Source organism: Bradyrhizobium sp. SRL28, assembly GCF_018596315.1.
In the GTDB taxonomy this organism is placed as follows: Bacteria; Pseudomonadota; Alphaproteobacteria; order Rhizobiales; family Xanthobacteraceae; genus Bradyrhizobium.
The window spans coordinates 1-55,869 of record NZ_JAHEAG010000034.1 but is presented as its reverse complement, the minus strand read 5'-3'; the positions used below and the strand labels follow the sequence as shown (position 1 = coordinate 55,869).

Below are 55,869 nucleotides of genomic sequence, written 5' to 3'. Positions count from 1 at the left end.
GAACACGCCGAGCGCGAGGATGATCAGGATCAACAGCGGCAGGCGCCCCGCATTGATCCACAAGAACAGGCCGCCGAGGCCGTTGCCGTGGTCGACGTCGACGGCGACTTCCTTTCCGAAGACTTCGCCGATCGAAAATCCGACCAGCATCGCCAGCAATTCGATGCCGCCGAGCGCCATCATGATCGCTGCGGCCACGGCGAAGGGCCGCACGTCCGGCGCTAGCAGGATGTCGGTCAGGGCACTCATTGCTGCGACTTGATCCTTTCAAGGCGGGCCGCGATTTCCTTTTCGCGGTGCAACCGGTCTAGTTCGTCGAGTTCCTTGTCACCGGGCAGGCCGGCCGCCGGTACGCCGGTGACGCGTGCGATCGCCGCCATTGCCCGATCGGGACTCACTGTTTTAGTCGCGCCAGCCGCGCGTCCGGTTTCCTGCGGCGAATGCTTTTCGAGGCTCGCTTCGAGATCGGCGAGACGGGTTTCGGCCTCACGTCGCGCGCCAAGCATCGCCTGTAACGCCTTGGTCTGCTCGTCGATTTCGAGTTCGATGAAATCCATCGCACGTTCCAGCGCAGTGCCCTGCGATTCCAGATCAATTTGCCGTGCGACGCCAGCACGCGCGAGATCCTCGCGGCTTTCCGCAACTGCGAGACGAATCTTGTCGGTCAGCCCGGCGATCTCGGCATCGAGCTCCTCGCGCCGACGCTTGAGGCGGAATTCTTCGGCGCGCGACTTGCCGAGCGCATGGCGGGCTTCGTCGGCGCCGGCGTCGATTTCGCGGATCGCCTGCTTGACCAGCGCGACCTTGTTGCTGTTCTCGGCGCTGTCGATGGTCTCGCTGGCGATGGCGGCAAGAAGTCTGCCCATACGTGCAAGGATACCCTCGTGAACCATGGTCTTCTCCTCCGGTGCTGTGGATTTCGATTTGACGGCGATGTGGATTTCGTAAGCGCGGCCGTCCGAGACCAGGTGAGCCGGGAAGGGACTTTCCCAGCCGGCAAGATAGCCGGGGATTTCGAACGGCACCAAGACACGTCCGTGGACAGTGCTAATGGTCAGTGAAGTTGGCCCCTTGATCGCAAACAACTTGTCGTCGAGTGGAATTTTGCGCACCGCTGCATCCGCCACGTAGCCGGCGCGGTCGCGCAGCCCGAGCGTCACCAGACGGGCCGGCAGGCCGGTCTCGATGCGGATCTTTTCGTAAGCCTGGGCGTGAAGGGCGACGAGGTTGGCGCCAACAGGCGCAACCTCGGCGAGGATCGCCATCATCCGGTCGTAGGCGGCAAAGGTGGCCTCGATGGCAGCGATGCCGGCCTCATCGGGGGAGAGGGCGTATCGCAACGTGGCCGTGGGCGTTTCAACCGGGATTTTGATCATGCCTCAGCATAAAGCACTTCCTCAGTGCTTTCCAAGAGCCTTCGCCGGTATCATTTTCGTGATCGCCAGATGCAGTTGCAAGTGAGTTGCAATAAGAACGAATATCGGCCATCTTGCTGATATGGACGCCCGAACGCCCGCATTGGGCCCCAAGACCCCGACCAAGAGCTTGGACATGACTGATACTGCCGCCGGCTGGCGCGCTGACGCCGCCGCTGGCACCCAGCGGAGCCTGCCTGAGGTCAACTCGACCATCGCGGTGCCCTTTGGCGGGCATTGGTCGCGCCGGCTGCTGGCCTTCCTCGGCCCCGGCTATCTGGTTTCGGTCGGTTACATGGACCCCGGCAACTGGGCCACCGACCTCGCGGGCGGATCGAAGTTCGGCTACACGCTGCTCGCGGTGATCCTGCTGTCGAACCTGATGGCAATCCTGTTGCAGGCGCTCGCTGCGCGGCTTGGTATCGTCACCGACCGCGATCTCGCGCAGGCCTGCCGCGCCAGCTTTTCCCGACCAGTGAACTTCCTGCTTTGGGTGGCCTGCGAGGCCGCGATCATCGCCTGCGATCTCGCCGAAGTGATCGGCACCGCGATCGCGCTCAATCTGTTGTTCGGCATTCCCCTGATCTGGGGGGCGCTGATAACTGCGCTCGATGCCTTCCTGCTGCTGCTGTTGATGAACAAGGGCTTTCGCTTCCTCGAAGCCTTCGTGATCTCGCTGTTGATCGTGATCGCGGTCTGCTTTGCGGTCCAGATCACGGCCGCGGCGCCGCCGGTTGCGGCGGTCCTGAAGGGTTTTATACCTTCGCCCGAGATCGTCACTAATCCGGAGATGCTCTACATCGCCATCGGCATCATCGGCGCCACCGTGATGCCGCATAATCTCTACCTGCACTCCTCGATCGTGCAGACTCGCGCCTATGAGCGCAACGATAAGGGCCGCCGCGAGGCGATCAAATGGGCGACGACGGACTCGACGATCGCCCTGATGCTGGCGCTGTTCATCAACGCCGCAATCCTGATCGTTGCCGCCGCCACTTTCCATGCCACCGGCCGCACCGAGGTCGCCGAAATTGGCCAGGCGTATGAACTGCTGTCGCCGCTGCTCGGGCTCGGCATCGCTTCCACGCTGTTCGCGGTGGCGCTGCTCGCCTCCGGCCTGAACTCGACGGTCACGGCGACCTTGGCCGGCCAGATCGTGATGGAAGGCTTTCTGCATCTGCGCCTGCCGAACTGGGCGCGGCGGCTGCTCACCCGCGGCATCGCCATCGTTCCGGTCGTGATCGTCACCGCGCTCTATGGCGAGCGCGGCACCGGCCAGTTGCTGGTGTTCAGCCAGGTCGTGCTGTCGATGCAATTGCCGTTCGCGGTGATCCCGCTGGTGCGGTTCGTTTCCGACCGCCGCAAGATGGGTGACTTTGCCATCTCGCGTTCCGTCGCCGCGGTGGCGTGGATCGTCGCCGGCATCATCGTCGCGCTGAACGTGAAGCTGCTGTTCGAGACGTTCTTCGGTTAACTCCGCTGTCATCGCCCGGCCTTGTGCGCAATTGCGCACTGGGACCGGGCGACCCAGTACGCCGCGGCCTCTCGATTCCATCACTACGGTCTCTGGAATACTGGATCACCCGCTTTCGCGGGTGACGACATTGCGTGGCCGGCTAAGCGTGAGCACTCAATCCTGCGGCTAACACAGCCCGCTCATATGCCGGAACTTCCAGAGAGACGGCACATCCTGAGGATTGGTTCTTGGCACGTACCCCCGCAGCGTGGTCTTCGGTCCCTTCAGCCTGAATTCATCGATGCCGCACGACGTGGGACCATCGTACACACTCACCGTCACGTAATAGAAATCGGGTAGGATCTTCTCGATCCTAGCTTCGGATTCGACGTCCGCATTCGGGCGTTTCCATGAATGGATGACCTTGCGACCGGGTTCAGGCTTGTCGAACAGAGGAACGTCCGGGGCGAAGAGATCGGCGACCTCGCCAATTTTATTGACCTGCTGGCCATAGTCGGTGAGGAATTCCAAAAGCTTGGCAGATGGGTTCTTGGCCTCGACGCAGCGTCCATAATATTCCTTATGGCCGGTTTCGCAGGCATGAGCGTGGGTACCCGTCAGCAAAGCCAAGAAGGGCAACGCGCGGAGGACCAGCGATCTGAATTTTTGAGCGCCGGCAAATGACGCCGACGGCGCAGGTGCGCCTTTGCTCGCCGCGCAACGCCGAACCATCGTTCTCTAATCCTGCGGCTCGGACAGCATTTCGCCCGATGCGTCGACCCGCAGCCAGCCTGACGGCGCCAGCCGCTGCTGCGGCAGGAAGCGGCCCTTGTAGTCCATCTTCTTGGAGCCTTCGATCCAGTAGCCGAGATAGACGTAAGGCAGCCCGAGCCTGCGCGCCCGGGTGATGTGATCGAGGATCATGAAAGTGCCGAGCGAGCGGCTCTGCTGCGACGGCTCGAAGAACGAATACACCATCGACAGCCCATCGCTGAGCACATCCGTCAGCGCCACCGCGATCAACTCCTCACCGCGGCCGGTGATGCCGGTATCGACGCCCCGCTTGCGGTACTCGATGATGCGGGTTTCGACATGGCTGTCTTCCACCATCATGGCGTAGTCGAGCACGGTCATGTCGGCCATGCCGCCGTGGCGGTGCCGCCTGTCGAGATAGGCGCGGAACACCGAATACTGCTCCGACGTCGGCACGGCGCTGCGCTGCTCGCCGACGATGTCGGCATTGCGCGCCAGCACCTTCTTGAAATTGCGCGAGGGGCGGAACTCGTTGGCGACGACACGCACGGAAACGCAGGCGCGGCACTGGTCGCAGGCCGGGCGGTAGGCGATCGACTGGCTGCGGCGGAAGCCGCCATGGGTCAGGAGGTCGTTGAGGTCGCCGGCCTTGTCGCCGACCAGATGCGTGAACACCTTGCGCTCGTGCCGGCCCGGCAGATAGGGGCAGGGCGAGGGCGCAGTCAGGTAGAATTGCGGGGTGTCACGCGAGTGCTGGGTCACGTCGGTTCGTCAGGCCTCCGAAACAAATCAACCATAGCGCTTTCAGGCGAACTAAACACCGGTTCGCGTTAAGAAAACGCGTCAAAACGAAAAAAGCGCCGGTCCGGGCCCCGATTCATTTCGGGACCGGACCGGCTCTAACATCGCGCCCCGAGGGCTGACGGTCAATTAGTTTGCTGCTCGCTCAGTAGCTGCTGCGGGCCGAAGGCGCTACCTGGGTACGAACCGAGCTGTTGATGACCACGGTTCCCAGGATCATGTCGTGCAGCAGCCGGCGGCGGCCGTTGAACAAACCGACCAGCAGCACCAGCGGCGTCAGGAACGAGATCGAGACCCAGTACAGCACGGCATGGCAGGCGCCGAGCACGAAATAGCCCGGTGCGCCGTACCAGGTGCGCACCTCCAGATCCATTGCGCGCATGCCCATGGTGGCCGAATGCGGTCCGCCGATCGAGGCGCCGTAATAGACGATCGCCCACACGATGGTGGCCGGCCACGCCAGCCAGAACAGCATCCAGCCGAGCCCCAGCGTGATCACGCCGAACACGGCAATGAAGATGTAGCCGAGGATGACGGGCACCGACAGCACCACGAGGTCGATCAGGAACGCAAACACCCGCCGCGTCAGCACGCCGCGAAACAGTTCCGGCTGCAGATCCGGATCGAACGCATGCGGCGGTACCCCGCCGTCGTTCCGCCAGGCGCCGCCAGCATTTGATGCGCCGCCAGCATTTGAAGCACCGCCGCCAGTATTGCCAGAGCCGCTATAAGACATGATCCGTCCTCCAGGCCGAATATTCCCGACCCGTGAGATGGGAACCGGCCGCCCCGCCGCCAAGACCCTGCGACCATTAACACGCTGCAATATTCGGGAGCCGGCGCGAGGGGCGTACAATGTCTCCGTCGTCCCTGCGAACGCAGGGACCCATACCGCGTTGTGCTCTCGAGTGAGACGAACTGGCCGACGCTTTTCGTCAAATGACCGCCGGTGGTAGCAAAGGCAACTGGCCCCATCGTTCTATCGATAGGCCGCGGCGTATGGGTCCCTGCGTTCGCAGGGACGACAGCGGAACTACTTCTCCGCCTTCAACCTCTCCGCGGCCTTCGGCGCGAAATACGTCAAGATCCCATCCGCGCCGGCGCGCTTGAAGCCGAGCAGGCTTTCCATCATCGCGCGGTCGCCGTCGATCCAGCCATTGTTGGCTGCTCCAGCAATCATCGCGTATTCGCCGGACACCTGGTAGACGAAGGTCGGCATCGCAAACGTGTCCTTCACGCGGCGCACGATGTCGAGATAGGGCATGCCGGGCTTCACCATCACCATGTCGGCGCCCTCGGCGATGTCGAGTTCGACCTCGCGCAACGCCTCGTCGGAATTGGCGCTGTCCATCTGGTAGGTGCGCTTGTCGCCGGTCAGCGTTTTTGCCGAGCCGATGGCGTCGCGGAACGGGCCGTAGAAGGCGGACGCGTATTTCGCCGCGTAGGACATGATCTGCACGTCGAGAAAACCTGCGTCGTCCAGCGCCTCGCGGATCGCGCCGACACGGCCGTCCATCATGTCGGAGGGCGCGATGACGTCGCAGCCGGCTTCCGCCTGCACCAGCGCCTGCCGCACCAGCACCGCCACCGTCTCGTCGTTGAGAATTCTGCCGTCCTCGATCAGCCCGTCATGGCCGTGGCTGGTGAAGGGATCCAGCGCGACGTCGCAGAGCACGCCGAGCTCTGGAAATTCCTTCTTGATCGCGCGCACCGACTGGCAGACCAGATTGTTAGGGTTGAGCGCTTCGGAACCGGTCTCGTCGCGCAAGGACGGCTCGGTATAGGGGAACAGCGCGATGCAGGGGATGTCGAGCTTCATCGCGCGCTCGGCGTCGCGCACCGCCTGATCGACGGTGAGGCGGTCGACGCCGGGCATCGAGGTGACAGGCGTGCGCGCATTGTTTCCGTCGACCACGAACATCGGCCAGATCAGATCATCCGTGGTCAGCACGTTTTCGCGCACCAGCCGCCGCGCCCATTCCGCCTTGCGGTTGCGCCGGGGGCGGATGGCCAGGTCGAGCGGGGTTGAGGCGAGGGCGGTCTGCCGCCGCGGCGCGTCGCGCATTTCGATCGGACGCCCGAATTTGATCGCCATGTGATGGGTACTCCTTGAGGCGCGGGTCAATTTGGATTTGTTCCAGTTCTAGCACCTCGCGGCTGTTCCGTCACCGAGCCTTGATCCATCTCTTCAGCAATTGATTTTACCGCCCCGGCGGGCCAAGACATGGGCCATGAGAACATCTGGGGCCATGAGAACCTTCCAGCACGCGTGCAGTCCCGATTCCGAGGTCAGCTGCCAGGACGGCTGCCAGGACAACTGCCATGTCTGACGCTTCGGCGCGCGATCAGGGGCGGGACAAGTCCAGGGACAAGGCGATGTCGATGGCGGCGATGTCGTCGGAGCGGACCGAGCCCGACGAGAATGTCTGGACGCGGCGGCTGGTGCTGTTCCTCCGCATCATGGCTGTTATCTCGATCCTGAAGGGCCTGTACCACTGGGCGCAGGTCACGGGATTCATCGGCGGCGAGGAAGAGGCGTTCGAGAACCAGTCGATGGCCTGGCAGACCGCGACCGTCTATTTCGCCGTGATCGAACTCGTCGCCGCCGTCGGGCTGTGGCTTGCGACGCCGTGGGGCGCGGTGGTGTGGCTCACCACCGTGGTGTCGATGGCCGTGATCGAACTGATGTTTCCGGGCATCTACGGCGGCAGCCTGACGGTGGTGGGGCTTGAGGCCGTGATGCTCGGCGCCTATCTCGCGCTCGCCTGGATGGCCGCGCGCGAACGCCCGCCGTAGGCTTTGAAGTTGTCCTTAACCGTACCGGAGTCGGGCGAGCCGCAGGGTGTCGGCGGGTGAAACTTCGCCAACGCGACACCGGCGACCGTTGCAAATAGCCACAATAGCGCACCGGCCGGGAGGTCGATGGCGTAGTGTCCGCCAATGGGCACGGTGGATATGATGACGAGCGCATTCCAACTCAGCGAAATCGGGAATAGCCATCGGAGGCCCCACGTCCCGAATATCGTCATCAGAGCGAGGCAGCAATGAAATGAAGGAAACGTCACCACGCCCTGCAGACTAGCGAATGACACAACCGGCGAAGCGCCGTTTCGGAAATAGTCGAACTTCTGAAGATGATAGATGCCTGCTCCGTGCGGAAGACGCTCCAGCAAGCTTACGGGGTAGTCATAGAAGGCGAAGGCGCCTTTCGCCGGCCAGACCACGGAGATGCTCGTGGATACGACAATGGTAGCGGCGAACACGAACACCAATACCCACAACTGATCGAAACGGCGCATGAATGCCAGCAGCACAGTGAGCGCTAATAGCAGGGAAAACGAGCTGTCGTAGCTGAAAGCCAGAAGGCTGGACCAGAATGGGTGATCGGCCGCCCACGCTATGACGGTTTGCACGTCGAGGCGAACTGCTTGATCCCACTCTGCAAGCTCCACGTCGATCAATCGTGCGTGGTAACGCAATCCGACGAGGCTGCTGATCCCGGCCATTGCCGCCGACCATGTCATCGCCGCGAGCGCTCCACACAGGTTGCTCAATCTGGGCGATGCCCGCCATCGGCCATAGACGACGTAGACGGCTAAGAGGAACCCGAGCACAGCGAGTGCGACCAGAAGGCTGGCATAGTCAACGAAAATTGCAAATCGTCTGATCAGAAACGCCGCGAAAATGGCGGCGAGTATGCAGACCAGCCAGGTACCAGCTTCCAGAGCGGCTTGCTGCCTCGACAGGAAAGAAGTTAGCCGAACTTTTCGCAACTCGCCCAAGCGAGCGAGCAAAGGCGCCGCGGCCGTTGCCACGCGCGGTTCGCGCTGCAATTCCATGCACCGTCCCCGTCTTCGGCATCTCGTTTTGGTTGTGCCGATCTTTCACGCGCATGACTACGTGTGACTCGTTAAGATTGTCTCTCAGACGGGATCTACTCTTGCGTTAAGCGTAATCTTGTGAACCGCAACCTTTAGGATAGGCAAGAACCGACATGGCCGAGGGAAGCTGGCGGAAGAGTTCTTGCTAGGCCCGGGCAGCCTGCACAAGGCCGGGCATGACGCGTCAGTTTCCCGCCATAATTGATGCGCGTGCAGAAACCGCGACGCGATCCCGTCCAATTTTCAAAAATCTTTCCGGTAACGTTTCGCTCACCGTTAAGGGCCGTAAAGGGTTCCACCACACCTGTTACGCGAGCGTTTCGATTTCAGAGGCACCTGTTTCCGAATGCGACAGGGCTTGCAGACGAAGCGTGAACAGGGGGCTTTCACCGTCAATGAAATATTGCAAAAAGCCTTGATCCATGGGGCTTAATCGACAATTCACTCTGTTAAATTCATGATCTCTTTATTCTCTTATTTAAGCGGATCTTCAAACCGCCCCCTTAAGTTGAAGCTATCAGGCGGGACAGAAGTTTCGTCGAAATAAGTCGAAAAACGACGACAGGGGAAGTGTCATGATCAAAGCCGTTGCAACGGCGGTGGAAACCGCTGAACGCTCTGCCGGTCAAGCTCCGGTGCAGCCGCTCTATCTGGAAGCGTTGACTTTGGTGGAGCGGCTTCACCGCCGGCTGCTCGACGTCATCAAGGATGAATTCGATCGCCGCGGCCGCGCCGACATCAATTCGGTGCAGGCATTGCTGCTCTATAACATTGGCGACAAGGAGCTGACCGCGGGCGAACTGCGCACGCGCGGTTACTACCTCGGCTCCAACGTCTCCTATAACCTGAAGAAGCTCGTCGAGCTCGGCTTCCTCGATCATCAGCGCTCCCGCGTCGATCGCCGTTCGGTCCGCATCCGCTTGACCGCGCAGGGCCAGGAAATCCGCAAGATCGTCGACGCGCTCTACCAGAAGCACGTCAAGACGGTGGAGCAGGTCGGCGGCATCTCGAACGAAGAGTTCGCGACGCTGAACAAGTCGCTGCACCGCCTCGAGCGGTTCTGGACCGACCAGATCCTGTATCGGCTCTGAGAATTACGTTCTGCTTGCGGTCAAGCCGGCCATTGATAAGACCGGCGGCCAAAGAGCGGACAATGAACTGGCAAGGCAGTAAGCCCTGCTCGAAGCGCATCGGTTCCGGTTTTCCGGGACCGGTGCGTTTTGCTTTTTGGAGAACCTTAAGTTGACGTTTTACATGAGCATCCGGCGCTGACTTTGCCTCTTGCACAATCCCGATTGACTAGCCTTCGACGCCCCGCCCATACTCCCTGAAAATACAGGCGTCACGCACGTACCGGCCACAAGAGTCGTGACGGCCTGACGTCCAAATGGGGAAAACGGGCTTGTCGGCATCGCGGCGTCCCATGTTCGGCGAGCAACAGCGCTTCGTGCTGCTTCTGATCGCGCCGGCTGCGCTGCTGCTGCTGCTGTTTCAGGTCGTGCCGATCGTGATCGGCGCCAACGCCAGCTTTCGCGACTGGGCGCTCTACAATCCCAAAAAGACCTGGATCGGCTTCGACCACTATGCGGCCGTGATATCGGATCCGGCGTTCCTTTATGTGGTGCTGCCGAACACCTTCCTGTTCATGGTGCTCAGCGTCGCAGGCGCGCTGGTGGCGGGGCTCATGCTGGCGCTGCTGCTCAACCGTCCGTTCCGCGGGCAGAAGCTGGTGCAGACGATCCTCCTGGTGCCGCTGATGGTGGCGCCTGTCGTTGCCGCGATCATGATCCGCTGGATCTTCAACGACCAGTTCGGCATCGTGAATGTGGTGCTGGAAGCCATCGGCCTCGAGGGTCAGCCCTGGCTGGTGCAGCGCTGGAGCGCCTTCGGCATCATCCTGCTGACCGACATCTGGCTGTGGACGCCGTGGTTCACGCTGCTGCTGCTCGCGGGCCTGCAGAGCCTGCCGAAAGAGCCGTTCGAGGCCGCCGCCATCGACGGCACCACCACCTGGCGGGTATTTCGTTTCCTGACGTTGCCGATGCTGCGCCCGGTGATCGTGGTGTGCGTGGTGATCCGCGCCATCGACGCCTTCCGCACCTTCGATATCGTGTGGACGCTGACCGGCGGCGGGCCGGGCCGCTCGACCGAGCTGTTCAGCCTCTATGCCTATGTCCACGCCTTCCTGAACCTCGATCTCGGCCGGGGGTCGGCGGCGGCCATCATCGGCGGGCTCATCATCCTCGTAATCGGCGTGGTGCTCTATCGCCTCGTCGACCGCATCGCAAAGGCATGATCCGATGCCGATCGTAACCCGTCCCGATTTCCTGCCCGGATTGCCGAAATGGAGCCGCAAGACGCTGTTCGCGCTGGCGCTGCTTGGCATATGCTTCGCGTTCGCGTTTCCGGTGCTGTGGCTGATCCTGACCTCGCTGCGGCCGGAATCCGGCGTCTATTACGTGCATCGCGGCACTGAATTCACGCTCAGTAGCTTCGCCGAGGTGCTGAGCGACGAGCGGATCGTCGGCGCCTTCCTCAACAGCGCGCTGATCTCGACGCTGGCGACGGTGTTCTCGCTGCTGGTGACGGTCTCGAGCGGCTACATGCTGTCGCGCTTCACCGGGCCGGCCCCGCGGATCTGGTTCGGAACGATCTATGTGTTCCGCTGCGTGCCCTATATCTCCTGGGTGCTGCCGCTGTATTTCGTGACGCAAAGCTGGGGCATCTACGACACCTATACCGGGCTGCTGCTGCCGCACATAGCGGTGCACATCTGTTTCTTCTCGTGGCTGATGAAGGGCTTTTTCGACGGCATCGACCCGTCGATGGAATATGCCGCGATGATCGACGGCTGCACGCGATGGGGAGCCTTCATCCGCGTCGCGGTGCCGTCGGCGCTGCCGGCGATCTCGGCGCTCGCCGTGCTGTGCTGGCTGTTCACCTGGAACGAATTTCTGTTCGCGCTGATCCTGACCGGCAACCGCGTGCCGATGATCACGGTTGTCATGGCGCAGTTCGTCACCGAGATGGGGCTGCGCTGGAATCTGATGGCAGCCACCGCTGTCATGGCGCTGGTGCCGGCGTTCCTGATCGCGCTGTTCGGACAGAAATACGTGATCCGGGGGCTGCGAATCTAGGCAAGGAAAAGACCAAGGAAAGATCGAGACACGACACAACGACAAAAACGAGGAGGAGAGGCTATGCAGGGACTGGCGAGATGGTTCGTTGCGGCGACCGCGGCCCTAGTGGCTGCGACCGGCGGTGCCGCCGCACAGGTGAAGGAACTGCGGGTCGGCTATCAACCGAGCCCGATCCAGGATGCTTCGATTGCGATGTTCGAGGCCTGGGGCGCCAAGAACGGCGTCAAGATCGTCAAGGTGCCGAATTCCTACGGCGTCTATGTCGAGAAGATGACGGCATCGCTGACCTCGAACTCGGATCAGTATGACGTGATCTGGCACAATGACGATTGGGGGCAGACCTGGGCGCATTTGCTGGAGCCGACCGACGACGTCGCGGCCAACAAATTTGCCGACAAGTGGAGCATGGCGCCGGTGGTGTTCGCCAACGCGCAAGGCCAGAACACCGTCGTGCCGATGGGACAGACGTTCAGCGTGTTCTTCTACCGCTCCGACCTCGTGAAGCCGGAGGAAGTGCCGAAGACGCTGGCAGAACTCGTCACCGCGAGCAAGAAGCTGCAGGCGGACGGCAAGGTCAAGTTTGGCTATGTCGGCGGCATGTCGATGAACAACAGCTGGTTCAGCTGGTTCTGGTCGATGTGGGGCAACAATTGCGACGTGCTGCTGCCGCCCTATGAGCGCGACAATGCCAAGCTCGCCGCGGCCGGCTGGAAATCCAGCATGACCGAGCCGTGCATGCAGCAGACCGTCGAATATTGGTGGGATGCGATCAACACCCACAAGATCGTGCCGCGCGGCATGCCGGCCTACGACCGCAACGAAGCCAACGCCGTATTCATGTCGGGCGATGCCGCATTCACCGTCGCGGACTCGCTGTGGTGGGGCACGTTCAACGATCCGGCCAAGTCGAAAATTGCCGGCAAGGTGGCCGCCACGCGCTTCCCGCTCGGTCCCGACCGGGCCAGGCCGTTCGCCTGGGACGATATCTGGGGCTGGGCGATCCCGAAGTCGATCGCGCCGGAGCGCAAGAAGCTCGCCAAGGAGATGCTGGAAGCCATGATGCTCGACAAGGAAGGCCAGAAGAAGCTGTTCAAGGCGACCGGCGCGCCGCCGCCCAACACCGAGTTCTGGGCGGAAATCGCGGCGGAAGATTCGTTCATGAAGCTGTTGAAGGAATCGGTGCTGGATTCGCCGGACAAGGTCCGCGGCGCCTATTACTTCCCGCAATGGCCCGCCGTGCACAAGGCGTTCAACGACACCGTCACCAGGGCCGTCACCGGCAAGCGCGAGGATATCGCGAAGGTGCTGGCCGAGGGTGCGCCGCTGGTCAGCAAGGCCGCGCAATAGTCGATGAGCAAACATCCCGCCGCGGCACGTCGCGGCGGGATTGTTTTTAAGTCAACTTCAAATTCAGGTGCGGCGGGGCAATGGCAGCAATTTCACTCAGCAAGCTCAACAAGCATTATGGCTCGCTGTTCCACGCCGTAAAGGACGTCGATCTCGAGATCGCCGACAAGGAGTTCGTGGCGCTGGTCGGCCCGTCCGGCTGCGGCAAGTCGACGACGCTGCGCATGATTGCGGGGCTGGAGGACATCACCAGCGGCGACATCCGCATCGGCGACCGGCTGGTGAACAATCTGCCGCCGCGCGACCGCGACATCGCGATGGTGTTCCAGAACTACGCGCTCTACCAGCATATGAGCGTCTACGACAATCTGGCCTTCGGCCTGCGCAACAAGAAAACGGCGGAGGCCGAGATCAAGGCGGCGATCGACCGGGCCGCCGGCATGCTCGGGCTGCACGAACTCTTGCAGCGCAAGCCGAAGCAATTGTCCGGCGGCCAGCAGCAGCGCGTCGCGCTCGGCCGCTGCATCGTGCGCAATCCGCAGGTGTTCCTGTTCGACGAGCCGCTGTCGAACCTGGATGCCAAGCTGCGCGCCCAGATGCGCATCGAGATCAAGCGCCTGCATGCGGCGATTCCGACGACGTCGGTGTTCGTGACCCACGACCAGGTCGAGGCCATGACGCTCGGTGACCGCGTCGTGATCATGCGCGACGGCCGGGTTCAGCAGATCGGCACGCCGCTGCAGGTCTACGGCAAGCCGGCCAACAAGTTCGTCGCGGGTTTCATCGGCGCGCCCGCCATGAATTTTATCGACGTCAGCGTACGCAGTGCAGCGGGTGTGACGGCAGTCGAGGCAGAAGGCCTTCGGCTCACGGTCGGACCTGCGGACGCGTCGGTGCTCGCGGCTCACAGCGGCCGCCGTGTGATCCTGGGCATGCGGCCGGAGCACCTCGTGCTCGGCGATGGCGCCCCGGGCCTTGGTTTCGACGCCCGCGTCGAGGTCGTCGAACAACTCGGCTCCGAGATCCTGCTGGAGACGAGGGTAGGCGGCGCCAGCGTCACTGCCGCCCGCGTGCCTGCGGAAACCGCCGTCGCGCGCGGCGATCAGGTCCGCCTGTCGGCGCAGTCAGGCCGTCTGCATTTCTTCGATCCCGAGACCGAGCTGCCGATTTCGCGGTGAAATCACGCCGAAACGCTCTGTTTTTGCTGCCAAAAAGTGAGGTTCCAAGAAAGATGGAACCATCCCGGCCCTCGCGCATTGTCGGACCTGTCACGGAACAGGTGAGGCATGCTGGTCGAGCGCGGAATTCAGGTCATGAACTTCGAGGTGGTGGGCGATGCCTATGCCATCGCGTCGAACTACCTCCGCAAGACCGGAGCCATTGCCGATAGCCTCGTCACCGACGATCGGTTGCTCGAAATCATCGTGAAGATGTTCCAGCAAGGTGAGTTCAACAGACTGCGGCTCGCCAACAAGGCGATCGCCGAATTCGAAGCGCGCACACTGGCCTGACCGCATCACCCGCATCACGCAATTCAGGAGAAGTCCATGGAAGCCGCGATCGACCGCATCATGCAGACCTATGACCTGCTTGTGAACCGCACCGCCGCGGCCAACGACGAGGCGCGCGTCAAGGTGACGGAGTATCTCACCACGCTGGTGGAAGCGGGCGAGAAGGATCCGCACCGGCTGACCGTGTGCGGGCTGACCTATTTGCGCCAGCTCGACGGCAGCAACGATCCGGTGAAGGCGGGGTATACGGGGCTGTAAGCAGAAGAACACCATTCGTTTGCGGCACGCTCTCACCCCATTACACTCGTCATGCCCCGTGCATGCGGGGCATCCAGTACGCCGCGGCTTCTCGGTTCAATCATCGCCGTCTCTGGAATACTGGGTCACCCGCCCCAGTGCGCAAGGCGGGGTGACGACGGGAGAGTACAACGTGCAGGAGAGGCTTGCTGCTTCGCGCCCTCGGCCCTAGATTTGCTGATCTGACCGACGGAGGCTCGCGATGACCTCACTCACCCGTCGTTTGTTCCTGTTGCTGGCAGCGGCCCTCGCACCGGCCTCGGCCATCGCCCATCACGGCTGGGGCGGATACGATACGTCGAAATCGTTCACCGTCACCGGCAAGATCCTGAAATCGACCTTCGAGAACCCGCATTGCGAAATCGAGATGGAGGTCGAGGGCAAGCACTGGCACTTCATCCTGGCGCCGCCGTCACGCATGCTGGCGCGGGGCGCGACCGCAGACCTGATCGCTCCAGGCAAGACCTGCACTGTGTTCGGCTATCCCCACACCAGCAAGCCGGACGAAGCGCGGATCGAATATATCGTACTCGGCGGCAAGCGCATCGAATTGCGGTAGGGCAGCGTGGAGCACCAGGCGGCGCCATCGATATTCCTGACCTTGCAGGAAAGCGCGCTGGGCCATGTGATGCGCAGCTCCCCTTCGCTCTATCCTGCGGTCGAGATCCTGCACATCATCGGCTTCGTGGTGCTGGTGGGGTCGATCCTGGCGCTCGATTTACGGTTGCTCGGATTGGGACGCGCGATTGCGATTCCGCCGATGGCGCAAATGCTGCTACCGTTGTCGCGCGCAGGTTTTGTGCTCGCGATCAGCATGGGGTTTTTGCTGTTTTCCGCCGATGCGTCGCATGTCGTGAAAAATCCGGCGTTCCAGAGCAAGCTGCTGCTGATTGGGGCGGCGCTGGTCAACGTCGTGATCGCGCATTCAGGCCCGTGGCGTCATGTTAAAAGTTGGCATGACGAAGCGCCCGGCGGAGCCAAGGCCACCGCGCTGATCTCGCTTGTGCTGTGGCTTTGCGCTATCTGCGCCGGCCGTTTGATCGCGTATTTCTGATGGAGGCCGCCATGCGTCGCATGCGCTTCGTCGTTTTCGCAGCCCTTCTCGGCTTCTGCAGCACGGCAGAGGTCGCCGGCGCTGACGACGCGGCCAATGCCTGGAAGGCGTTGCGGGCGGGCGGCCATATCGCCCTGATGCGCCATGCCGATGCACCGGGTGGCTTCGGCGATCCGCCGGGATTCCGCATCGATGATTGCGCGACGCAGCGCAACCTCAGCGAAAAGGGACGGGCGGATGCGGCAAAGATCGGCGCGCGACTCAAGCGGGAAGGGATCGCGTTCGAGAAAATCCTGAGTTCGCCGTGGTGCCGATGCATCGACACGGCGAAATTGCTGAATCTAGGGACGGTCGAAACCGAGGCGACCTTTGGCAATGTGGTGGTGCTGCGCGATCAAAGGGACGCGCTCACCGCAGGCGCCCGCGCGCTCATCGCCAAATGGAACGGGCCATCAAACTTGCTTGTCGTGACGCACGGCGCGAACATCGCTGCGCTGACGACGATTTCGCCGGCCAGCGGCGAGATCGTTGTGGTGCGAGGCGGTAGCAGCAGCGTTGAGCCCGTTGGTCGGTTGGTGCTCGATTGAGCCTAGCGCGCGTCCGCCCTCGCGTCTTTGTTGCGATACCGGTTCCAGTTGGCGATCACGGCCTCATATCTGACCGCCTTCGCTGCAGTTTGGACGGGCGCGCCTTCGCCTTGCGTCCCATGGGTCTTGGTATCCGGAAATACGACAAAGTATCCGAGCAGGCCGACGACCATCATCCCGTAGATCAGGAAGGCCGTTCTCAGCCAGCGTGTCGATTTAGCTTTGTGCTCGCTATGTGAGCGTGATTCAGACATTTACAAAATCCATCTGTCAGCCCCAGGTGTTTATGGACCCAGCCGAAGCATGGCGCTGTGAACTGGATCACGTAGGGCGCATTTCAATAATGCCGTACCGCGCAGCCGGCACAGGCTGCGGGGCAAGCGGCTAATGGCGCTTCGCCGAATAAACAAAGGATTGGTCGTCGTAATCGTCAGTCGCAAGTTTGTTCACGTCGGTCTTCAACTCGCTGAACGACATGATACCGGCGGATGCATTTGGATGGTTCTTTGATGGCAGCGTTCGCTGGGTGGCGGCTGTTGCGGCGACCGCAAGCAGCGCGACGGCTACGAAACCGGTGATCGTTCGATGCTTCGTCATGGGAAACCTCCGTTTCCCCAGCCCACGACTGTACGTCAGGGAAACAGCGGCGTGGTTCAACGTCAGACCAATTAAATGAAGCGCAGGACGGGCGCCGGAAATTGCAGGCTAGCTAGCAGGAACTGACGTGCGCTTGATGCGGGTAAGCGTGCCACACTAAGCGGTAGGCAGGACACACCGGAAGGCGCGTGTCTCGGGCTGCAAAAGTTGATTGGTCGGACGAGATATCGAATGCGTTGTTAGATGGGCAAATCAGCTAGATGTTGTGTCCAGCAGCTCCCGCAAAAATATTCCGCTTAACATGTCGGGCAAATCAGCGGCATGACTCCGCGCGTCTCACGGCAGATGAGGGGCGTTGGCCATCGTCACGAACGTGCGGTGAGATGCGATGGACGCAGAAGGCGCGCTAGACGTACGCGCCTGACGCGTACGGCGAAGTCGTGTGGTTCTGACGCCGCGGTGCTGGCGTCAAGTTGCGCAGGGTTCATTCCCCCGCGTGGCGACGGTGGCAAGAAAGCCGTTCACCGGGGAGAGCACGAAGTAAGCCGTAAAGCCATTGCGCAGGGAAGGCCGGAGTGTTTCCGCCGAACCTGTATGCTCGTGTGCGTGCTCTTTGTGTGCACCTGCACGCGAGACCGCGGGTGCGGCGCGCACCCGGTCTTCCCTGCGCCCTCTATTTCGAGAGGGCGGGAAGTTTCTGGCAACCTCGGACAGTTTATGTCGCGAGATCGCGAACGCATATTCAGTTGTCGTCACCCGCGAATGCGGGTGACCCAGTATCCCAGAGACAGCAGTGATTGAACCGACAGGCCGCGGCGTACTGGATCCCCCGCCTTCGCGGGGGACGACGATCGTGTGGCGCTTCAGTATTTCATCGTCATTGCGAGCGCAGCGAAGCAATCCCACCTCTCCGCTTGTGGCACGATGGATTGCTTCGCTTCTCCTGCAATGACACTCTCAAGCCAACCGCGCCCACCCAACAACAACCAGAGGAAATCCCATGCTCGCGCTTCATCATCTCAACGACTCCCGCTCGCAGCGAATTCTGTGGCTGCTGGAGGAACTGGGCACGCCCTATGAGATGAAGCGCTATCAGCGCAACGCCGAGACCCGGCTCGCGCCGCCGGAGTTGAAAGAGATTCATCCGCTCGGCAAGTCGCCCGTCATCACCGACGGCGACACGACGATCGCCGAATCCGCCGCCATCGTCGACTACATCATCCGCCGCTACGGTAAGGGCGCGATGATGCCGGCGACGGGAAGCGCGGACTACGAGGCCTACAACGAGTGGCTGCATTACTCCGAGGGCTCGGCGATGCTGCCGCTGATGCTGAACCTCTACGTGTCCCGGCTGAAGGAAGCGGGAGCGCCGCTGCATCCGCGTATCGACAGCGAACTCGCCAACCATCTCGGCTATGTCGACGCCGCGCTGAAGGGGCGGGAGTTCTTTGTCGGCCCGTCGCTGACCGGCGCCGACATCCAGATGAGCTTTGTTGGCGAGATGGCAAAAGTGTTCGGGAAGCTGGAGCCTTATCCGAACCTCACGGCCTGGCTGGGCCGGATGCACGCCCGACCGGCGTTCCAACACTCGATCGCCAAGGGCGGGCCGTACCGGTTTGCGTAACTCTCCGTCGTTCCGGCCAAGCGAAGCGCGAGCCGGAACCCCGAGCGTGAGCGCACTGCGCTCATCGCGGGCGCCGCGGCCGTCGGAAAGGGGGCACCTTGGCGGACGCCTTCCTCGCCCAAGGGGCTTCCGTGGGTATGGGCCCCGGCTCAAGGCCGGGGCGACGGTTGGGGAGGGGGACCGGGTCACCCCTTCATTCCCACCATATCTGGCATAAATACCAGCCGTGTACCGCAAGTGCTTGGCCAATTCCGGCCGATGTGGTATCTCGCAGATACTTCTTTCGACCGCCACACATAGCCGACCGCTTCGCCCCTAAGGGCTTGCGGCGGTGGAGATATTTCGCCCAATGACCTCCTCGTCCTCGAGCTCCAAGACCGCCTCCGCGCCCGACTCGTTCTTCACGGCCACGCTCGCCGAGGCCGACCCGGAAATCGCTGCTGCGATCAAGGGCGAACTCGGCCGCCAGCGGCATGAGATCGAGCTGATTGCGTCGGAAAACATCGTCAGCCGGGCCGTGCTGGAAGCGCAGGGTTCGGTGATGACGAACAAGTACGCGGAAGGCTATCCGGGCGCGCGCTACTACGGCGGCTGCGAATGGGTCGACGTCGCCGAGACGCTGGCAATCGAGCGCGCCAAGAAATTGTTCGGCGCGGGCTTCGCCAACGTGCAGCCGAACTCCGGCAGCCAGATGAACCAGGCCACTTTTCTGGCGCTGCTGCAGCCCGGCGATACCTTCATGGGCCTCGACCTTGCCGCCGGCGGCCATCTCACCCACGGCTCGCCCGTCAACATGTCCGGCAAGTGGTTCAAGGCCGCGCACTACACGGTGCGGCGCGAGGACCAGATCATCGACATGGATGAGGTCGCAAAGCAGGCCGAGCAGGTGAAGCCGAAGCTGATCATCGCCGGTGGTTCTGCCTATTCGCGTGCCTGGGACTTCAAGCGCTTCCGCGAGATCGCTGACAGCGTCGGCGCCTATCTGCTGGTCGACATGGCGCATTTCGCCGGCCTCGTCGCCGGCGGCGTCCATGCCTCGCCGGTGCCGCATGCCCACGTCACCACCACCACCACGCATAAATCGCTGCGCGGCCCGCGCGGCGGCCTGATCCTCTGCAACGACGAGGCGATCGCCAAGAAGCTGAATTCGGCGATCTTCCCGGGTCTGCAGGGCGGTCCGCTGATGCATGTGATCGCTGCCAAGGCCGTCGCCTTCGCCGAAGCGCTGCGCCCTGACTTCAAGGTCTATGCGAAGAACGTCGTTGAAAACGCCAAGGCGTTGGCGGAAACGCTGCGCGGTCACGGTTTCGATATCGTCTCCGGCGGCACCGACAACCATCTGATGCTGGTCGACCTGCGGCCGAAGGGCCTGAAGGGCAACGTGTCCGAGAAGGCGCTGGTGCGCGCCGCCATCACCTGCAACAAGAACGGCATTCCCTTCGATCCCGAAAAGCCGTTCGTCACCTCCGGTCTGCGTCTCGGCACGCCGGCGGCGACCACGCGCGGCTTCGGCGTTGCTGAATTCAAGCAGGTCGGCGGCATGATCGCCGAAGTGCTCAACGCGCTGGCGCAGTCGGACGACGGCAAGGCGCCGCTGGTGGAAGCCGCGATCAAGGAACGCGTCAAGGCGCTCACCGACCGCTTCCCGATTTATCAGTAAGGGTCCAATTGGATGCGCTGTCCGAGCTGCAACAGTCTCGATACGCAGGTGAAGGACTCGCGTCCGACCGAAGACTCGGCCGTGATCCGGCGGCGGCGGGTGTGCATCGCCTGCAACTTCCGCTTCACGACCTTCGAGCGGGTGCAGTTGCGCGAACTGACCGTGATCAAGCGCAACGGCCGCCGGGTGCCGTTCGACCGCGACAAGCTGGTCCGCTCGCTGCAGATCAGTTTGCGCAAGCGGCCGGTCGATCCTGAGCGGGTCGAGAAGATGGTTTCCGCGATCGTGCGCGAGCTCGAAAGCGGCGGTGAGGCGGAAGTATCCTCGGAGGCGATCGGCGAGATCGTGATGGAGCATCTGCGCCAGCTCGATGACGTCGCCTATGTGCGCTTTGCGTCGGTCTATCGCAACTTTCGCGAAGCCAAGGACTTCGAGGCCGTGCTCGGCGAACTCTCCGCGGAAGACGACGCGCGGGTCGCCACGTTACGCAAATGATCTTCCGCATTCTGGAAGACCAGTACGCACAGAAATCCAAAGAGGCCAAAGCGGCGGACCAGCGCTTCATGCAGCTCGCGCTGTCGCTCGGCCGGCGCGGACTGGGCCGCACCTGGCCGAACCCGGCTGTCGGCGCGGTCGTGGTCAAGGATGGCGTCATCGTCGGCCGTGGCTGGACCCAACCAGGCGGGCGGCCGCATGCCGAGCCCGAGGCGCTGAGACGCGCCGGTGAAGCCGCGCGGGGCGCGACGCTCTATGTGACGCTGGAGCCCTGTTCGCATTTCGGCAAATCGCCGCCTTGCGTCGATGCGGTGATCGCGTCAGGCATTGCGCGCGTGGTGTCGGCGATCGAAGACCCCAACCCTGAAGTGGCCGGGCAGGGGCATGCCAAACTTCGCGCGGCCGGGATCGCGGTCGAGGTTGGCCTGGGCGGTCGGGAAGCCGCGCACGATCACGCCGGGCATTTCCGCCGTATCCGCGACAAGCGCCCCCATGTGATCCTGAAACTCGCCGTCTCCGCCGACGACAAGATCGGCGCCGCCGGCCACAAGCCGGTCGCGATCACGGGCGAGGCGGCGAAGACACGCGTGCATCTGTTGCGCGCGCAATGCGACGCCATCCTGGTCGGCATCGGCACCGTGCTGGCGGACGATCCGGTTCTGACCTGCCGCCTGCCGGGGATGGAGGCGCGGTCACCGGTGCGGGTGGTGCTGGATCGCGCGCTGCGCATTCCGGGCACCAGCCGGCTGGTTCATTCCGCGCGCGAAACGCCGCTCTGGGTGGTCGGTTCGCAAATAGCCGAAGCTCCCGCGGCCGCGAAGCTGAGGGCGGCCGGTGTCGAAGTGATCCGTGCTGCCTCGGCATCGGCAACAGAGCTTCCCGTTGTCCTGTTTGCGCTTGCCGACAATGGCGTCACTCGCCTGTTGGTCGAGGGCGGCGCGCGGGTGGCGGCGTCCTTCGTTGCGGCGAACCTCGTCGACGAAATCTGGCTGCTGCGTGGACCTGATGCCATCGGGACCGGTGGTATTCCCGCGCTGGACGCATTGCCGCTGTCGGCAATCACCGGGTCGTCCGCGTTCAAGACACGTGCTAGCGAACCACTCGGCAAAGACACTCTCACCATCTACGAGCGCGTTTAAATGTTCACCGGAATTGTCACCGACATCGGCGAGATCGCGAGCCTCACGCCAACGGCGCAGGGCCAGTTGCACCGCATGCGCATTGCCTGCCGTTACGACCAGAGCACCATCGCCGACGGCGCCTCGATCGCCTGCAACGGCGTCTGCCTGACCGTGGTCGCTTCCGGCGTCGAGGGCGGCAAGACCTGGTTCGACGTCGATGCCGCAGCCGAAACGCTCGGCATGACGACCGCAAAGCACTGGGTCAAGGGCACAAAACTCAACCTCGAGCGCGCGCTGAAGATCGGCGACGAACTCGGCGGCCATATTGTCGCGGGGCATGCGGATGGCATTGCGACCATCGTCAAGCGTGACGATCTGCCTGACATGGCGCGGTTCGAACTGCGCACCACGCGGGAGCTGGCGCGCTTTATCGCCACCAAAGGCTCGGTGACGCTGGATGGCGTGTCGCTGACGGTGAACACGGTCGAGGATGTCACGTTTTCGGTGCTGATCATCCCGCACACGCTCAGCGTCACCACGCTCGGCGGCTGGCGTGCCGGCAGCGAGGTCAATATCGAGGTCGATTTGATGGCCCGCTATGCGGCGCGGCTGTCGGAAATGAAGTGACAGGCAGGCATACGGCGCTTAAAACGCCGGCCAGCGAGTAAGACGGAAGGTAGTTGATGGCAGACGCGCGGCGCGCCCCTTTAAAAGACCAGACCGACATTTCAGGCGCGCGCGCGCTGATCGTCGAGGCGCGATTCTATGACGACATCCAGGACGCGTTGATGGAAGGCGCGGTTGCCGAGCTCAAGGCGGCCGGCGTGACGCACGACGTCATCACGGTACCCGGCGCCCTGGAAATTCCGGCGGCGATCGCGATCGCGCTCGATGCTGCCGAAAAGAACGGCAAGCCTTATGATGCGGCAATCGCGCTCGGCTGCGTGGTGCGCGGCGACACCATCCATTTCGAAATCGTCTCGATCGAATCCTCGCGCGCACTGATGGATCTCGCGGTCGCCAGAGGTTTTCCGCTCGGTAACGGCATCATCACAGTTAATACCGATGCGCAGGCCTGGGCGAGGGCGCGCGCCAGCGAGTTGAACAAGGGCGGCGACGCCGCGCGTGCCGCGCTGGCGATGCTGCGGATCAAGCGCCGGCTGACAAAGGCCTGACGATGGCAGACAGCAAGAAGCCAGCGAAAAGTCCCGATAAGAAAGCCAACCGCCGTGGCGCGGCGCGGCTCGCCGCCGTGCAGGCGCTCTACCAGATGGACATTGCCGGCGCCGGGATCAACGACATCTTCGCCGAGTTCGAAAGCCACTGGCTCGGCAACGAGGTGGAAGGCGACAAATATCTGCCGGCGGAAGCTGCGTTCTTCAAGGATGTGGTGGCCGGTGTGGTGCGCGATCAGGCCAAGCTCGATCCCTTGATCGACGATGCGCTCCAGAAAGGCTGGCCGCTGAAGCGGATCGACGCGATTTTGCGCGCGGTGCTGCGGGCAGGCTCCTACGAACTGGAGCACCGCAAGGACGTGCCGGGCCGCGTGGTCGTGTCCGAATATGTCGACGTCGCGCATGCCTTCGTCGAAAAGGAAGAGACCGGCATGGTGAATGCTGTACTCGACCAGATCGCGCGCCAGTTCCGCGCCGAAGAGTTCGCGCGTGGTTAGCGGAAAACCCGCGTCCGGCGAGGACTCGCTGATCGCGCGCTATTTCCGGCCGCTTGCGACCGACCCGGGCGCCTTTCGTCTCGACGACGACGCCGCGGCGTTGAAGCCTGACGGTTCCGACATCGTGGTGACGACGGACGCCATCGTCGAGGGCGTGCATTTCCTCTCCGACGATCCGCCCGACACCGTCGCGCGCAAGGCACTGCGGGTGAATCTGAGCGATCTCGCGGCGAAAGGGGCAACGCCGGCCGGCTTCGTGCTGACGCTGGCACTACGCAGCGCCGACGACGAGACATGGCTGAAGCCGTTCGCGGCGGCGCTGGGCGAGGATGCCGTGCAGTTCGCCTGTCCGCTGCTGGGCGGGGACACTGTGTCGACGCCCGGACCGCTGATGGTCTCGGTCACCGCATTCGGCCGGGTGCCGCCGGGCAAGATGATTCATCGCAGCGGCGCAAAACCTGGTGAGCGCGTGATGGTGACGGGTACGATCGGCGACGCCGCGCTGGGGCTTGCCATCCTGCGCGGCGGGAAGGTGCATGCCGCCGCATCCGACAAGGCCGCGCGCGAGGCGCTGATCGGGCGCTATCGCGTTCCGCAGCCGCGCGTGGCCATGGCCGAGATCGTTCGCGACTATGCCAGCGCGGCGATGGATGTGTCGGATGGCCTTGCCGGCGATCTCACCAAGCTCTGCGGCGTGTCCGGCGTGTCCGCGGTGATCGATCTGGTTTCGATCCCGCTGTCCGGCGCGGCGCAGGATCTGGTCTCGCGCGGCGTTGTCGGACTGGAGACGTTGATCGCTGGCGGCGATGATTACGAGATCCTGTGCACGCTATCGGAGGATTGCGTCGAGGCGTTCGCGCAAGCCGCACAGCATGCTGGTGTCGCCGTGAGTTCCATCGGAACGATGGTCGCGGGAAGCGCGGTTCCGAAATTCATCGACGGGCAGGGCAGGGAAATCGCGCTGGAATATCGCTCTTACAGCCATTTTTGAAGGTCGGCTCGTTAACGCCGTCGGCCTTTATTTCCCGCCAGCCATTGCTATTTTCGCCGAAAACCTATAGGTGTATTGCCATTCGATTACCGTCGTGCCTTTTCGAACGCGCTCCTTCGGGGCTTCTTCCAGAGACATCGTCGATATTGGATTTTGAATCCGTGCGATCGCCGTGCGGAATGAAAGCCTATGTGCTTTGGAGAAGAGAAAATGGCTACGGGAACAGTGAAGTGGTTCAACGGTCAAAAGGGTTTCGGTTTTATTGAGCCGAGCGATGGCAGCAAGGATGTGTTCGTGCACATCTCGGCCGTCGAGCGTGCGGGCCTCGGCGGATTGGCCGAAGGTCAGAAGGTTCAGTTCGAACTCAAGACCGACAAGATGCGGGGCAAGGTGAGCGCGGAAAACCTGTCGCTCGTCTAAGGCCTCGAAACGGTCGTTTCACGGATGTACTGGAATGGCTAGTGAGCCCGCTCGATCCTGATAGGATTGGGCGGGTTCTTGTATTTTGGGCCCAAGGCCACCTCAGGGGCTAGCGCCCGCCGCCGCGCGGACGACATTTGGCTGGCCCGGTTTACCGGTGAATCCTTTCAAAAATCGACGGATTCTGACCTCCGCGGCGTTGCGCCGGGGAGACGATTTTGGCATGGTCCCGCCGATTTGAGGTCACCCTTTTGGGCAGGGAAGGCCTCCATAATAAGCGCCGGCCGCGCTCGCGGGATGGCGTGGGGCGGAAAACCAGCATCTGAGGCAACTTCTATGACAGCATTATGGGTGATTGTGCTCTGCGGAGCGCTTTCGATCGTTTACGCCATTTGGGCGACGTCTTCCGTTCTCAAATCGGACGCCGGCAATCCGCGCATGCAGGAAATCGCGGCCGCGGTGGCCGAAGGCGCGCAGGCTTATCTCAAGCGCCAGTACATGACGATTGCCATGGTCGGCGTCGTGATTTTCGCCCTTCTGGCCTATTTCCTCGGCATGCTGGTTGCGATCGGCTTCCTGATCGGTGCGGTGCTGTCGGGCGCCGCGGGCTTCATCGGCATGAACGTCTCGGTCCGCGCCAACGTGCGCACCGCGCAGGCCGCGACCACCTCGCTGGCCGGCGGCCTCGAGCTCGCCTTCAAGGCCGGTGCCATCACCGGCATGCTGGTCGCGGGTCTCGCGCTGCTCGGCGTCACCATCTATTTCGCCTATCTCACCCACGGCTTGGGGCTGAAGGCCAATGACCGTGTCGTCGTCGATGCGCTGGTGGCGCTCGGCTTTGGCGCCTCGCTGATCTCGATCTTCGCCCGTCTCGGCGGCGGCATCTTCACCAAGGGTGCTGACGTGGGCGGCGACCTCGTCGGCAAGGTCGAGGCCGGTATCCCTGAGGACGATCCGCGCAACCCGGCGACCATCGCCGACAACGTCGGCGACAACGTCGGTGACTGCGCCGGCATGGCGGCCGACCTGTTCGAGACCTACGCGGTGACTGCGGTCGCCACCATGGTGCTCGCCGCGATCTTCTTCGCGAATTCGCCGCTGCTGGTGCCGATGATGACCCTGCCGCTCGCCATTGGCGGCGTCTGCATCATCACCTCGATCATCGGTACCTTCTTCGTCAAGCTCGGCGCCAGCCAGTCCATCATGGGCGCGCTGTACAAGGGCCTGATCGCAACCGGCGTCCTGTCGCTGCTCGGCGTTGCGGCCGTCATCAACTGGCTGATCGGCTTCGGCCCGCTGGCGGGCGTGAAATACACCGGCCTGGCGCTGTTCGAATGCGGCATCGTCGGCCTTGCCGTCACCGGCCTGATCATCTGGATCACCGAATACTACACCGGCACCGACTATCGCCCGGTAAAGTCGATCGCCGCTTCGTCGGTCACCGGCCACGGCACCAACGTGATCCAGGGTCTGGCGATCTCGATGGAATCGACCGCGATGCCCGCGATCGTCATCATCGCCGGCATCCTCATCACCTATAGCCTTGCCGGCCTGTTCGGCATCGCGATTGCGACCACGACGATGCTGGCGCTGGCCGGCATGATCGTGGCGCTCGACGCCTTCGGTCCGGTCACGGACAACGCCGGCGGCATTGCCGAAATGGCCGGCCTGCCGAAGGAAGTGCGCAAGTCGACCGACGCGCTCGACGCGGTCGGCAACACCACCAAGGCGGTCACCAAGGGCTACGCGATCGGCTCAGCCGGTCTCGGCGCGCTGGTGCTGTTCGCGGCCTACAATGAAGACCTCAAGTTCTTCATCGCCAACTCTGCCAAGCATCCGTACTTCCAGGGCGTGCTGCCCGACTTCTCGCTCAACAACCCCTACGTGGTGGTCGGCCTCTTGTTCGGGGGCCTGCTGCCGTATCTGTTCGGCGCGATGGGCATGACGGCGGTCGGCCGCGCGGCCGGCGCCATCGTCGAGGAAGTGCGGCGTCAGTTCCGCGAGAAGCCCGGCATCATGCAGGGTACCGACAAGCCGGACTACGGCAAGGCGGTCGACCTGCTGACCAAGGCGGCGATCAAGGAAATGATCATCCCGTCGCTGTTGCCGGTGCTGTCGCCGATCTTCGTCTACTTCGTGATCTACGCGATCGCGGGTGGCGGCGCGGCCGGCAAGTCGGCGGCGTTCTCCGCCGTCGGCGCCATGCTGCTCGGCGTGATCGTGACCGGTCTGTTCGTCGCGATCTCGATGACCTCGGGCGGCGGCGCCTGGGACAACGCCAAGAAGTACATCGAAGACGGCCATTACGGCGGCAAGGGCTCCGACGCCCACAAGGCGGCGGTGACCGGCGACACTGTCGGCGATCCCTACAAGGATACGGCGGGTCCCGCCGTCAACCCGATGATCAAGATCACCAACATCGTGGCGCTGTTGCTGCTGGCGATCCTGGCGCACTGAGCGCGAGAAGCTGAACGAAAAGAAAAACCCCGCGGTGTGAGCCGCGGGGTTTTTGATTCTGTGCAGGTTGAAGCTAAACCACCAGCATGTTCAACGAATCCGCAGAGACTGGCGGATAACATGGAGATTGATCGATGTCGCTGTCATCCGCCCGAAACTATGCGCTCCGCGCTTCCAAGTCGCAGGATCAGAAGGAGGCCGCCGAACTGCTGTCGAAAGCGATCCTGGAATTGGCGATGTCGATTGAAGCCACCGATGCCAAGATCAAGAAGATCAACAAATCATCCTGACCGAAAGCACGGGATTCAGCCCGCGTCCATCTGGAGGCCTTCGCGCTTGATGATCTCGCCGAATTTCGCCGTCTCCGCCTGCACGAAGTCGGAGAATTGCTGCGGCGTGCCCCAGTCGGCAGTTGCGCCCATCTTGCCGATGGTGGTCTTGATGTCCTCGCGCGCCAGCATCGCCTTGATCTCCTTGTTGAGCGCCTCGACCGCGGGAGCGGGCGTGGCCTTCGGCAGGAAGATGCCGAACCAGGACGAGACGTCGAACTTCGCCAGTTCGGGCGCGCTCTCGCGCATGGTCGGAATGCTCGGCGCCAATGCGCTGCGCTCGGTCGTGGTAACCGCGAGCGCGGTGAGCTTGCCGTCCTGCGTCTGCGGCAGCGTCGGGTAGAGGTTGTCGAACAGGATCTGGATATCGCCCGCCAGCGCCGCCTGCAGCGCAGGACCTGCGCCGCGGAACGGCACATGGACCATCTTCAGGCCGGTGAGCTGCAGGAACCAGGCGCCGGTAAGGTGAGGGCTCTGCCCGACGCCGGAGGAGCCGTAGGTCAGCTTGTCCGGATTGGCCTTGATGTAGGCGATCAATTCCCCGATCGTCTTGATGCCCGTGGACGGATGCGCCGACACGATGTTCGGAATCCGGATCATGTTGCTGACCGGCTGCAACTGGTCGGCCTTGTAGGTCATGTTGCGGAAGATGCTGTAGGCGATCGCGTTCGGTCCGGGATTGCCGACCAGGATGACGTGGCCGTCAGCCTTGCCCCGCACGGCTTCGGCGGTGCCGATGGTGCCGCCGCCGCCGGAGCGGTTTTCCACGACCGCCGACTGGCCCCACGCGGTCTGCAGATGCGCAGCCAGCAGCCGTCCCATCACGTCGGTGCTGCCGCCGGCCGCTGCCGGCACGATGAGACGCACGGTCTCGGTCGGCCGCCAGTCGGAGCCGTAGCTCGCGCGCGGCAAGATTGCCGCCGCCGAAACGGCTGCAGCTCCGGTCAAAACGCGGCGTCGCGAAATAGCTTTAATCGTCACAAGTTCACTCCCTGCCTTGGTTCTTGTTGGCAGGGACCGTAGGCAGCGCACGCGCAGAGGGCAAGCGGACGACTTGGCGCAGGATTTCCGCGTCGCGGAACAGAGTGAATCAGAGCTGACCGGGCTCTAGTTGAAGCTCAAGAGCTTGAACAGCGGCGTCAGGTAGCTGAGTTCCTGGCCGGAGGTGGGCGTGGTGCGGCTGATGAAGTCGAAGATCTTGCCGTCCTGCAATCCGTAATTGGCGAGCCGCTGCACTTGGCGGTTCTTGTCGAAATAGATCGCGATGACGCGCTGGTCGACGACCTGCTGGTTCATGAACGCGACTTTGCGCTCGGAGCGCTGCGAGATGTAATAGAACACCTCGCCGTTCAGGGTCGCGACCGTCGACGGCGTTCCCATCACGATCAGCACCTGGTCCTGGCTGGCGCCGATCGGGATCTGCTCCAGCGCGTTGGGCGGCAGGATATAGCCCTTCTGGAACTGCTCGCCGGTGCACCCGGCGAGCGCCGCGCAAATCAGTGCCACGGCTGCAACCGCGCGAAAACCGCGCCGACGCACGGTCAGGCGGCGACGCGAGGGCACACAGGTGCTCAGCTGGCTCATCTCGGTCATCTCAGGAATTAGCCCGTCCTCTTGCATCGCGCGGTGCGTTGACGTACCGGGCAGCACGCAGGATTGCAACATGCGTGGACTCCGGGCAAAGAATCTGGAGGGCCCGCTCGCGGAACCCACAATGCTTTGGCCATTCAATCACTTCAGGAAACCCCGGACGCCGTTGCGCGGCACCATCGAGGCCATCTATGGCATGATCGTGACGCAGGCGCGAGAACCGTTGTTTTACCGGGACTTTGGGGTTCCGGACACGGTTAACGGCCGTTTTGACCTGCTTCTGCTGCATTTGTGGCTGTTCTTGCGGCGCCTGAAGTCGGTGGAGGGCGGTACAGCCCTGTCGCAGGGGCTATTCGACCATTTTTGCAACGATATGGACGATAATCTGCGCGAGATGGGGGTCGGCGACCTCACGGTGCCGAAGCGCATGCAGGCCTTCGGCGAGGCCTTCTATGGCCGGACGGCGGCCTATGACTTTGCGCTGACGGAGGGCCGCGAGGCACTGGCGCAGGCGATATGCAAGAATATCCTGAACGGCGAGAACATCGAGAAGGCCCGCTTACTTGCTGCCTATGCCGAGGCGGCGATGGCCGCTCTCGACAGCCAGGACGAGGCGACGCTGGCGAGCGGTTCAGCCAGGTTTCCCCTGCCGGAGAATGGCGCGCAGCAATGAGCAAGACTGGTACGACAGAGAAGCCCGACCCATGGCGCGTCCCCGTCGCGGTAGCGCAGATACCGGAGACGGGCCTGCACCGCGACATCGAGGCCGATCAGGCCATCCGCAACGCGGTGGCCGATGTCGGAGGCTTGCGTGAGGTTCTTTCGGCGCAGGCCTCGTTCGACGTCACGCCAAAGAGCGGCGGCCGCTTCCACGTGGCCGGCCACGTGCGGGCACGGATCGGACAGACCTGCGTGGTGACGCTGGAGGAGATCGAGACCGATATCGACGAGCCGATCGATCTGACCTTCGCACCGCCCGAGCAGATCCCGCAGATGGCCGCGCTGGTCGATGAGGCCGAGGCGAGCGACGAGGAGACACCCGATCCTCCGGAACCGATCGAGAACGGCATAATCGATCTCGGCCGGGTCGCCACCGACGCATTGTATCTCGCGGTCGATCCATATCCGCGCAAACCCGGCGCCGTATTTGAGCCGGTGGTTGAAGCCGCCGATCCCGAGGATCACCCGTTCGCGGCGCTCAAGGCGTTGAAGGCAGAACCGAAAAAATCGGGCACCAGGAAGCCCAAGGGCAAGTAGCCGGCAGTTAAAGTGGCCGGCGAAGCTGCCACCGGTTCGAGGTGGCTGTGATATCCCGCCAGGAATGTCCCATAAGGCATTGAATCATATCGGGATATTTTGCACTCTTGATTTCCGGCCACAGCGCTTGGCTTTCGCCAAAAGAGCGTGGTCAAGAGGTTGTGTCGGGACAGGGACACGCTATTGTCGCGGCCCGGCGGGGGCGTGGTATTGCGCTTTGCCGAGCATCGCTTTGGCGGTGCCATTCCAGTGCGCGGCCGGGCTCTACGAGGGCCGCAAGAGATCAGGTTTCCGGGACGTTCATGCCGCAAAAGGTTCGAATCGCGCTTGACGCCATGGGTGGCGATGTCGGCGCATCGGTCGTCGTTCCCGGCGCCGCCATCTCTTTGAAACGGCATCCCGACAGCGAATTTCTGCTCTATGGCGACAGCAAGCAGATCGATGAGCAGCTTGCCAAATATCCGGCGCTGAAAAAGGCCTCCCGCGTCGTCCATACCGACGTCACCGTCAGCATGCACGACAAGCCGAGCCAGGCCCTGCGCCGCGGCCGCAAGAACTCGTCGATGTGGCTTGCGATCGACGCGGTGAAGAAGGGCGAGGCCGACGTGGCGGTTTCCGCGGGCAATACCGGCGCGCTGATGGCGATGGCGCGCTTCCATCTGCACACCATGCCCGGCATCGACCGGCCGGCCATTGCCGGCGTGTGGCCGACGGCACGCGGCGATTCCGTCGTACTCGATCTCGGTGCCAGCATCGGCGGCGACGCGCATCATCTAGTGTCGCTCGCGATCATGGGCAGCGCGATGGCGAGCGTGCTGTTCGGCCTGAAGCGTCCAACCGTCGGCCTGCTCAATATCGGGGTCGAGGAGGTCAAGGGTGGCGAGGAGATTCGCAAGGCGTCGGAACAATTGCGCGCGATGAATCTTCCAGAGCTCGACTATCTCGGCTTCGTCGAGGGTGACGGGATCGGCGCGGGCGCGGCTGATGTGATCGTCTCGGAAGGTTTCAGCGGCAACATCGCGTTGAAGGCCGCGGAAGGCACCGCACGCCAGATGGCGGATTTTCTGCGCAATGCGATGGCGAGCAGCTGGCAATCCAAGATTGGCTATTTGTTCGCCCGCAGCGCCTTCAAGGCGCTCCGGGACAAGCTTGATCCGAACAAATCCAATGGTGGTGTGTTGCTTGGACTGAAAGGTGTGGTTGTCAAGAGCCACGGCGGAATCAACGCCGAAGGCTTTGCCTACGCAGTTGATGTTGGCTATGAGATGGTCCGCTGCGATCTCCTCACCAAGATCAGTGCGCTGGTACAGGCGCAGATCGCGCAGGAGGTTGTGTCGTGACTGCAATACGTTCGGTCGTGCTCGGCTGCGGCTCATATTTGCCGGAGCGGATTCTGACCAATGCCGAATTGGCGAGCCGCATTGATACGTCCGACGAGTGGATCGTGCAGCGCACGGGCATCCGCGAGCGCCACGTCGCCGCCGAGGGCGAGTTCACCTCGCATCTGGCGATCAAGGCTGCGCGCGCGGCGCTGCATCATGCGAGGCTCGACGCCCAAGCGATCGACCTGATCGTGCTGGCGACTTCGACGCCGGACAACACCTTTCCGGCCACCGCGGTGGCGGTGCAGGAGGGCCTCGGCATCAACCACGGCGCGGCCTTCGACCTGCAAGCGGTCTGCTCCGGCTTCGTCTTTGCGCTGGCGACCGCCGACAATTTCCTGCGCGCAGGCTCTTACAAGCGCGCGCTGGTGATCGGCGCCGAGACCTTTTCGCGGATTCTGGACTGGAACGACCGCGGAACCTGCGTGCTGTTCGGCGATGGCGCCGGCGCGGTCGTGCTGGAGGCGCAGACGGAACCGGGCAAATCGAGCGACCGCGGCGTGCTGACGACGCATTTGCGTTCCGACGGCCGCCACAAGTCGAAGCTCTATGTCGACGGCGGTCCGTCCTCAACCCAGACCGTTGGCCTTTTGCGGATGGAAGGCCGCGAGGTGTTCAAGCACGCTGTCGGCATGATCACCGACGTGATCGTCGATGCCTTCAACGCCACCGGCCTGACGGCCGACGATATCGACTGGTTCATTCCGCACCAGGCCAACAAGCGAATCATCGATGCTTCGGCGAACAAGCTTCATATTGCACCGCAGAAAGTGGTGTTGACCGTCGATCTGCACGGCAATACGTCGGCCGCGTCGATTCCGCTGGCGCTGGCGGTCGCGGTCAAGGACGGACGCGTCAAGAAAGGCGATCTGCTGCTGCTCGAAGCCATGGGCGGCGGCTTTACCTGGGGTTCCGCGCTCGTGCGCTGGTAAGCGCTGCGTAAAAATACCGGTTAAATTGCAGCGTGTTCCATGCGCATGCATGATGCTCACTGTTGACCATTGCGTGCTAACCTCCTAATTTCAGGCAATAAATTGTTCGCCGAGAGTGCGGGGCAGGCGATGACCGGGACCGGAAAAACAGTCACACGTGTCGATTTGTGCGAGGCGGTCTACCAGAAGGTAGGCCTGTCACGAACGGAATCGTCGGCGTTTGTCGAACTCGTTTTGAAAGAGATCACCGACTGCCTGGAGAAGGGCGAGACGGTGAAGCTGTCGTCGTTCGGCTCGTTCATGGTGCGCAAGAAGGGTCAGCGGATCGGACGTAACCCGAAGACCGGTACTGAAGTGCCAATCTCGCCGCGTCGCGTGATGGTGTTCAAGCCGTCGGCTATTCTGAAGCAGCGGATCAACGGCCACGCGGTCGGCAATGGCGAGGGCAAGACCGACTAGTAAGACCGAGTACCACGACCGAGTACGAAGGCCGCGTAGCAAGACCGCGTAATCGTCTTCACAAACAACACGAGTTGAGAGGAGCGAGCATTTGGACAAAGCGCCGGATGCGTTCCGTACCATCAGCGAAGTCGCTGAAGAACTCGATATCCCCCAGCACGTGCTGCGGTTCTGGGAGACGCGGTTCGCCCAGATCAAGCCGATGAAGCGAAGCGGCGGGCGGCGTTACTACCGCCCCGACGACGTCGACCTGCTCAAGGGTATTCGCCGGCTGTTGTACGGCGAGGGCTACACCATCCGCGGCGTGCAGCGGATCCTCAAAGAGCACGGCATCAAATCGGTGCAGGGCCTTGCCGACCAGACTTCCGCCGTTACCTTCGGCGCGGTCGAGGAGGCGGTCAGTCTCAGCCTGCAGGAGCCCGAGGAGGGCGAGACGCCGACCGTCGATGCCGACGACGAGGATTACGAGACCGAAGAGAAGGAAATCGACTACCGCTTTGTCGATACCGACGACGACGGCATTTTGCTGCCGTTCGCCAAGGCCAAGCCCGGGCCCTCGGACGCAGACCGCGAGCGCCTCGAACGGGTGCTGCAAGACCTGGTCGCCTGCCGTCAATTGCTGGACAATGCAATGAAGGATGGCTGAAGGGGGCTGGTGGAACTGGCCGGCTGCCGGCCCTCAATGAGGCCGCTCGCGCGCCTTGCGCCGGGCGCTGATCGCAGCTAATGGAACGGCATCGGAGCGTGGCGCAGCCCGGTTAGCGCACTAGTCTGGGAGACTAGGGGTCGGAGGTTCAAATCCTCTCGCTCCGACCAATTTTCCAAATAAGTTCAACACCTTACAAAGCCGGCCGCTCTAGTCCCAAATTATCAACTACGGCTTTGGTTGACAATTTTTCCGGATTCCTCGGTGTTTTCAACGAAAGGACGCCGGCCGTTCTATCTCGTTTCGATAATCGGCACGACGGTTGGAATAACGAAATACAATCACTGCTCGCGTTTGTTCATGGCATAATTCGTCGTGCGGTGAATGCGTAGGCTGATGCGCAGGTCGAAAGTAAAACTCAGGGCCTGACCACTGCTGGAGCCTGAGACTCAGCGCACATGCCGGAGATCAGCACCGGCCGCCAACAAACTCTTTTCCAGATTGAAAGTATCAAGAAGGAAGTGTCGCGCCGGCTTTACCAGTGGGCGGGCTTTGCGATTGGGCCTAAGCGTGGCTCGGATCAGGAGTTCTGAGGTTGCTATGCCCCTTAAAGCAGCGCGAAAGCGGGCGTCGCCGGAGGTCCGAGTCGGGCTAAGAGCGAACATCCGACCCAGGTGACATGCTGGCCGCCTTTCTCGTGAGAGCCAACCTTGCCTCGTCTATTCAGAGGCTCTTCCACCGCTTGCGCCCAAAATGTGTTGACTATCACGTCATGGTTGTATTTGGGTTGCCGGCTGCTGCGTAGTGGATTTGGGGAGCGTCAATGTCGCAATGGTGGCGGCGGTGGAAGGCACTAGCTGCTGTGAGCAGCATTGTCGTTGGTGGATGTACGTTAGCTGCATGCGCCAGCGACGCGATGCACACGCGGTTGATTCCGCCTCCAACAACAGATCCGAAGGAAACGGCCGCGGCGTCGGCTGCGCTACCCAGTAACTACCGAGTGCTCGTTGCCGAGTACATTCGTACTCATAATCGCTATGTGGTACGCGATGCAAAAATTACTCCGCCGTACGAGCGATATGGTGGACTATTTCGGGGAGGTACCATCCCAACCGTTTGTGTCGCTATTTATCGAGATAATCCGTTCGGAATTCTAGTGAGAGATAATCGCGTTTTCACTTACGAACGCGGGAAAGTACACGAAATCAGTCTCGGTACCGAGCCCTGCAGCGATCTTTCTGCATTCACGGAGCTTAAGCGCTCATAAAAGGTCGCGTTGGCGAGATACGGCGTTTCGTATTCAAAGCGCTGTCGGGGCTACTGCTATGGAAGCAGGACTCAACCTTTTTGCATTGGCCAGTCTGCCAAGGGTCAAAAACCAGCAATGCTCTGATCAAGCATCAGATTTCTGCTTATCCCAAAAGCCGACATCTGCGCCTTTATGAGTCGCACAGGAGAGTGATTTCGGTTTCCAAACGAAACCAAAAACTCAAAGAATTCAATGTGGCTCCAACATAGCGGTTGCCAAAATTTCGCACTGATTTCAAAGTGACACCCGCGCCTGGGAGACTAGGGGTCGGAGGTTCAAATCCTCTCGCTCCGACCAATTTACCCAACATTTTCAACGCCGCTTTGGGGCGACCGGTTTACAGCCAGCCGCCCGTTTACACGCGGTTTGCATTTTCTGTTCGTCGGTCGTTCCACGAGATCGAGGACCTTTGCGACGAGCGGGGACCGACTCAAAAAAGCAGAGCGGACTTCTGGCCTAGTCCTTCCAAATGCGCTCTCCGCATTGTCCGCATTCAAATATATGAATGACGACTCCGCTCTCAGATTCCATGATCGTTTTGAGGAGAGTGAGCCTTCCGCCGCAGAAACGGCAGTCATGGTTTGATTGGTCCCGAACGCTGGCAATCTTCTCAGCTCGAAATAGATCCATGGCCGCCCCCAACAAAGGGTAGGGTACGGAGCACCGGTTTCGTGAGGTGTAATTGGGCAACGGTTGATGTTACCAACAGTCCAGGCGGTCACCGTTGCGATCGCGACCAGTACGCGGAGAAAGCGCTGGCAAACGCGCCTACTTTTTCAACAAGCCCTAGGTGCGGGCGGCCAAGTTGGCGTGTGGGCGCAGGATTGGCGAGCTAGCGGGGGCGGGGGCAAGCCGTCCCGACGATTCCTGTCATTCCTTGTGGTCTTGACCGTCGCTAGATGCCGAGCACCCAGACGGCCACGATGGCCCCGAGTACAGCTACTCCGCTGACGGTCCAACCGGTCAGGTAAGCCACACCGCTCGTTTCCGGTCGATCAACCATGCTGTCGCGCCACTGGCTCACGGCGGTCTCCTCTGGATTGACACTGCCTCTGGTCAGTAGGTCGTCGGCGGAGGCCAAAGGTTCAACGAGCGCGGGGGCGCACCCTGTGGCCTCATTTCCGGCCCTGCCGAGATTGAAGCGACGCTTTGACTTGCAACCTGCAAAGGCTGCCCGGACTCACGTTCATGCGGACGCTTTGGGTCTGCAACGTTTCAGGCGGACCATTCCAGTTCACGGCCACCAGGCCCGGCGCGACGCCGCTAGGTCTTGAGGAGGCCCACCGCAACCTTCGGATCTTGCCGGTGGAATTCGAGAGGTCGCGGCCGAGCTCAGCCGGACGCTGGGTTTCGCCAAGGTGCCGAAGCGCGAGAAGGCCGAAGTGCTGGCAGCGTTTGCCGCGCATAAGGACGAGGTCACCGCCGGCTACGTCGCGGGCGGCAAGCGCGGCTGAAGCGTGTCTCACGGCTTTTTTTTACAGATCCTGCGTAGCCAGGATCATGTGACCTGCCATGCCAATTCCGCAACTGGATCGTAACGTCGAGCTTCGATAGGCTCGCCGGCAAGTGGGGGAAACACCCCACCCATAGCGGATGGAAACGCGAGGGCCAGCCCATGAAAGTACGTCCCACCGGCGTGATACCGCCGATGACCACGCCGTTCCGGAAAGACGGCGAGATCGATTTCAAACTCGTTGCTCCCCAGGTCGACTGGCTGATCGGCGCCGGCAGCCATGGCATGGCGGCGGGCGGTTCGACCGGCGAGGGGCATACGCTCGACCACGAGGAGTATCGCGACCTGGTGGCGGCAACGGTGGAAGCCGCGAACGGGCGCGCGCCCGTGATCGCCGGCATCATCGTCGATTCCACGCGCGATGCGATCCGGCGCGGCAGACTGGTGCGCGACATGAACGTCGCCGCGTTGCAGGTGACGCCGGTGCATTATCTGTTCAAGCCGGACGAGCAGGCGATGGTCGATCACTTCCGCCGCATGGCCGACGAAACCGGCATGCCAATCATCATCTACAACGTGGTGCCGTGGTCCTATCTCTCGCCGGCGCTGCTGACTCGTATCATGAACGAGGTGCCGCTCGTCGTCGGCGTCAAGCAGAGTGCCGGCGACCTGAAACTGTTCGCCGATCTCATGATGATGGCGCCGGACAAATTGATCTACAGCGCCGTCGATGCGCTGATGTATCCGTCCTACACGCTCGGCGCGCATGGGTCGATCGCGGCGATCTTGAGCGCCGCGCCGCACGCTTCCGTCGAACTCTGGAACGTAGTCAAGGCGGGCGACCACGTCCGCGCGCTGGAGCTGCACCAAAAACTGCTGACGCTGTGGAACGCCATCGTCTCCGACAATCTGCCGGCGTGCACGCGCTACGCACAGTCGCTGCAGGGATTGCCGCCAACCTTCTCTCGCGCACCGATGCCGGAAGCATCGCCCGCGCAACAGGCCGCCATCCGGAAGGCGCTTGAAGGATTGAGCGCGCTGGGCGGCTCTCGCGAGGCGGCGGAGTAAATTCCGCCGCGCGAAAACGTTCGCGAGTCCATCGAACCATCGGCTTCGCAGGCGGCTTTACCGGCAGTCGCGAACTGTTACTGTCCTGTTCGCACGGGCTCCATTGCCATGAGAGCCCCAACTCAAAAATTGAAAACCGAGGTAACGATCTCAATGAAGGACTTTGCCGGAAAGTTTGCCGTGATCACCGGAGGTGGCACGGGCATGGGCCGCGAACTCGCGCGCCAGCTCGTGGCCGAAGGCTGCAATGTCGCGATGTGCGACGTTTCCCTGGAGGCGATGGCCGAGACCAAGCGGCTGTGCGAGGCGGAAAAGCTGCCGCAGGGGCTGCGCGTCACCACGCATGTCGCCGACGTCTCGATCGAGGCTCATCTGCAGCGTTTTCGCGATGAGCTGATCGAGCAGCAGGCGACCGACAAGATCCATCTCTTGTTCAACAACGCCGGCATCGGCGGCGGCGGCAGCCTGTTCACCAACACGCGCGAGCAGTGGGAGCGCACCTTCAACATCTGCTGGGGCGGCGTCTATCTCGGCGTCCGCACCTTCCTGCCGCTGATGATGAAGGCGGACGAGGCCCACATCGTCAACACGTCGAGCGTCAACGGCTTCTGGGCGTCCGTGGGATTGGGCGCGTCGCACACCGCCTACAGCGCCGCCAAGTTCGCGGTGAAAGGGTTTACCGAAGCGCTGATGACGGACCTGCGGCTCAACGCGCCGCACATCAAATGCTCCGTCGTTATGCCCGGGCATATCGGCACCTCGATCGTCTCCAATTCGCGCAAGATCCAGAGCGGATCGGAATCCGAAGAACTGAGCCCGAATGAAATCCTGGCGACGCGGCAGCGCCTGAAGGGCATGGGCATCGACACCGCGCCGATGTCGGACGACGACATCCAGCAGATCGCGCTCGACCGTGCACGCACCTTCCACGACGAGGCGCCGACCACGGCGGCGGCCGCGGCAAAGATCATCCTCGACGGCGTCAAGGCCGAGCGCTGGCGGATTCTCGTCGGTGACGACGCTCACAAGCTCGACGAGCGGGTGCGGCAGGCCCCGGAAAAAGCCTACACCCCGGAGTTCTACAAGAGCTTTACGGAAGAGGTCGGCTGGCGGCTGGGATAGAGTCTCGCGGTTCTGATTTTTGAATCAGAACCGCGGCTCCTCTTTGTTGACGCGTTTTCTCAATCCACCCCGGATTACCGGCGAGGGCTCGCCCGAAAGCGCGATTGCGTTATCCGCGCACAACGCGCTGGCGCGAGCCCGGACGATAGGCGAGGCGGTGGTGGCCCGAGCAATAGGGCATGCCTTCAACCGGCGTGTTGCCGCAAAAGCAGAAATCCTCGGCGCCGGGCGTGCTGATCGGCCAGCGGCACCGTTTGTCGCTGAGTTCGAACAGCGAGCAGCGGCGTTCGCTTGCGATCGGCTCCTCCTGGAGCGGCGGTGCGCTTTCGTAGACGGCCTGCAGGATTTGATACTGCAGCCTGGGAATCGATTTCCTGGTGCGCTCTCGGGCGGCCTTGGTCGGGCGCGGTTCGGCACGGGCCGGGCCGCGCGTCAACTGGAGGCGGGCAAGTTTGCCGATCACCGCGTTGCGGCTGACCCCGATGCTGGCTGCGATCTCGCGGCAAGTCAGGCCGGCCTCAAAATGGCTCTTCAAGAGTTCGACGCGATCGGTAGTCCAGGTCGGTAGATGCGTAAGCATGTTTCTCGGTTCCACATTCTGTGTGAACCGCCGCGTTCCGAAAATTCCCGTCAGGACGCCTTGCCGTTGTCGCGGATCGCAAGCAGCCCGTCCTTGATGGCGAGCCGAATGCCTTCCTCGATCAAAGTTCTTGCGACGCCGGGAACGCTGGTGCCGTGGGTGCCCTGTCTCACCAGTCTTTCGAGATAGTTGATGGTCGAGAGCGCCAACGTAACGGGAACGCGGTCGGTTTCGGCTTTTTCTGTAGCCATGGGGAACGCTAACTTTTAAAAGGTGTACTGAAAAGTTACTATTTCGACTCTATTTAGTTTTGCACACATGAGTCAAATGACTTGTGGATAGCCTTCTATCCGTTTGAAAAAGCGGTTAAAAATCGGAGGCTGGGTCTGTGAATTGGCTACACGCCTGTTGAGCGGAGCTCCCGGAAGGCCTTGGGCAGCGTTCACCGCCGCGGCGAAACGATCCAGCCGCGTCTATTTTCCTAATTGCCTCGCGCTGCAGGGAATGCCGATGATGTCGGGGACGGCGGCAAGGGCGCAATGACGGTAACGAACGGTCTCTACACCATTCAGATCGAGATGACGGACGGCGGACATGGCCGCGCCAACGGCGTGATCGTGCTGCACGACGGCAAGATCGCCGGCGGTGACTCATATTTCTATTACACGGGCTCCTATCGCGCCGACCACGGCAAATGGCGCGGCGAATTGATCACCACCGAGCACACGAAGTCGGTCGGCAGCCGGCCGCTGTTCGGCGGGCGTGAAGTCACCTGCGGCTTTACCGGCGCCTATTTCGCCGACGCGGCGGAAGTGAATGGAACGGCGCTGGTCGGTAAGACCAGCGTGGTGTTTCACGCCAGGCTGCAGCTGCGTTCGGAGTTTTGAGAGCGGCGTCAGCCGTGCACGACCGCCTTCGCGATCATGCAGTGAATACCCTTGGAGCCGTTGACGGTTTGCGTCACGCGCAGGTCGGCGGCGAGGCTGCACAGCGTGTAGGCGTCCTCGCGTGACAGATTGCGCTTCTCGCCGAGCAGCACGATCATGTCGCGCAACGCGCGCACCACGCATTGATCGAGATCAGGATCCATCGCCATCGTCATGTAATGATCCGCCGTTTCCGCGCGCGGATAGGTGAGTTGCAGATCCTTGCGCAAGGTCAGGCGGAAGCGGCCCTGCAGCGCGGTCTCGATTGCGGTGACGCAAACCTCGCCGTCGCCCTGCACGCCGTGGCCGTCGCCGCAGGAGAACAGCGCGCCCGGCACGAACACCGGCAGATAGAGTTTGGCGCCGGCGTCCAATTCCTTGTTGTCGAGGTTGCCACCCATGGCGCGCGGGATCAGCGAGGTGATGCGGCCCCACGCGGGCGGCGGCGCCACGCCCATCACGCCGAAGAACGGCTTAAGCGGCAGGTCGAGGCCCCACGGCATCCGGCCCACCATACGTTCACGGTCGAGCGGAATGTTGAGGATGCGCGTTTGGTGAAAATCGTCGGGCAGGGTGCCTGACAGCGGCCGGATCAGATTCCAGCCCCAGTCCTGCCTAAGCCTGACATCGAGAATCTCGACTTCCAGCACGTCGCCCGGTTGGGCGCCCTCGATCGCGACCGGACCGGTCAAGATATGGCCCTGCAGCAACCGCTCGCATCTTGCATGCACCTCGTCGAGTTCGGGCGGAACATGAAACTGGCTGCGGTCCGGCACCACCTCCGGGCCGCCGCTGATGGTATCGATGGTGACCTCATCGCCGCTGGCGATGGTCAAGACGGGCTTCAGTTTCGCGTCAAAGAAGCCCCAGTGGCAGGTTTCGGGGCTGGAATGCAGGTGATGATGGGGCATGAGGAGGGCTTTTGGTTGCTGCAATGGCGTCGTATGACGCTGTACCAGACATTGTCAGAGGCTTCCCTTGTTTTTTGTTCTGTCCAAAACGCTCGGCTACCTGCTGTTGCCGACGAATTTTCTGATTGCCATCGGGTTCGTCGGCGCCATTCTGATGGTGACGCGCTTTGCATCGCTCGGCCGCAAGCTCGTGATAGCGGCCGTGCTGCTTCTCGTGATCTGCGGACTGTCGCCACTCGGCAAGGCTTTGCTCTATCCCCTGGAGCAGCGCTTTCCGCCATGGGACGCGGCGCGTGGCGCGCCTGATGGCATCATTGTTCTCGGCGCATCGATCGAAGCCGATCTTTCGGCCGCGCATGGCACGCCGGTGGTTCGAAGCGCGCCGGACCGGATCATTGCTGCCGCCGCGCTGGCGAGGCGATATCCAAACGCGCGCGTGGTTTTCTCCGGCGGCAGCGCGAACCTCATCTCGAACGATGCCAGGGAGGCCGATTTCGCCGGCGCCATCTTCGAAAGCCTCGGCGTCGACAAATCGCGGCTGATCATGGAACGGCAATCGCGCAACACGCAGGAGAACGCCGAGTTCTCGAAGGCGCTGGTCGCGCCGAAGGACGGCGAACGATGGGTGCTGGTGACGTCGGCCTTTCATATGCCGCGATCGGTCGGCTTGTTCCGAAAAGCGGGATTTGCGGTTGAGCCCCATCCCGTCGATTGGCGGGTCGGCGGAAGCGACGATCTGATGACGCTTTCAAACGTCACCGTCGAAGGGCTGGCGCGGACCGACCTCGCGATACGCGAATGGATGGGCCTCATTGCGTACCGGGCCACCGGCAAGATCGATCAGTTGCTGCCGGGTCCGGTGGCGGCGAAGTAGAAGCGGATAGGCATCCGCGCTACAATCGAAGCAACGCGCTTGTTCAGGCGCCGATTGGGAGTTTACGCCATGCAACAGCAGACGCCGGAAGCGCTCGATTTGGCTGGTATGGTGGCCGACCTCAACAGCCTGCTTCGCCTGAAGACCACCGTGATCGGCATCAAGATGTTTGCCCGCGTCGAGGAGATGGCCGCGATCCCGAAAATCCGCCGTCCCTCGGCGGTGCATACCACCGACCAGATCGTCAGCATGGCCTCGCGGCTCGGCTGGACCGTCGGCATCACCGGTGACGATCTCGTCGGCGCGCAGTGCCGCGCCGTGATCGGGCTGGCGCCGCAGGACGAAAAGTTTCTCGCCGGGGAAAACTATGTCGGCGTCTGGCATGGCACGGCCGAGGACGCGCGCAAGCGCCAGGAGGCGCTCGACGTCGTGCCTCATGGTCAATATCAGGCGATGGCGGTGAGTCCGCTCACCAGCGGCCGGCTCAATCCGCCGGATATTTGTCTGGTCTACGCCACGCCCGGACAGATGATCATTCTCATCAACGGCCTGCAATATACCGGCTACAAGAAATTCGAATGGGGCGTGGTCGGCGAGACCGCCTGCGCCGATTCCTGGGGCAGGGCGCTCAAGACCGGCGAGCCGAGCCTGTCGCTGCCGTGCTTTGCCGAGCGGCGCTATGGCGGCGTGCCCGACGAGGAGATGCTGATGGCGCTCAAGCCCGAGCATCTTGCCAAGGCCATTGTCGGGATGAAGCAGCTTGCAAAGAATGGCCTGCGTTACCCGATCGCGCCCTATGGTATTCAGGCGGATGTGCGCGCCGGCATGGGCGTGTCCTACGCGAAGAAATAGGCTTGCGAAAGCAAGAGGAAACCGTCATTGCGAGCGAAGCGAAGCAATCCATGCCGCAGCAAGAGGAGAGATGGATTGCTTCGTCGCTTCGCTTCTCGCAATGACGAGTCTTAGGGAAAATCGAATATGTCTTCGTCGAAATTCGACATCGTCGTCTACGGCGCCACCGGCTTCACCGGCCAACTCGTCGCCGAATATCTCGCCGCGCAGTACAAGGGCGACGCCAGCCTGAAATGGGCGATGGCCGGGCGCAGCAAGGACAAGCTCGTCTCCGTTCGCGATGCGATCGGCGCACCCGCAGATACGCCGCTGATCGTGGCCGATGCTTCCGATCCCGCCTCGTTGAAGGCGATGGTGGATCAGACGAAATCCGTGATCAGCACGGTCGGCCCGTATCAGTTCTACGGCAACGAGCTGCTTGCGGCCTGCGTAGCCTCGGGCACCGATTATTTCGATCTCTGCGGCGAGCCGCTGTGGATGCGGGAGATGATCGACAAGCATGAAGCTGCGGCGAAAGCGAGCGGCGCGCGCATCGTGTTTTCGTGCGGGTTCGACTCGGTGCCGTTCGAGCTCGGCGCCTTCTATGTGCAGGAGGAGGCCAAGCGGGAGTTCGGCACGCCGGCTTTGCGCGTCAAGGGCCGTGTGCGCGACATGCGCGGCACCCTGTCGGGCGGCACCGCCGCGAGCGCCAAGGCGACCTTCGATGCGGTCGCCAAGGATCTCAGCCTTGTTGCGATTCTGAAGGATGCGTTCGCGCTGACGCCCGGGTTCAAGGGGCCGAAGCAGCCGCCGGGCAGCAAGCCGGCCTACGAGGAAGACCTGCAGTCCTGGGCCGCGCCGTTCATGATGGCGCTCATCAACACGCGCAACATCCATCGCTCGAACATGCTGATGGGCTTTCCGTACGGGAAGGAGTTCGTCTACGACGAAATGGTGCTGACGGGTGCCGGCGAGAAGGGCGAGGCCAACGCCAAGCTGGTGATGGCCGCAAACACCGAAAAGACCGGCCCCGGTGCGCCCAAGCCGGGCGAAGGACCGTCCAAGGAAGAGCGCGAGAACGGCCTCTATGATCTGCTCTATGTCGCCATCGCGCCCGATGGCCGTCAGGTCCGCGCGGCGGTGAAGGGCGATCGCGATCCCGGCTACGGCTCGACGTCGAAGATGATTTCGGAATGCGCGATCTGCCTGCTGCGCGACACGCCGGATGTTCCCGCTGGCATCTGGACGCCGGGGGCCGCGATGCAGCACAAGCTGATCAAGCGGCTGGTCGATCATGCCGGATTGACGTTCACGGTGGAGAAGTAGTCACAGAATCGTAGGGTGGGCAAAGCGCAGCGTGCCCACCATCTCTCAGAAATCGTCGGCATCTAGGGTGGGCACGCTTTGCTTTGCCCACCCTACGAGATCGCGTTCCCCGGCAAGCTATGGGGCGCGGGGAAGCGGACTGCCAGCCCTCCACCGTTCGGCGGCGACGAACATGCCCCACATTGTGCCCAGCATCAGCCAGAAGTGCCGCCAATGGTCGGTATCGATGATGAAGCTCTCGCCGACGGTGCCGAGGAAAGCTGCGAAGATCGCGAGATACGTCGGCTGCCAGGGTACGCGGACGAACACATAGCGGAGGCTCGTCAGCACGGTGACGAAGACCAGCGCGGGATAACAGACACCGGACAGCCAGCCGCCCGACATGAACGCGTTCAAATAGGAATTGTGGGTGTCTTCGGGAAAGAAGCGGTTGAATTGCAGCGGCCCGATGCCGAACGGCAGCCCAAGTGCCATTTCGGCGCCGAGAATATGCCGGCCGAAACGGCCGAAGCGGCCTGAGTCATAGCTCTGGTCGAAGCTGGCGCGCTGCTTGAACAGCTGCGCGATCGAATCGAACGACAGCAGCACTGCGACCAGCGCCGCCGCCAGCACGACGGTAACGAGCGCCATCACGATGATGCGTGAACGCTGCGCCTGCGAGCGGCTCGTCAGCACCATCAGCACCAGCATCAACGCGGAGGTCAGCACCAGCACGCCCCACGCGGCGCGCGAAAATGCCAACAGGATTGCCAGCGATATGATGCCGAAGGCGATCGCGCTGCGGAACGCCTTGCCGAACTTGTCCGAGACAACGCTTTGCAGGGCGAGCAGCGCCGGCAGGATCAGGAACGCACCGAACACATTGGGGTCCTTGAAGGTGCCGCGGGCGCGATCATACAGCGTCAGCAGGTCACGCCCGCCGGGGACGAGATTGAAGTAACCCGCGATGCCGGCGAGCGCCGCAATCAGCGCACCGACGACGAGGCCGCGCCGGAGCATGTCGAGCCGCGCCGCGGTGTCCTCGGAAATGACCATCGCGAAGAAGATGACCGTGACCGCCATATACCAAGAGGTTGCGATCCAGTTCGGAACGTTGGGCCGGTCCATCACCGCGACCGCGGCGATGCTGTAACCGAGGTTAAGCAGGAACAGGAGCAGCAGCAGCGGTATGAACACCAGCCGCATCCGTAACCCCGTTGCAAAGAACACCAGCGAGGCGGCAAGCGTTGCCAGCTCATAGGGCGAGGGTTCGATGAAGACGATCGCGCCGGACGCGCCGACAAGCCAGACCAGCGCGCGTTGCAAGGCAAGCACGCCTGGCGCGGCCGTCATCGATGGTAGGGAGCCCCCGGCTGTCGCCGCATACGCCATTACACACTCACGCAACTCAACAAAACAACAGTAGCAACCCCGTCATTGCGAGGAGCGATAGCGACGAAGCAATCCACCTGTCCCACGCCGCGAGATGGATTGCTTCGCTCCGCTCGCAATGACGGCCGCTATTCCTCAAATCAATACGCGTTCTCGCTCTTGGTCATCAGCGCCAGCGGCGTCTTGAGCAGAATGTAGAGGTCGAACAGCACCGACCAGTTCTCGATGTAATAGAGATCGAACTCGACGCGCTTCTGGATCTTCTCGTCGGTATCGACTTCGCCGCGCCAGCCGTTGATCTGCGCCCAGCCGGTGATCCCCGGCTTGACGCGGTGGCGCGCGAAATAGCCGTCGACGGCTTCGTCGAACAGTCGGCTCTGCAACTTGCCCTGCACGGCGTGGGGACGGGGGCCGACCAGCGAGAGGTTGCTCTTGAACACCACATTGAAGAGCTGCGGCAGTTCGTCGAGGCTGGTCTTGCGGATGAAGCGGCCGACGCGGGTGACGCGGGGATCGTTTTTGGTCACGACCTTGGAGGCGGTCGGATCGGCCTGATGGTGGTACATCGAGCGAAACTTGAAGACGTCGATGCGCTCGTTGTTGAAGCCGAACCGCTTCTGGCGGAACAGCACCGGCCCGGGGCTGTCGAGCTTGACCGCAAGCGCGACCAGACCCATCACCGGCAATGCCAGCACCAGGATCACGAAGCCGACGACGTGGTCGAACAGCCACTTCATCACCAGGTCCCAGTCGGTGATCGGCGCCTCGAACACGTCGAGGGTGGGCACCTCGCCGACATAGGAATAGGAGCGGGGACGGAAGCGCAGCTTGTTGGTATGGGCCGAGAGGCGGATATCCACCGGCAGCACCCACAGTTTCTTCAGCATCTCCAGAATGCGCGTCTCGGCCGAGATCGGCAGCGCGAACAGCACGAGGTCGATGCGGGTGCGGCGCGCCAGTTCGACGATGTCGTCGACCTTGCCGAGCTTGGGACTGCCGGCGCAGGTATCCATCGCGCGGTCGTCGTTGCGGTCGTCGAATACACCGAGCACCTTGATATCGGAATCATCCTGGGTCTTGAGCGCCTGGACGAGCTGCTCGCCGTTCTGGTCGGCGCCCACGATGATGGTGCGGCGATCGAGCCGGCCTTGACGGGCCCAACTACGTACCAGTGAGCGCAACAACACCCGCCCGGTCACCAGCGCCGCGAGGCCGGCGAAGAAAAACGCCGTGAGCCAGAGCCGCGAAATTTCGCTGCCGAGCTTGACGATGAAGGATGCGCCGATGAACAGCAGAAACACGAATGTCCAGGATGAAGCCATCCGGGTCATCTGGCGAAGGTGGCCGCGGAATAGCTGCACCTGGTAGATATCGGCGGCCTGGAAGCAGATCACGGCCGTTGCGGCCACGCCGAAGATCGCCGCGAGAAATTCCCAGGAAAAGCCCCTGAGGGGGACGACATATCCGAAATAGAGCGCGATACCGATCGCGCTCAGCATCGAAAAATCGATGACGCGAACCGCGCCTGCGATCACGATCGGCGAATAGGCGCGGCCGACTTTCTGGTTGCTGACGGCAAGGGCGGCCGGGGTAAGTCTGCGGCGCCGTTCGATCGACGGGCGATCGGCGGTAGCGGCTATCGCGGCCGTTGCCGCGGAGTCGAACATCGAGCGTGCGTTAATCGGTTCCACTGTCCACGTCCGTTCTGGAGCATGCACATAGGAACGTGCCTGCCGGTGCGGAATTCCCCACACAAACGGCTTACGGGACAAATCGGAAGAAACGGTTACGTTGGTAAAGAGCAGGTCCTGATGATAGTAAATATTTCAATAAGTTACGTGTCTCACAGCGGCGATTTTTCGGCCTTTTGTCGCGAAAGTCTCACGCCCTAGAAGGGGGCAGCCGCTCGGCGATATTGTCCAGCTTGAGCCCGACGTTCTCGATCGACTTTTCCAGCTTCGATACCACGACGCCAAACGTCTCTTTCGACCTGCACAAATTTGCCTCAAGTTTCCTCACAGCGCCCGACGAGAAAAAGAAGGCACTCGCGTGGGGGATCAAGATGCTCGATCCAACTGGCTTGCTGAAGACGGACGCGCGACTGATCGCGGAAGATGAAACCCACGTGGTGGTGTCGATCCGCATTCCAAAAAAAACACTCTACGAGAACTTGCCGCTTTTAAACTCCGCCATGCTTGCATCACTAGATCGCGAGCCGCGACGAAGTTCGGTGCCGCAGCGTGTCGCGAGCGTGCTGGTGACCCCGGTCGGATTGACGCTGAACTGGATCGCAATGCTTGTGTGCAACTGGCTGGTCTAGTCGATCCCGACATGAGGATAGTCTCAGAAGTTGAATGCTATATCGCGTTTTAAACGGACGTACTCAGTCTCTATTTTTTGGATGGCTTCACGCAGCTTATTAAGTATCTGCTGCTGATTGAGTTCAAATTCCGTGAATGCGTATGCTGCTGCCTGATCGGTTATGTCTTTCGCACCCTCTGATCGGTAATAGGGGTTGTCCAATTTGCGCGTTTCGAAAGCAAATGGCGGCCTGTCATCAGGGTACGCCCGCTGAACAAGTTTCGGGATTTCTTGCAGCGCACCTTGTCTGTCTCCCTGCAGCGCATCAAACGCCCTGGTTGGAATCCCCCGAGGAAGTGGGTTTTTATACCAATCAAGCTGGGCGATCCCGGCGCGTTCAATCGTCGCTTGGTGGTTCTTCAAGTGGTCAAGGATTTCCTTGAGCTTGATGGCTCTGGCGACAGCCTCAAGCGCCCGATCAGGCGGTGCAGCTTGTTGTTTGACGGCGACCAATTCGCGTTGCTTCGCCTCTAGCTGTTGGCGAATTTCTGTAAGATCATTGTTCGCTTGTTGAAGGGCTTTTTGGACTGCTTCATCCGAAGCGCCAATCTTTGGGGCGCTCTGTCGAGTTTGCCAAAATAGGCCGCCAGCTGTGATCACTGCAAAGATCAGAACACCTGATATGCCGCTGAAAATGAGGTGCCATGGTTCCACGCCGGGCTTTCCTTCTTTGCGCCGCCTGCGGTGCCAGACGAAGACGAACAGCAACGCGGTCAATATTGCGACGACGGTCGCGCCAAGCATGTTATCGCTCGTCGCATAATTCGTCGCCGCACTGGCGAGAAGATTGACAAACCACATTGGCGCGCGCCCTCCGCCTGCCCGAAACGACTCTAGGGCTAGTTGCGGCAGACGGACACATACTAGATTCCGTGTACTTGTATATATCCGGGATCAGCCAGCCAGGGGCTTCTCGGGGCAACAGATCCCGAACAAATGTCTCACGCGAGACTTTTTCGCGCGTCTCACGTTCTCATTCTGTCCATCGTGAATTCCGGAAATTCGTTGTGTAGCAGGCGCTTAGCAGAACATCCCAGACCGCCACGCGGTAAAGAACGGTTAACGATTGGCAAACGCGTCGCGGTAGCCGGCAAAGACGCCCTCGACCATCGCCTTCTGCGAAAAATGCATGAAGATTCGCTCGCGCAGCGATTTGGCCCGCTCCTTCGCCGCGGCAGGATCCTTCAGCGCCGTTTCGATCGCATCGGCCATGGCGGCGGCGTTGCTGGGAGGGAACAAGGCGTCGCCATGCGGGCCGAAAATCTCGGGGATGCCGCCGATGTTGGCGGCGACCATTGGAATCCCTGCGGCCGCCGCCTCGATCACGACATAGGGCATTGAATCGCCGCGGGAGGGAACCACCAGCAGCGAGCCTTTCGAGAAGCCGTAGCGCGCCTTGACGTGGCCGATGAACCGAACGGCGTCACCGAGGCCGAGTTGTTGCACCTGGGCCTTGAGGCTTTCGCTTTGCTCGCCGTCGCCGGCGAGTGTGAGCGTCACCGGACGGCCGCCGGCGCGCAGCCGTGCCACCGCATCGATTAGGAGGTCGGCGCCCTTGATGTGCCGGAACTCGCCGACATAAATCAGGTCGGTGGCGTCTTCGGCCTTCACGACCGCGTCGAATTCATTGGCGGTGACGCCGTTGAACACGCATCGCACCAGTCCCTTCGGCGTGCCGATGGTGCGCTGATAGGTGTCGCGCGCAAACGCGCTTTCGAACAGGAACAGGTCGGTATCGTTCATCAGCGCGCGTTCGACACGGGCGTAGACGTTGCCCTTCAGCGTCGCCAGCGGATAATGCAGCGAGCCGCCATGGGGGGTGTAGACCCGGATCCTGTCGCGGGAAGCGGTTCTCAAACGCATGAAGGCGCCGGCCTTGGCGCCGTGACCGTGCAGCACGTCCGGCTTCAGTTCGCGGATCATGCGCTGGAACCGGGCCCACACCAAAAGATCGCTCGGCAGCGGTTCACGGCGAATGGCCGTACGGTGAACGCCGAGCTTGAGCTTGGGAGCGATTTCCGCCAGCGCCTGCTCGGCGCGTTCGCCGCCGGTGAGGCTGTCGGCGATGATGCCGACGTGATGGCCGCGGTCGGCCTGACCGTTGGCGAGATCGAGGATATGGCGGAAAATGCCGCCGACAGGCGCGCGCGTGGCGTGCAGGATCCGAAGCGGCTGACCGTCAACGAGAGGCATGATCAGAACCAGCGCTCGCCGACGAGCACGGTATCGCCCGGGCTGAGGGGGGTGCCTGATGGCACGACGAAGCGCGCCGGTCCCGATGCATCGGTGTGGGTCAGCGTCACGCGTTCGCGTTGTGCGCGCGGCGAGAAGCCGCCGGCAATGGCCACTGCAGTCTCAACGGTCATGTTCGGAACATAGGGGTATTGGCCCGGCGCCGCTACTTCGCCGAGGATGAAGAACGGCCGGTAGGATTCGATTTCCACGGCCACGGAGGGTTCGCGGATGAAACCGCGGCGTAGTCTGGCCGATATATCGGCTGCAAGCCCCGCCGTGGTGCGGCCGCGCGCCGGAACCGCGCTGATCAGCGGCATCGTGATCGCGCCGCCGGCGTCGATCGCATAGGTGTTGGTGAGGCCTTCCTGCCCGTAGACCACGACGCGCAGCCGGTCGCCGGCATCGAGATGATAGGCCGCGTCGTGCGGGACCGGCGCTGGTTCGGCGTAGGCGAGCGCGACCGGCGCGGTCCGGCCCATGCAGCCCGCAAGCGCCAGCGCAGCAACCAGACATGGGATTGGGGCGAGCACGCCTCGCATCACGGGGATCCTGGAAAAGTATCCCGCGATTAAGGGCTTTCATGGTTAACAAAAAATGACCGGGCGCATGCAGAACGCCGTCTCGGGGCACCACCCGGCCAAATTAACCCAGCGGCAACCATAATGGAGTGTACTCGGCCGGGTTCGAGCGGACCAGCAGTTGCGTCCGCGGGAGTGTGCGATGCGTTTGGCGTTCTGGCGTTCAGGCAAGGACAAGCCGGTGGTGCAACGGGCGATGGCAAGGCCCGCGCCTTCGGCTCGGAAGCCCGTCGCCACATCCGAATCCGGCGACCTCGATCTGCATGCGCTCGGCCAGGCGCTGATGCGCAAGCGGAGTTTGATCATCGTCCCGACGGTGCTGGCGCTGGTGGCATCGCTGGCCGCGGTCAACATGATCACGCCTCGATTCAAGTCGGAAACGCGCATCCTGGTCGACGGGCGCGAGAACGTGTTCCTGCGGCCGACCGGCGATCGCAACGAGGACCGCAGCGCGCTCGACGCCGAAGCCGTGACCAGCCAGGTGCAGCTGTTGCAATCGCGCGACCTTGCCCGCGAGATCATCAAGAAGAACAAGCTTGCCGAGCGCCCCGAGTTCGATCCCGTGCTGCAGGGGCTCTCGCCCCTGAAGTCCCTGCTGGCCCTTATTGGCATCGGCCGCGACCCGTTCTCACTGACGCCGGAAGAACGCGTGCTGGAGGCCTATTACGACCGCTTCACGGCCTATGCGGTCGACAAGTCCAGGGTCATTGTCGTCGAATTCCAGTCGCGCGATCCCGAACTCGCGGCCCGCGTCGCCAATTCCATCGCCGAGGGGTATCTGGTGCTGCAGCAGGATGCGCGGCAGCAGCAGGCGAAATCGGCGGGCCAGTGGCTGTCAGGTGAAATCGAAAACCTGCGCAAGAAGGTGGCCGAATCCGAATCCCGCGTCGAGGATTTCCGCTCCAAGTCGAGCCTGTTTGTCGGCACCAACAACACCACCCTCTCCAACCAGCAGATGGGTGAGCTCAACACGCAGTTGAACAACGCCCGCGCACTGAAGTCGGATGCCGAATCGAAGGCGCGGCTGATCAAGGAAATGCTTCAGAGCGGCAAGCCGATCGAAGCTTCCGAGGTGCTCAATTCCGAACTGGTACGCCGGCTGTCCGAGCAACGCGTGACGCTACGCGCGCAACTGGCCGAGCAGTCCTCGACGCTGCTCGGCGGTCACCCCCGCATCAAGGAATTGAAGGCGCAGCTTGCCGATCTCGATCGGCAGTTGCGCGAAGAGGCGGGCAAGGTGTCGCGCTCGCTGGACAATGATGCGCGCATCGCCGACGGCCGGGTCGATGGCCTGATGAACAGTCTCGACCAGTTGAAGAAGCTGGCGTCATCGAGCAACGGCCAGGATGTGCAGCTTCGTGCGCTCGAGCGCGAGGCCAAGGCGCAGCGCGATCTGCTCGAATCCTATCTGGCGAAATACCGCGAGGCCAGCGCCCGCGAAAACATCGAGGCGGCGCCGGCCGATGGCCGCATCATCTCGCGCGCCACCGTTTCCAACACTCCGGCCTATCCGAAGAAGCTGCCGATCGTGCTGATCGCAACGCTGGCGACCTTGCTGCTCACCTCCGGTGCGATTGCGACCGGCGAATTGCTGCGGATGACCGCCCCGCAGAGAGCCGGTGCGGCTTCGCTGGAAGTCGAGCGCGAAATTGCGCCCGAACTGATCCTGATTGCTCCGCCGGAACCTGTGCGTGCGCCGGCGATCGCGCCCGAGCTTCCGGTGGCGGACCACGTTGACGCGGATCGCGTCTCCGAATTGGTGCTGAATGAGCCGCACGCGGACAGCCCTCGCATGGATACTGCTCTGGAAATCAGTGAAATCGAGCAGGTGGCAAATGTCCTGGTGGCCGCAGGCTCCGCGCCGAAGGTGACCGTACTCGGTACGGCATCGAGCGAGAGCATCACGCTGACCGCGTTGACGCTGGCACGGCTGATGGCACAGCAGGCGAAAGTCGTGGTCGTCGATCTCGTGGCATCCTCGCCGATGATTCCCGCAATGTCCACCGATCCGGTTGCGCCCGGGCTGGCCGAACTGATGCAGGGTGAGGCGTCGTTTGCGCAAATCATCACCAGGGATCGGCAATCGCGTGTTCATCTCGTCAGCGCCGGGCGTCCCGGCTTCGACCGCGCGCAGCTCCAATCGCCGCGGCTGACGCTTGCGATCGACGCGCTGCTGCGGGTTTACGACCATGTGCTGCTGGATGCCGGTGCGGCCTCCGATCTGCCGGCCGAATTGCTGACGTCACAGGCGCGGGCCGTCGTGGTGCCCGAACCGTCGATGGCGTCGGACGCGCGCGCGCTGATGTGCGACCAGCTCAGGGCGGTCGGCTTCTCCGAGGTGACGATGCTGAGCAAGCCATGCCAGCCGTCCGATGCGGTTGAGCCGGGCCCACGGGTAGTGGCGGCGTGAGGGAATTCGTAGGGTGGGCAAAGGCGCAAAGCGCCGTGCCCACCATTTACACCGTCATCTTGAAATGGTGGGTACGCTTCGCTTTGCCCACCCGGATCTATGGATCTAGCTGAACGCGCTGCGCAGCTTCTGCGCCATCTCTAACAGTGCCGGATTGTGCTTCACCAGCCGCTTGGTGCGGTTCAGCCCCGACATGACGCTGGCGGCAAGCTTGCCGCGCTGGCTGAGCGGGATGAAGCTGTCGAAGATCGGCTCGTCGTCCTTGCAGAACAGCCGCTTGTAGTCGTCCGATCCGATCCCGAGGTCGAGGGCGCGATAACCCTGTCCGGCATAATGATCGATGATGTCCCGCATCAGGATCAGGCCGGGGCTGTACTTCGAATTCGCCGACATCGTGTAAGTATTGAACATCATCGAGAAGCGATGGCCGTCGGCGACGCCGGCGAAGATCGCGATCACTTCCTCGTCGCATTCCAGCGCGTGGATATCGATGGCGTGCTTGCCGCCGGCGAGCGGCGCGGTGCAGGCGCCGCGGACAAAATCCTCGATGCCGGGATCGGCGAAGACATTGGGCAGCTTCTGCTCGGCCATCCGCAGCGGCTTGACGCGGAAGAACCAGTCGAGCACCCGCGTGATGTCGGCCTGTGACGACGCAATGTGACTGCGATACCCGGGCAGAGACTGCAGCTTGCGTTCCTTGCCCTTGAGGCGGCGGCGGAACGAGTTGCTGACCAGCGCCGCGGGCGCGGCGCCAGGCTCCATCACCAATAGCGGGCAATCATTGGCGGACGGCTGATGCGGCAGCAAGGCAAGCGGATTGGGCAGATCGCGCCATTGAAGCGGTTGCTGATGCAGTGTGAGGACGTCGGCTTCGGATCGCTGCGAGATCGCCGATATCAGGCCTTCGAGATCGGCCTGCGTTGCGCTTGCGGCGAAATCGCGGTCGAACAGCGCCATGTTGAAGGTGGAATGCTTGCCGCCCATAAAACTGGCGCAACGCGCGCCGTAGGCGTGTCGGAGCGTGAGCGGGAGCAGCACCAGCGGGCGACGTTCCGCGTCATAGGCGATCACGATAAAGGGAATGAGACCTTCGCGCTCGCCGACCTGCCGCTGCCAGGGACTGAGGAAGTCGAACCGCTGATACGGCGTGAAGAAGGTTTGTGCGCCTTCCAGACTGCGCCAGATGCCTTCCGCGGCGGCGAGGTTGTGAACGATGTCGATGCCGGCGATGCGGCTCGCCTTCGACCACTCTGTTGCATCCGCCGTCCGGTCTTCAATCGCGGCAGCCATGGTCATCGCAGAGCCCGTGCTATATGAAATTGTTTACAATTTTCGGCTTTGGCCGACCTTCGCAGGGAAATGTCAACAAAGGGTAATACAATCCGGCCGCGGCGGGGGCAGCGCGATCGTATGGTTGAGGGCGGGACGTTGGCGTCGGATATCGGAATTTTGCGGCGAGCCCGGATGGAGCTCGGCTATTTCAGCGGCTACTTCAGGCTGAAGCAGCGGAAGACCGGCGGCGCCGGCGTCATCTTGCGGTTCGAGCGCGTGCGTCCGCGCGATTCCCGCCCGTTTCAGCCCAACCGGTGGCGTGAAATCACGCCGCAATTTCTCGACCGGACGATTCTTGCGCTGAAGCGCTGGAACTTCGATCTGATCACGATGGACGAAGTGTGCCGGCGGGCGGTCACGCTGCCGAAGGCCAACCGATTTGCCTGCCTGACCTTCGACGGCGGCTGCAAGGATGTCATCACGCAGGCCTATCCCGTGTTGTCGAAGCACGGCGTGCCTTTCACCGTCTACCTGCCGACCGCGTTTCCGGATGGGCTCGGCGAAGCCTGGTGGCTCGCACTGGAAGACATGATCGCGCGCGAGGATCGCATCAGCCTCGTGATCGACCGCAAGGAGCGGCGTTTCGCAACGGGCAGCACGCCGGAGAAGTATGACACTTTCGAATTTCTGACGAGCTGGATGCGGACGCTGACCCCGCCGGATCTTTCGTTCGCGATCCACGACCTTTGCACGCGCTACTCCGTCGACCTCGCGGCGCTGTCGAGAGCTGCGTCGATGGATTGGGACGATCTGGCGAAGCTCGCGGCTGACCCGCTGGTGACGATCGGCAGCGCAACGGTGAACTATCCCGCGCTGTCCAACCTGAAAGCGGCCGACGCGCAACGCGAAATGACGATGGGCAAGGCTGTCGCCGAGGCTGCCTTGCGCCGCGCCGTCAGGCATTTCGCCTATCCGTTCGGCGACCGGCAATCCTGGCGCCGGGAGCACGTCGTCATGGGGCAGGAGGCAGATTTCGCCAGCGCGGTATCGACGATCCCGGGCATCGTCGAGGCCAAGGGCTTCACCAATCTGCACGCGCTGCCGCGTATCGCCTGGGACGGACGGCAGCGCTCGTTGCGCATGATGCGCGTGATGCTGTCGGGGATGATGTTTCCTGCGGTCCGGCCGAGCCGGGACAATTGGGTTTAGGGAGTGAGTTCATAAATCCGGAATGCCCATGGGCTTGGCGCTACGCTTCAGCTTGCCGGTCTTCAACAGGCCCTCGAGTTCCTTGAGGGCCTGTTCCTCCGAGATTCCGTCTACCAACGCGATTTCTCCGCAGAGGCGATCGAGCGCCGACACGTACAA

General features: G+C 62.3%; 59 protein-coding genes and 1 tRNA gene (1 of these 60 only partly in view). 40 read left to right on the top strand and 20 right to left on the bottom strand.

Annotation, left to right across the window (positions count from 1 at the left end):
• Positions 1-249 carry the 5' end (the start) of an OB-fold-containig protein gene (locus KIP88_RS36465; RefSeq protein ID WP_214492994.1) on the bottom strand. The gene continues 411 nt to the left of window position 1, outside the view, so the window shows 249 of its 660 coding nt (coding positions 1-249); its start codon is at positions 247-249; its stop codon lies off the left edge, out of view.
• Complete coding sequence (locus KIP88_RS36460) at positions 246-1,376, bottom strand: PspA/IM30 family protein (RefSeq protein ID WP_214492993.1); 1,131 nt, start codon at positions 1,374-1,376, stop codon at positions 246-248. Before KIP88_RS36460 ends, KIP88_RS36465 begins: the two co-directional genes overlap by 4 nt.
• 121 nt (positions 1,377-1,497) lie before the next feature.
• On the opposite strand from KIP88_RS36460, the gene KIP88_RS36455 reads away from it, so the two are divergent.
• Positions 1,498-2,889, top strand: a complete 1,392-nt coding sequence (locus tag KIP88_RS36455) for an Nramp family divalent metal transporter (protein ID WP_214492992.1) — start codon at positions 1,498-1,500, stop codon at positions 2,887-2,889.
• 168 nt (positions 2,890-3,057) lie between these two features.
• Here the strand turns inward: KIP88_RS36455 and KIP88_RS36450 are convergent, their stop codons facing one another.
• The 4 genes from KIP88_RS36450 to hemB form a co-directional block, all read right to left on the bottom strand.
• A complete protein-coding gene (locus KIP88_RS36450; protein ID WP_214492991.1) occupies positions 3,058-3,603 on the bottom strand; it encodes a hypothetical protein in 546 nt (181 codons plus the stop codon).
• 6 nt (positions 3,604-3,609) lie between these two features.
• On the bottom strand, positions 3,610-4,386 hold the full coding sequence (locus KIP88_RS36445) for an arginyltransferase (protein WP_214492990.1): 777 nt from the start codon (positions 4,384-4,386) through the stop codon (positions 3,610-3,612).
• 184 nt (positions 4,387-4,570) lie between these two features.
• Positions 4,571-5,161: an RDD family protein gene (locus tag KIP88_RS36440; protein WP_214492989.1), complete on the bottom strand. Its 591-nt coding sequence runs from the start codon at positions 5,159-5,161 to the stop codon at positions 4,571-4,573.
• 297 nt (positions 5,162-5,458) lie between these two features.
• Positions 5,459-6,520: a porphobilinogen synthase gene (gene hemB / locus KIP88_RS36435; RefSeq protein ID WP_214492988.1), complete on the bottom strand. Its 1,062-nt coding sequence runs from the start codon at positions 6,518-6,520 to the stop codon at positions 5,459-5,461.
• A 227-nt stretch (positions 6,521-6,747) separates the two neighbouring features.
• On the opposite strand from hemB, the gene KIP88_RS36430 reads away from it, so the two are divergent.
• A complete protein-coding gene (locus KIP88_RS36430) occupies positions 6,748-7,221 on the top strand; it encodes a DUF6163 family protein (protein ID WP_214492987.1) in 474 nt (157 codons plus the stop codon).
• On the opposite strand, the gene KIP88_RS36425 is transcribed toward KIP88_RS36430, so the two are convergent.
• The gene (locus tag KIP88_RS36425; protein WP_214492986.1) at positions 7,176-8,264 is read right to left on the bottom strand and encodes a phosphatase PAP2 family protein; all 1,089 of its coding nucleotides are present in this window, start codon (positions 8,262-8,264) and stop codon (positions 7,176-7,178) included. The two genes, KIP88_RS36430 and KIP88_RS36425, sit on opposite strands and share 46 nt — an antisense overlap.
• A 617-nt stretch (positions 8,265-8,881) precedes the next feature.
• On the opposite strand from KIP88_RS36425, the gene ldtR reads away from it, so the two are divergent.
• The 10 genes from ldtR (at position 8,882) to KIP88_RS36375 (ending at position 16,242) form a co-directional block, all read left to right on the top strand.
• Entirely contained in the window at positions 8,882-9,397 is a 516-nt protein-coding gene (gene ldtR, locus KIP88_RS36420; RefSeq protein ID WP_074276258.1) for a transcriptional regulator LdtR, read from the top strand.
• Positions 9,398-9,708: 311 nt separating this feature from the next.
• Positions 9,709-10,602, top strand: coding sequence for a carbohydrate ABC transporter permease (locus tag KIP88_RS36415; protein ID WP_249791281.1), 894 nt, complete (start codon positions 9,709-9,711; stop codon positions 10,600-10,602).
• 4 nt (positions 10,603-10,606) lie between these two features.
• On the top strand, positions 10,607-11,443 hold the full coding sequence (locus tag KIP88_RS36410; RefSeq protein WP_214492984.1) for a carbohydrate ABC transporter permease: 837 nt from the start codon (positions 10,607-10,609) through the stop codon (positions 11,441-11,443).
• 63 nt (positions 11,444-11,506) lie between these two features.
• The gene (locus tag KIP88_RS36405; protein ID WP_214492983.1) at positions 11,507-12,793 is read left to right on the top strand and encodes an ABC transporter substrate-binding protein; all 1,287 of its coding nucleotides are present in this window, start codon (positions 11,507-11,509) and stop codon (positions 12,791-12,793) included.
• 80 nt (positions 12,794-12,873) lie between these two features.
• The gene (locus KIP88_RS36400; RefSeq protein ID WP_214492982.1) at positions 12,874-13,971 is read left to right on the top strand and encodes an ABC transporter ATP-binding protein; all 1,098 of its coding nucleotides are present in this window, start codon (positions 12,874-12,876) and stop codon (positions 13,969-13,971) included.
• A 108-nt stretch (positions 13,972-14,079) separates the two neighbouring features.
• Complete coding sequence (locus KIP88_RS36395) at positions 14,080-14,304, top strand: hypothetical protein (RefSeq protein WP_214492981.1); 225 nt, start codon at positions 14,080-14,082, stop codon at positions 14,302-14,304.
• A gap of 36 nt (positions 14,305-14,340) precedes the next feature.
• On the top strand, positions 14,341-14,562 hold the full coding sequence (locus KIP88_RS36390; RefSeq protein ID WP_214492980.1) for a hypothetical protein: 222 nt from the start codon (positions 14,341-14,343) through the stop codon (positions 14,560-14,562).
• Between the two features lie 241 nt (positions 14,563-14,803).
• The gene (locus KIP88_RS36385) at positions 14,804-15,160 is read left to right on the top strand and encodes a DUF6152 family protein (protein WP_214492979.1); all 357 of its coding nucleotides are present in this window, start codon (positions 14,804-14,806) and stop codon (positions 15,158-15,160) included.
• Between the two features lie 6 nt (positions 15,161-15,166).
• Positions 15,167-15,655, top strand: a complete 489-nt coding sequence (locus KIP88_RS36380) for a hypothetical protein (RefSeq protein WP_214492978.1) — start codon at positions 15,167-15,169, stop codon at positions 15,653-15,655.
• A gap of 11 nt (positions 15,656-15,666) precedes the next feature.
• Positions 15,667-16,242, top strand: coding sequence for a histidine phosphatase family protein (locus tag KIP88_RS36375; RefSeq protein WP_214492977.1), 576 nt, complete (start codon positions 15,667-15,669; stop codon positions 16,240-16,242).
• Positions 16,243-16,244: 2 nt separating this feature from the next.
• On the opposite strand, the gene KIP88_RS36370 is transcribed toward KIP88_RS36375, so the two are convergent.
• Together KIP88_RS36370 and KIP88_RS36365 are read right to left on the bottom strand one after the other, a co-directional pair.
• Positions 16,245-16,496 (bottom strand): hypothetical protein, encoded by a 252-nt coding sequence (locus tag KIP88_RS36370; protein ID WP_214492976.1) that lies wholly within the window; start codon positions 16,494-16,496, stop codon positions 16,245-16,247.
• Positions 16,497-16,626: 130 nt separating this feature from the next.
• The gene (locus KIP88_RS36365) at positions 16,627-16,839 is read right to left on the bottom strand and encodes a hypothetical protein (protein ID WP_214492975.1); all 213 of its coding nucleotides are present in this window, start codon (positions 16,837-16,839) and stop codon (positions 16,627-16,629) included.
• 1,000 nt (positions 16,840-17,839) lie between these two features.
• Here KIP88_RS36365 and KIP88_RS36360 point away from each other — a divergent pair.
• The 11 genes from KIP88_RS36360 to KIP88_RS36310 all read left to right on the top strand — a co-directional run bounded on the left by KIP88_RS36360 (position 17,840) and on the right by KIP88_RS36310 (position 27,569).
• Entirely contained in the window at positions 17,840-18,463 is a 624-nt protein-coding gene (locus KIP88_RS36360; protein ID WP_214492974.1) for a glutathione S-transferase family protein, read from the top strand.
• Positions 18,464-18,812: 349 nt separating this feature from the next.
• Entirely contained in the window at positions 18,813-20,123 is a 1,311-nt protein-coding gene (glyA, locus tag KIP88_RS36355; protein WP_214492973.1) for a serine hydroxymethyltransferase, read from the top strand.
• A gap of 12 nt (positions 20,124-20,135) precedes the next feature.
• Positions 20,136-20,618 carry a transcriptional regulator NrdR gene (gene nrdR / locus KIP88_RS36350; protein ID WP_108513565.1) on the top strand — a complete coding sequence of 161 codons (483 nt, stop codon included), beginning with the start codon at positions 20,136-20,138 and terminating at the stop codon, positions 20,616-20,618.
• Entirely contained in the window at positions 20,615-21,757 is a 1,143-nt protein-coding gene (gene ribD, locus KIP88_RS36345; protein ID WP_214492972.1) for a bifunctional diaminohydroxyphosphoribosylaminopyrimidine deaminase/5-amino-6-(5-phosphoribosylamino)uracil reductase RibD, read from the top strand. Before nrdR ends, ribD begins: the two co-directional genes overlap by 4 nt.
• Complete coding sequence (locus KIP88_RS36340) at positions 21,758-22,366, top strand: riboflavin synthase (RefSeq protein ID WP_214492971.1); 609 nt, start codon at positions 21,758-21,760, stop codon at positions 22,364-22,366.
• A 56-nt stretch (positions 22,367-22,422) separates the two neighbouring features.
• A complete protein-coding gene (gene ribH, locus KIP88_RS36335) occupies positions 22,423-22,914 on the top strand; it encodes a 6,7-dimethyl-8-ribityllumazine synthase (protein WP_214492970.1) in 492 nt (163 codons plus the stop codon).
• 2 nt (positions 22,915-22,916) lie between these two features.
• Positions 22,917-23,411, top strand: coding sequence for a transcription antitermination factor NusB (gene nusB, locus KIP88_RS36330; RefSeq protein ID WP_214492969.1), 495 nt, complete (start codon positions 22,917-22,919; stop codon positions 23,409-23,411).
• The gene (gene thiL / locus KIP88_RS36325) at positions 23,404-24,402 is read left to right on the top strand and encodes a thiamine-phosphate kinase (protein ID WP_308163718.1); all 999 of its coding nucleotides are present in this window, start codon (positions 23,404-23,406) and stop codon (positions 24,400-24,402) included. Before nusB ends, thiL begins: the two co-directional genes overlap by 8 nt.
• A gap of 210 nt (positions 24,403-24,612) precedes the next feature.
• The gene (locus tag KIP88_RS36320; protein ID WP_028345703.1) at positions 24,613-24,822 is read left to right on the top strand and encodes a cold-shock protein; all 210 of its coding nucleotides are present in this window, start codon (positions 24,613-24,615) and stop codon (positions 24,820-24,822) included.
• Positions 24,823-25,158: 336 nt separating this feature from the next.
• Positions 25,159-27,279 carry a sodium-translocating pyrophosphatase gene (locus tag KIP88_RS36315; protein WP_214492967.1) on the top strand — a complete coding sequence of 707 codons (2,121 nt, stop codon included), beginning with the start codon at positions 25,159-25,161 and terminating at the stop codon, positions 27,277-27,279.
• A 134-nt stretch (positions 27,280-27,413) separates the two neighbouring features.
• Positions 27,414-27,569, top strand: a complete 156-nt coding sequence (locus KIP88_RS36310; RefSeq protein WP_214492966.1) for a hypothetical protein — start codon at positions 27,414-27,416, stop codon at positions 27,567-27,569.
• Between the two features lie 15 nt (positions 27,570-27,584).
• Here the strand turns inward: KIP88_RS36310 and KIP88_RS36305 are convergent, their stop codons facing one another.
• A complete protein-coding gene (locus KIP88_RS36305; RefSeq protein ID WP_214492965.1) occupies positions 27,585-28,589 on the bottom strand; it encodes a tripartite tricarboxylate transporter substrate binding protein in 1,005 nt (334 codons plus the stop codon).
• A 126-nt stretch (positions 28,590-28,715) separates the two neighbouring features.
• Positions 28,716-29,192, bottom strand: a complete 477-nt coding sequence (locus KIP88_RS36300) for an outer membrane protein assembly factor BamE (protein WP_374226552.1) — start codon at positions 29,190-29,192, stop codon at positions 28,716-28,718.
• A gap of 130 nt (positions 29,193-29,322) precedes the next feature.
• On the opposite strand from KIP88_RS36300, the gene KIP88_RS36295 reads away from it, so the two are divergent.
• The 10 genes from KIP88_RS36295 (at position 29,323) to KIP88_RS36250 (ending at position 38,826) form a co-directional block, all read left to right on the top strand.
• Positions 29,323-29,871 (top strand): ubiquinol-cytochrome C chaperone family protein, encoded by a 549-nt coding sequence (locus KIP88_RS36295; RefSeq protein WP_214492964.1) that lies wholly within the window; start codon positions 29,323-29,325, stop codon positions 29,869-29,871.
• Entirely contained in the window at positions 29,868-30,455 is a 588-nt protein-coding gene (locus tag KIP88_RS36290; protein ID WP_214492963.1) for a DUF177 domain-containing protein, read from the top strand. Before KIP88_RS36295 ends, KIP88_RS36290 begins: the two co-directional genes overlap by 4 nt.
• 302 nt (positions 30,456-30,757) lie before the next feature.
• Positions 30,758-31,795 (top strand): phosphate acyltransferase PlsX, encoded by a 1,038-nt coding sequence (plsX, locus tag KIP88_RS36285; RefSeq protein WP_214492962.1) that lies wholly within the window; start codon positions 30,758-30,760, stop codon positions 31,793-31,795.
• Positions 31,792-32,769, top strand: coding sequence for a beta-ketoacyl-ACP synthase III (locus tag KIP88_RS36280; RefSeq protein WP_214492961.1), 978 nt, complete (start codon positions 31,792-31,794; stop codon positions 32,767-32,769). Before plsX ends, KIP88_RS36280 begins: the two co-directional genes overlap by 4 nt.
• A 129-nt stretch (positions 32,770-32,898) precedes the next feature.
• Positions 32,899-33,228 (top strand): integration host factor subunit alpha, encoded by a 330-nt coding sequence (locus KIP88_RS36275; RefSeq protein ID WP_214492960.1) that lies wholly within the window; start codon positions 32,899-32,901, stop codon positions 33,226-33,228.
• A gap of 91 nt (positions 33,229-33,319) precedes the next feature.
• Positions 33,320-33,874 carry a MerR family transcriptional regulator gene (locus KIP88_RS36270; protein ID WP_214492959.1) on the top strand — a complete coding sequence of 185 codons (555 nt, stop codon included), beginning with the start codon at positions 33,320-33,322 and terminating at the stop codon, positions 33,872-33,874.
• A 92-nt stretch (positions 33,875-33,966) separates the two neighbouring features.
• A tRNA-Pro gene (locus KIP88_RS36265) sits at positions 33,967-34,044 on the top strand.
• Positions 34,045-34,332: 288 nt separating this feature from the next.
• The gene (locus KIP88_RS47935) at positions 34,333-34,467 is read left to right on the top strand and encodes a hypothetical protein (RefSeq protein ID WP_283848559.1); all 135 of its coding nucleotides are present in this window, start codon (positions 34,333-34,335) and stop codon (positions 34,465-34,467) included.
• A 2,331-nt stretch (positions 34,468-36,798) separates the two neighbouring features.
• The gene (locus KIP88_RS36255; protein WP_214492958.1) at positions 36,799-37,704 is read left to right on the top strand and encodes a dihydrodipicolinate synthase family protein; all 906 of its coding nucleotides are present in this window, start codon (positions 36,799-36,801) and stop codon (positions 37,702-37,704) included.
• 153 nt (positions 37,705-37,857) lie between these two features.
• Positions 37,858-38,826, top strand: a complete 969-nt coding sequence (locus tag KIP88_RS36250; RefSeq protein ID WP_214492957.1) for an SDR family oxidoreductase — start codon at positions 37,858-37,860, stop codon at positions 38,824-38,826.
• 109 nt (positions 38,827-38,935) lie between these two features.
• Here the strand turns inward: KIP88_RS36250 and KIP88_RS36245 are convergent, their stop codons facing one another.
• Positions 38,936-39,406, bottom strand: a complete 471-nt coding sequence (locus tag KIP88_RS36245) for a GcrA family cell cycle regulator (RefSeq protein WP_214492956.1) — start codon at positions 39,404-39,406, stop codon at positions 38,936-38,938.
• A gap of 50 nt (positions 39,407-39,456) precedes the next feature.
• Positions 39,457-39,657, bottom strand: coding sequence for a hypothetical protein (locus KIP88_RS36240; protein WP_057839093.1), 201 nt, complete (start codon positions 39,655-39,657; stop codon positions 39,457-39,459).
• 288 nt (positions 39,658-39,945) lie between these two features.
• Here KIP88_RS36240 and KIP88_RS36235 point away from each other — a divergent pair, with 288 nt between their 5' ends.
• Positions 39,946-40,293, top strand: coding sequence for a GrlR family regulatory protein (locus tag KIP88_RS36235; RefSeq protein WP_214492955.1), 348 nt, complete (start codon positions 39,946-39,948; stop codon positions 40,291-40,293).
• 8 nt (positions 40,294-40,301) lie between these two features.
• Here the strand turns inward: KIP88_RS36235 and KIP88_RS36230 are convergent, their stop codons facing one another.
• Entirely contained in the window at positions 40,302-41,243 is a 942-nt protein-coding gene (locus tag KIP88_RS36230; RefSeq protein WP_214492954.1) for an acetamidase/formamidase family protein, read from the bottom strand.
• A gap of 67 nt (positions 41,244-41,310) precedes the next feature.
• Between KIP88_RS36230 and KIP88_RS36225 the strand changes: the two genes are divergently transcribed.
• The 3 genes from KIP88_RS36225 to KIP88_RS36215 all read left to right on the top strand — a co-directional run bounded on the left by KIP88_RS36225 (position 41,311) and on the right by KIP88_RS36215 (position 44,274).
• Positions 41,311-42,117 (top strand): YdcF family protein, encoded by an 807-nt coding sequence (locus KIP88_RS36225; protein WP_214492953.1) that lies wholly within the window; start codon positions 41,311-41,313, stop codon positions 42,115-42,117.
• Positions 42,118-42,186: 69 nt separating this feature from the next.
• Positions 42,187-42,969, top strand: coding sequence for a DUF169 domain-containing protein (locus KIP88_RS36220; protein WP_214492952.1), 783 nt, complete (start codon positions 42,187-42,189; stop codon positions 42,967-42,969).
• Between the two features lie 126 nt (positions 42,970-43,095).
• On the top strand, positions 43,096-44,274 hold the full coding sequence (locus KIP88_RS36215) for a trans-acting enoyl reductase family protein (RefSeq protein ID WP_214492951.1): 1,179 nt from the start codon (positions 43,096-43,098) through the stop codon (positions 44,272-44,274).
• 117 nt (positions 44,275-44,391) lie between these two features.
• On the opposite strand, the gene KIP88_RS36210 is transcribed toward KIP88_RS36215, so the two are convergent.
• Together KIP88_RS36210 and KIP88_RS36205 are read right to left on the bottom strand one after the other, a co-directional pair.
• Positions 44,392-45,645 (bottom strand): O-antigen ligase, encoded by a 1,254-nt coding sequence (locus tag KIP88_RS36210; RefSeq protein ID WP_214492950.1) that lies wholly within the window; start codon positions 45,643-45,645, stop codon positions 44,392-44,394.
• A gap of 140 nt (positions 45,646-45,785) precedes the next feature.
• A complete protein-coding gene (locus KIP88_RS36205) occupies positions 45,786-47,336 on the bottom strand; it encodes an undecaprenyl-phosphate glucose phosphotransferase (protein ID WP_214492949.1) in 1,551 nt (516 codons plus the stop codon).
• A 233-nt stretch (positions 47,337-47,569) separates the two neighbouring features.
• Here KIP88_RS36205 and KIP88_RS36200 point away from each other — a divergent pair, with 233 nt between their 5' ends.
• Positions 47,570-47,965 (top strand): hypothetical protein, encoded by a 396-nt coding sequence (locus KIP88_RS36200; RefSeq protein WP_214492948.1) that lies wholly within the window; start codon positions 47,570-47,572, stop codon positions 47,963-47,965.
• A gap of 23 nt (positions 47,966-47,988) precedes the next feature.
• Here KIP88_RS36200 and KIP88_RS36195 read toward each other — a convergent pair whose 3' ends face one another.
• From KIP88_RS36195 to KIP88_RS36185, 3 genes are all read right to left on the bottom strand, one after another.
• On the bottom strand, positions 47,989-48,807 hold the full coding sequence (locus tag KIP88_RS36195; RefSeq protein ID WP_214492947.1) for a hypothetical protein: 819 nt from the start codon (positions 48,805-48,807) through the stop codon (positions 47,989-47,991).
• Positions 48,808-49,065: 258 nt separating this feature from the next.
• Positions 49,066-50,199, bottom strand: coding sequence for a glycosyltransferase family 4 protein (locus tag KIP88_RS36190; RefSeq protein ID WP_214492946.1), 1,134 nt, complete (start codon positions 50,197-50,199; stop codon positions 49,066-49,068).
• Positions 50,200-50,201: 2 nt separating this feature from the next.
• Positions 50,202-50,780 (bottom strand): polysaccharide biosynthesis/export family protein, encoded by a 579-nt coding sequence (locus KIP88_RS36185; protein ID WP_214492945.1) that lies wholly within the window; start codon positions 50,778-50,780, stop codon positions 50,202-50,204.
• Between the two features lie 181 nt (positions 50,781-50,961).
• Here KIP88_RS36185 and KIP88_RS36180 point away from each other — a divergent pair, with 181 nt between their 5' ends.
• Positions 50,962-53,229: an exopolysaccharide transport family protein gene (locus KIP88_RS36180; protein ID WP_214492944.1), complete on the top strand. Its 2,268-nt coding sequence runs from the start codon at positions 50,962-50,964 to the stop codon at positions 53,227-53,229.
• A gap of 105 nt (positions 53,230-53,334) precedes the next feature.
• Here the strand turns inward: KIP88_RS36180 and KIP88_RS36175 are convergent, their stop codons facing one another.
• On the bottom strand, positions 53,335-54,525 hold the full coding sequence (locus tag KIP88_RS36175) for a GNAT family N-acetyltransferase (RefSeq protein ID WP_214492943.1): 1,191 nt from the start codon (positions 54,523-54,525) through the stop codon (positions 53,335-53,337).
• Between the two features lie 132 nt (positions 54,526-54,657).
• On the opposite strand from KIP88_RS36175, the gene KIP88_RS36170 reads away from it, so the two are divergent.
• Positions 54,658-55,710, top strand: a complete 1,053-nt coding sequence (locus KIP88_RS36170; RefSeq protein WP_214493012.1) for a polysaccharide deacetylase family protein — start codon at positions 54,658-54,660, stop codon at positions 55,708-55,710.
• Positions 55,711-55,869 lie beyond the last annotated feature (159 nt).

Excerpts from the sequence above, each read along its gene's own strand:
- KIP88_RS36455 (WP_214492992.1), top strand. The coding sequence starts at position 1,498 with ATGGACGCCCGAACGCCCGCATTGGGCCCCAAGACCCCGACCAAGAGC.
- nrdR (WP_108513565.1), top strand. The coding sequence starts at position 20,136 with ATGCGCTGTCCGAGCTGCAACAGTCTCGATACGCAGGTGAAGGACTCG.
- KIP88_RS36390 (WP_214492980.1), top strand. The coding sequence starts at position 14,341 with ATGGAAGCCGCGATCGACCGCATCATGCAGACCTATGACCTGCTTGTG.
- KIP88_RS36185 (WP_214492945.1), bottom strand. The coding sequence starts at position 50,780 with ATGCGAGGCGTGCTCGCCCCAATCCCATGTCTGGTTGCTGCGCTGGCG.
- KIP88_RS36295 (WP_214492964.1), top strand. The coding sequence starts at position 29,323 with ATGCTTTGGCCATTCAATCACTTCAGGAAACCCCGGACGCCGTTGCGC.
- glyA (WP_214492973.1), top strand. The coding sequence starts at position 18,813 with ATGACCTCCTCGTCCTCGAGCTCCAAGACCGCCTCCGCGCCCGACTCG.
- KIP88_RS36320 (WP_028345703.1), top strand. The coding sequence starts at position 24,613 with ATGGCTACGGGAACAGTGAAGTGGTTCAACGGTCAAAAGGGTTTCGGT.
- KIP88_RS36365 (WP_214492975.1), bottom strand. The coding sequence starts at position 16,839 with ATGACGAAGCATCGAACGATCACCGGTTTCGTAGCCGTCGCGCTGCTT.
- ribH (WP_214492970.1), top strand. The coding sequence starts at position 22,423 with ATGGCAGACGCGCGGCGCGCCCCTTTAAAAGACCAGACCGACATTTCA.
- KIP88_RS36400 (WP_214492982.1), top strand. The coding sequence starts at position 12,874 with ATGGCAGCAATTTCACTCAGCAAGCTCAACAAGCATTATGGCTCGCTG.
- KIP88_RS36195 (WP_214492947.1), bottom strand. The coding sequence starts at position 48,807 with ATGTGGTTTGTCAATCTTCTCGCCAGTGCGGCGACGAATTATGCGACG.
- KIP88_RS36385 (WP_214492979.1), top strand. The coding sequence starts at position 14,804 with ATGACCTCACTCACCCGTCGTTTGTTCCTGTTGCTGGCAGCGGCCCTC.
- KIP88_RS47935 (WP_283848559.1), top strand. The coding sequence starts at position 34,333 with ATGCCGGAGATCAGCACCGGCCGCCAACAAACTCTTTTCCAGATTGAA.
- KIP88_RS36440 (WP_214492989.1), bottom strand. The coding sequence starts at position 5,161 with ATGTCTTATAGCGGCTCTGGCAATACTGGCGGCGGTGCTTCAAATGCT.
- KIP88_RS36315 (WP_214492967.1), top strand. The coding sequence starts at position 25,159 with ATGACAGCATTATGGGTGATTGTGCTCTGCGGAGCGCTTTCGATCGTT.
- KIP88_RS36235 (WP_214492955.1), top strand. The coding sequence starts at position 39,946 with ATGACGGTAACGAACGGTCTCTACACCATTCAGATCGAGATGACGGAC.
- KIP88_RS36250 (WP_214492957.1), top strand. The coding sequence starts at position 37,858 with ATGAAGGACTTTGCCGGAAAGTTTGCCGTGATCACCGGAGGTGGCACG.
- KIP88_RS36175 (WP_214492943.1), bottom strand. The coding sequence starts at position 54,525 with ATGACCATGGCTGCCGCGATTGAAGACCGGACGGCGGATGCAACAGAG.
- KIP88_RS36370 (WP_214492976.1), bottom strand. The coding sequence starts at position 16,496 with ATGTCTGAATCACGCTCACATAGCGAGCACAAAGCTAAATCGACACGC.
- KIP88_RS36460 (WP_214492993.1), bottom strand. The coding sequence starts at position 1,376 with ATGATCAAAATCCCGGTTGAAACGCCCACGGCCACGTTGCGATACGCC.
- plsX (WP_214492962.1), top strand. The coding sequence starts at position 30,758 with ATGCCGCAAAAGGTTCGAATCGCGCTTGACGCCATGGGTGGCGATGTC.
- KIP88_RS36240 (WP_057839093.1), bottom strand. The coding sequence starts at position 39,657 with ATGGCTACAGAAAAAGCCGAAACCGACCGCGTTCCCGTTACGTTGGCG.
- KIP88_RS36245 (WP_214492956.1), bottom strand. The coding sequence starts at position 39,406 with ATGCTTACGCATCTACCGACCTGGACTACCGATCGCGTCGAACTCTTG.
- nusB (WP_214492969.1), top strand. The coding sequence starts at position 22,917 with ATGGCAGACAGCAAGAAGCCAGCGAAAAGTCCCGATAAGAAAGCCAAC.
- KIP88_RS36215 (WP_214492951.1), top strand. The coding sequence starts at position 43,096 with ATGTCTTCGTCGAAATTCGACATCGTCGTCTACGGCGCCACCGGCTTC.
- ribD (WP_214492972.1), top strand. The coding sequence starts at position 20,615 with ATGATCTTCCGCATTCTGGAAGACCAGTACGCACAGAAATCCAAAGAG.
- KIP88_RS36405 (WP_214492983.1), top strand. The coding sequence starts at position 11,507 with ATGCAGGGACTGGCGAGATGGTTCGTTGCGGCGACCGCGGCCCTAGTG.
- KIP88_RS36430 (WP_214492987.1), top strand. The coding sequence starts at position 6,748 with ATGTCTGACGCTTCGGCGCGCGATCAGGGGCGGGACAAGTCCAGGGAC.
- KIP88_RS36180 (WP_214492944.1), top strand. The coding sequence starts at position 50,962 with ATGCGTTTGGCGTTCTGGCGTTCAGGCAAGGACAAGCCGGTGGTGCAA.
- KIP88_RS36395 (WP_214492981.1), top strand. The coding sequence starts at position 14,080 with ATGCTGGTCGAGCGCGGAATTCAGGTCATGAACTTCGAGGTGGTGGGC.
- KIP88_RS36340 (WP_214492971.1), top strand. The coding sequence starts at position 21,758 with ATGTTCACCGGAATTGTCACCGACATCGGCGAGATCGCGAGCCTCACG.
- KIP88_RS36375 (WP_214492977.1), top strand. The coding sequence starts at position 15,667 with ATGCGTCGCATGCGCTTCGTCGTTTTCGCAGCCCTTCTCGGCTTCTGC.
- KIP88_RS36275 (WP_214492960.1), top strand. The coding sequence starts at position 32,899 with ATGACCGGGACCGGAAAAACAGTCACACGTGTCGATTTGTGCGAGGCG.
- KIP88_RS36360 (WP_214492974.1), top strand. The coding sequence starts at position 17,840 with ATGCTCGCGCTTCATCATCTCAACGACTCCCGCTCGCAGCGAATTCTG.
- KIP88_RS36220 (WP_214492952.1), top strand. The coding sequence starts at position 42,187 with ATGCAACAGCAGACGCCGGAAGCGCTCGATTTGGCTGGTATGGTGGCC.
- KIP88_RS36425 (WP_214492986.1), bottom strand. The coding sequence starts at position 8,264 with ATGGAATTGCAGCGCGAACCGCGCGTGGCAACGGCCGCGGCGCCTTTG.
- KIP88_RS36290 (WP_214492963.1), top strand. The coding sequence starts at position 29,868 with ATGAGCAAGACTGGTACGACAGAGAAGCCCGACCCATGGCGCGTCCCC.
- KIP88_RS36410 (WP_214492984.1), top strand. The coding sequence starts at position 10,607 with ATGCCGATCGTAACCCGTCCCGATTTCCTGCCCGGATTGCCGAAATGG.
- KIP88_RS36450 (WP_214492991.1), bottom strand. The coding sequence starts at position 3,603 with ATGGTTCGGCGTTGCGCGGCGAGCAAAGGCGCACCTGCGCCGTCGGCG.
- KIP88_RS36210 (WP_214492950.1), bottom strand. The coding sequence starts at position 45,645 with ATGGCGTATGCGGCGACAGCCGGGGGCTCCCTACCATCGATGACGGCC.
- KIP88_RS36230 (WP_214492954.1), bottom strand. The coding sequence starts at position 41,243 with ATGCCCCATCATCACCTGCATTCCAGCCCCGAAACCTGCCACTGGGGC.
- ldtR (WP_074276258.1), top strand. The coding sequence starts at position 8,882 with ATGATCAAAGCCGTTGCAACGGCGGTGGAAACCGCTGAACGCTCTGCC.
- KIP88_RS36310 (WP_214492966.1), top strand. The coding sequence starts at position 27,414 with ATGTCGCTGTCATCCGCCCGAAACTATGCGCTCCGCGCTTCCAAGTCG.
- KIP88_RS36190 (WP_214492946.1), bottom strand. The coding sequence starts at position 50,199 with ATGCCTCTCGTTGACGGTCAGCCGCTTCGGATCCTGCACGCCACGCGC.
- hemB (WP_214492988.1), bottom strand. The coding sequence starts at position 6,520 with ATGGCGATCAAATTCGGGCGTCCGATCGAAATGCGCGACGCGCCGCGG.
- KIP88_RS36300 (WP_374226552.1), bottom strand. The coding sequence starts at position 29,192 with ATGAGCCAGCTGAGCACCTGTGTGCCCTCGCGTCGCCGCCTGACCGTG.
- KIP88_RS36255 (WP_214492958.1), top strand. The coding sequence starts at position 36,799 with ATGAAAGTACGTCCCACCGGCGTGATACCGCCGATGACCACGCCGTTC.